The sequence below is a fragment of the Pseudomonas sp. W4I3 genome, assembly GCF_030816195.1.
Lineage (GTDB): Bacteria > Pseudomonadota > Gammaproteobacteria > Pseudomonadales > Pseudomonadaceae > Aquipseudomonas.
On record NZ_JAUSXS010000001.1, the window covers coordinates 3,968,209 to 4,023,597 of the forward strand.

The window sequence follows — 55,389 nt, forward strand, 5'->3', positions numbered from 1 at the left end:
GGAAATGGACGTTGGACACTGACGAAAAAATGACCGGGGACCTGTTCGAGGTTGATAAACGCCTGTCACTCAAGCCCGTGGTGGACTTCAACGCCTACCTGCGCAGCGCCTTTGGGGACGGCCCGTGCACCTGCATTCGTTGCAGCGCCGGCGGTGGCGATGAAACCGGCTATGCGTTCCAGCACACATTTAATTTCGACGGCAAGCCCACGCACCGCCGCTTTGCCTCCACGGCCGGCAGTGATGTGCTGATGGCGCTGAAGAAAGCCTGGTTGTCCTACACCAAAGCGGAGTTGCCGCTTAGCGGTGTGTTGGCGCTGGATACGCTGAAGGAGTTTGTCGAGCCGCAGTTGCACAAGCGCGTGGCGCCACTGCTATTGGCCAGCGGGTTGGTGAAGGATGTCGATGACCAATTGCACCTTCAGCCACAAGCATTGACTTGAACGCACTTCAAATGTGGGAGGGGGCTTGCCCCCGATGGCCATAGGTATCTACACAACGTTGTAGCAGCCTGCGGTAACCACAATGCGAAGCGAGCCGCTCTTGATCTTGCTCTTGATCTTAGGCGCCCCGTTAAACCACGCTGGCCGGAATTCGACAGTGATTTGGGGGGTAAACCGGCAGGGATGCCGGTTTAGCCGCCCCGCGCCATGGATGGCGCGTGGCGGCGGCCCCCCCAAATCGGTGGCGGATTACGGGCACACCGAGCGTGAGCGAGGTGCCGAGTGGTGGGGCAAGAGCCCTTTGGGTTACTTTTGGGGCTCTTTTCCAAAAGTGACCCGCCGTAAGGGCGGAACCCTAAGCCGCCGTTACCGCAGCAACGGATATGTACGCGCTCTGATCCAACATCCTGGTCGGCTGTCAGGCCGCCATCGGGAGCAAGCCCCCTCCCACATTTGGATCGCGCGGCATCAGTCAGATAGCTATAGGCCGCCAGGTCGCCACGGGAGCAAGCTCCTCGCCACAGGTTCAGGGCCATGCCAAAGTTGTGTAGATACCTATGCCCCGATGGCGGTGAGCCAGCTAAGCATTGGTTGGCTGACACACCGCTATCGGGGGCAAGCCCCTCCCACATTGGTTTTGTATTAGCAGATTAAAAACCGGGAACGCCTTGCATGCGGACCTCGGGAGACAGTTCTTCCAGCGGCTCGGTCAACGGCCGGTCGCTGCTACCTGGCAGCAGAATCACCTTGCGGCACTCTTCCTCGCACTTGTCGAACAGCTCATACCCGCGCGCTGCCTGTTCCAGCGATAGTCGGTGGGTGACGATTGCCTCAGGGTTCAGATGGCCCACCTCGATGCGCTCCAGCAGCTCCGGCAGGTAGCGCTGCACATGGGTCTGGCCCATTTTGAAGGTCAGGCCCTTGTCGAATGCGTCGCCAAACATGAAGCCATGGATAAAACCGGCATAGACCCCGGCCACGCTGACCACGCCGCCACGGCGCACGGCAGCGATGCACTGACGCAGAGCCTTGCCGCTGCTGCCTTCGATCTTCAAGGTGGTGAGGATGGTTTCGGTGGTGCTGCCTTTGGCCTCGAAACCCACCGCATCCACTACGCCATCGACACCGCGCATGCCGGCGGTCTGGCGGATGATGGTGTCGGCGGGGTCGTCGTCCTGTTCAAAGTTGATCGGGATCACGCCGTACATCTTTTGCGCGTAGGCCAAGCGGTAAGGGTGATCGTCGACCATAAAGATCTGTTCGGCGCCGAGCATCTGCGCGCATGCCGCGCTGAGCAAGCCCACGGGGCCGGCACCGTAGATCGCTACGCTGGAGCCTTTGCCGATACCGGCATTGGTCACCGCCTGCCAGGCCGTGGGCAGGATGTCGGAGAGGAACAGTACCTTTTCATCCGCCAGCATACCGGGCACCTTGAACGGCCCGGCGTTGGCCTTGGGCACACGCACCAGCTCGGCTTGGCCGCCAGGAATGCCGCCATACAGGCGACTGTAGCCAAATAACGCGGCGCCCGGTGGGATCGCCTTTTTATTCAAGATCGCACCGCGCCCGTCGTTGGTGGTTTCGCAGGCGGCGTACTGTTGTAACTGGCAGAAGAAACAGTCGCCACAGGCAATCACGAACGGAATCACCACGCGGTCGCCGCGCTGCACTGCCGTCACTGCCGGGCCGGTTTCTTCAACGACGCCCATGAACTCGTGCCCGAAGATATCGCCATGCTCCACCGTCGGAATTTTGCCTCGATACAGGTGCAGGTCCGAACCGCAGATCGCGGTGGCGGTGACGCGCAAAATGATGTCGTCGGGCTGCTCGATAATCGGGTCAGGGACCGTATCGACCTGCACTTTGTGGGCGCCTTGGTAAGTCATCGCGCGCATGCTCTGCACTCCTGTGGTTGGGGCTTACTACTTAAGGGCGCGCGCAGTACCGGGGCGTTCCCCCGAACTGCGGCGCAACTGATAAATGGTCGCCTTGAGCCTGAGCGTTCAGCGCAGACGCGTGACGGTGAGCGCCACTACGGCGATCCGCTCGACGCGTTCATAACCCGGTTTATCGAGTTCTTCGCCGAAGACGTCGGGGTCCAGTTCACGGTAAGTCCAGCCATAGGCGTCGCTGGTCAGCAATGGCTTGACCGCCTCCAGAAACGGGTCGCCGCCCGCCACCATGGCCACGCCGGTATACAACACCAGGCTACCGCCAACGGCGAGGCGCCCGAGGGATTCGCTGACGATGCGCACCGACAACTGCTCGCCCAGCGCGCCACCGCCATGACGATAGGCACGCTGGCGGTCGTCATTCATGTAGGGTGGATTGGCGACGATCAGGTCGAACTCGCCCTCGACGCTGGCCAGCACATCGCTTTGGTACACGCTGACGTTCGCCAGCCCAGCCAGCTCGGCATTCACCGCGGTCAGGCGCAAGGCACGGGGGTTGATGTCCACCGCCAGCACCTGCGCGTCCTGCCGCGCATGGGCGATGACCAGCGCGCCCACGCCCGCCCCGCAACCGATGTCCACTGCGCGTTTGAGCGGTTCGAAACGCTGCTGCAGATGGGCTTGGATAACCTGGGCAAATCGATAGCTGTCGGGGCCGAAAAACACCGCGTCCGCCTCAACGGTGGGATAAGGCGAATGGGCAAACAACAGGTCATCCAGGCTCGACCAGCGCACGCTGCTGCGCCACAGCGCATCTTGTTTTTCGATCACCTCGGCCTGCTGCAGCTCGTCACGAAACGCCTCGGGCAACAGCTCGGTGTCGAACGGCATCGACCAGCCGAACACATCGCGCAGGTTCATCGCCAGGGGTGTGCCCAGGCGCCGGAATACGCGCTCGTGGGTCAACGGCGTAGGCGTGATAAACCGGTAGCCGCTCTCCTTCAGGCCTCGGCCGAGGTTCAACAGAGCACGATCAGCCAGTTGTTGTGCAGACATGGACGACTTCCTTAGCGCAGGCGCGCGCGCAGTTGGATAAAACGGCGAGTAGCGTACAACCCTGCCGGGCAGCAGTGTCGCCGCGCCGACATCCACGGGATCAGCGTGCCCAGCTGCTGCTCATCGGGCAGGTTCCACAGTGAATCGGCCAGCGCCTGGGTGTCTGGGTCAGCCGGACGGTGCTGCTCACGGGAAAAACGGCTGCCGCGTCCCGGACGCACCGGCGGCACGCGCTGGGTGCCGATCCAGTCACCGGCGATCCAGTCGTGCAGCACCTGTTTTTCATAACCGCTGAACACGCCAAACATCGCGGCGCCCGCGCCCTCAATCAGCTGCCAGAAGCGGCTTTCAGCAGGGTCCTGGTTGCGTTTGATCCAGCCCTTGTCCTCCATGGCCTTGAGGAAATCGGCGATTTGCCCGGGCTTGGCCAGCCATTGGTTGACGGTCTTGCCTTCGAAGCGGCAATAGTCCGAGTGCATGTGCTGGCCAAAGGTGCGCTTGCGTTCGAGCATGGCCACCACTTCTTCCTGCAGATCGAACTGTTCGATCACCGCAGTGGTGCCGCGGCCAAGGTCGTTGAGGCGATAGCCTGCGGCGACGCGACGATAGAACGCTTCCCTGCCCTCGCCCAGCGGCAGCAGGTTCAACACCGATTGCGCGGCTTTGGCGGCGTGGCCGCTGCTGGGGTTGTCGATGGTCACATGGAGGGTGAAGTAATAGGGGTCGATACCCAGCTCGCTCAGTTCGTAAGCGGTGATCAACAGGTGAAGCGGCAACTGCTCGTAGCCAAGGTTGTAGCCGATGATCTCCGGCAGAAATTCATCGGCGCACAGGCCCAGGGCCAGTTGCAGCGCGCCCTGCAGATAGTGCTCATCCTCAAGCCCGGCCTCGCTGTCGGCGTCGTGCTCGCTGAGCAGCTTGCGATAGATCACCACGTGGTTCTGTGCGGCTTCGCCATCGCCCAGTTCTTCGAGGTAGGTGGTGAGCAGGCCGTCGAAACGCTGGTCCTGCCAATAGTGCAGCAGGCCATAGAGCCACGCGCCGTCCACCTGTTTGGTCGGCGCGACGCGTTGCAGCACATACAAGGCGTGCGCCTTGTTCTGAAAGTAGCGACGGGGTCGGCCTTGCTGACGTTGCTCCAAGTACTCGGCATAGGCCTGGGCCACGGCGGCGCAACGCTGTTCCACCCAGGCCGGCAGCTGTTCGGGCGCATCGGGCAGGTCGCTGGCGCTCGTTTCTACCTGGGCCAATTGGTCCTGCAAGTATTCCCGCGCCAGCTCCATGGCATCCGGGGATTCTCCATACAACTGTTGATAAACCCGTTGATGGCGACCCTGGGCCGCGTCGGTGACAGAGGCCGGTTGGCCCGACAGCGCTGTGAGGAGTGTCATGGTGGCAGTTTCCGCAAAGTCCGTTACAACGGACCACCCCGCAAGGCGGCCCCGCAAAAGCGCTTTGAACCACGCGCTTATAGAATGCAGAGCCTAGGAGGGTGCGAAAAATTCAAATGAGGTTGGGAAAGGAGGGATAAGCGGTCGCTCGGCAAGCTGGGCTCGTGAAGCAGATCCAAATGTGGGAGGGGGCTTGCTCCCGATAGCGGTGGATCAGTGAATACATTTTTCACTGACAAACCGCTATCGGGAGCAAGCCCCCTCCCACACTGGGACTCAGCGCATTGCGCAGCCCTTTATTTGCGCGCCGCCTCCCACTGCTTGAGCAGGTCGTTGTAGCTCACGGTCTCACCTTTGGGCTTCTCGTTCGCCAGTTTTGGCTTCGGCGCGCCAGGCTGGTCGAACCAGTATTGCGCGTCTCGTTCGGGGTTCATTTTCGGGCCGCATACCGGCTGCACTTTGGAGCGTTCCAGGCGCGTCATGATCGCGTCCTGTTCCTTGGCCAGGTTGTCGAGCGCCTGTTGCGGGGTTTTCTCGCCGCTGGCGGCGGCGGCGATGTTGCTCCACCACAGTTGCGCCAGGCGTGGGTAGTCCGGCACGTTGGTGCCGGTCGGGGTCCATTCGACCCGCGCCGGGCTGCGGTAGAACTCCACCAGGCCACCGAGCTTGGGCGCCAGGTCGGTCATGGCCTGGGAGTTGATATCGGACTCACGAATCGGCGTCAGGCCGACGATGGTCTTCTTCAGCGACACGGTTTTGGAGGTCACGAACTGCGCGTAGAGCCAGGCGGCGAGTTTCTGTTTTTCCGGCGTCGACTTGAGGAAAGTCCAGGAACCCACGTCCTGATACCCCTTCTTCATGCCCTTCTCCCAATACGGCCCGACCGGCGACGGCGCCATGCGCCATTTCGGCGTGCCGTCGGCGTTCACCACCGGCAGGCCCGGCTTGGTCATGTCGGCGGTAAACGCGGTGTACCAGAAGATCTGCTGGGCGATGTTGCCCTGGGACGGCACCGGGCCGGATTCGGAGAAGGTCATGCCCGCCGCTTCCGGTGGCGCATAGGCTTTCATCCAGTCCACGTATTTCTGCGTGGCGAATACGGCAGCCGGGCCGTTGGTGTCGCCGCCGCGGGTGACGCTGGAGCCCACCGGGTGGCAGTCCTCCACGCGAATGCCCCACTCGTCCACTGGCAAGCCATTAGGCAGGCCCTTGTCGCCGCCACCGGCCATGGAGAACCAGGCGTCGGTGAAGCGCCAGCCCAGGGACGGGTCTTTCTTGCCGTAGTCCATGTGCCCGTAGATGCGCTTGCCGTCGATTTCCTTGACGTCTTCGCTGAAGAATTTGGCGATGTCTTCATAGGCCGACCAGTTCACCGGCACGCCGAGGTCATAACCGTACTTTTCCTTGAACTTGGCTTTGAGCTCCGGGCGCTCGAACCAGTCGGCGCGGAACCAGTACAGGTTGGCGAACTGCTGGTCGGGCAGCTGGTAGACCTTGCCGTCCGGAGCGGTGGTGAATGACAGGCCGATAAAGTCCTTGAGGTCCAGGGTTGGCGAGGTGAAGTCCTTGCCTTCGTTGGCCATCAGGTCAGTGATGGATTCGGTCTTGCCGTAGCGAAAGTGCGTACCGATCAGGTCCGAGTCGTTGACCCAGCCGTCATAGATGTTCTTGTCGGACTGCATCTGGGTTTGCAGCTTTTCCACCACGTCGCCTTCCTGCAGCAGGTCGTGGGTCAGCTTGATCCCGGTGATTTCGCTGAAGGCCTTGGCCAGCACCTTGGATTCATATTCGTGGGTGGTGAGGGTTTCCGACACCACGTTGATCTTCATCCCACGGAACGGTTCGGCGGCCTTGATAAACCACTTCAATTCCTCCAGTTGCTGGTCGGCCGTGAGGGTAGACGGTTTGAACTCGCTGCCGATCCACTTTTTCGCCGCATCTTCATACGCATCGGCCCAGGCCGAAGCGCTCAAACCACTGAGGGCCAGTACGGCAGCCAATGAAATGCTATGTCGCAGCTTATTGTTTTTATTCAACATAGAGACCTCCTGGTTAATTTCGAACAGGACTATCAAATACCTCCCCCTGTAGGAGCGAGCTTGCTGCGAAAAACTCACAGACCCCGCGCACTACCAGGAGCAACGCGTTATCGTTGACGATTTTCGCGAGCAAGCTCGCGCCTACACGAAGGAGTCGGTGCTAGCCCCAGCGCATCACACTCAACAGCCACACCAGGGACAGCGCGGTCGCTACCCAGATGCTCCAGCCGGTGGCGCCGATTACCAGCAAATGCAGGTAGGCGCTGCCGAGAAGACCGATAAACAAACGATCACCACGGGTGGTGCTGATCGGCAGAAAACCCCGCCGAGGGATACTCGGCGAGCGCAACTCCCAGGTGGTCATGCCCGCCAGAATCAGCGCGATGCCGCCAAAGAACAGTGCAGTCGGGGTGGTCCAGGCCATCCATTCCATCGTCGATTCCTCTAGACCCGGCCCAGGGCAAAGCCCTTGGCCACGTGGTTACGAACAAACCAGATCACCAGCATGCCCGGCAGGATGGTCAACACCCCCGCCGCTGCCAGCACGCCCCAGTCGATACCCGAGGCCGACACCGTGCGCGTCATCACCGCCGCGATGGGCTTGGCGTTGACCGAGGTCAAGGTGCGCGCCAGCAACAGTTCGACCCAGGAAAACATGAAGCAGAAAAACGCCGTAACGCCGATGCCGGAACCGATCAACGGGATGAAAATCTTCACGAAGAACTTGGGAAACGAGTAGCCATCAATGTAGGCGGTTTCGTCGATTTCCTTGGGTACGCCGGACATGAACCCTTCAAGGATCCACACCGCCAGCGGCACGTTGAACAGACAATGGGCGAGTGCCACCGCGATATGCGTATCAAACAGGCCGATGGACGAATACAGCTGGAAAAACGGCAGCAGAAACACCGCAGGTGGCGCCATGCGGTTGGTCAGCAGCCAGAAGAACAGGTGCTTGTCGCCCAGGAAACGGTAGCGCGAAAACGCGTAGGCTGCCGGCAAGGCCACGCTCAGGGAAATCACCGTGTTCAAGCTCACGTAGTACAGCGAGTTGAGGTAGCCGGTGTACCAGCTCGGGTCAGTGAAGATCACCTTGTAGTTGGCCAGGGTGAAATCCTGCGGAAACAGGGTCAGCCCGCCGAGGATTTCGGTGTTGCTCTTGAACGACATGTTCAGCAACCAGTAGATCGGCACCAACAGAAACAGGATGTAGATCAGTAATGGAACCAGCTTGCGCTTGCTCATGTTGGCGGCCTCAGCGGTTGGCGTCGGAGTGGGTCATGGCGGTGTAGAACAGCCAGGACACCAACAGGATGATCAGGAAGTACACCAGCGAAAATGCCGCCGCCGGGCCGAGGTCGAATTGGCCTACGGCCATCTGGGTCAAGGTCTGACTGAGGAAGGTGGTGGCGTTCCCCGGCCCGCCGCCGGTCAGTACGAACGGTTCGGTGTAGATCATGAAACTGTCCATGAAACGCAGCATCACCGCGATCAACAGCACGCTTTTCATCTTGGGCAGCTGGATATGTCGGAAAACCGCCCAGGCCGATGCGCGATCGATCCGCGCCGCCTGGTAGTACACATCCGGAATCGCCCGCAGCCCCGAATAGCACAGCAACGCCACCAGTGAGGTCCAGTGCCAAACGTCCATGACCAGCACGGTGACCCAGGCGTCCATGGTGTTGGCCGCATAGTTGTAGCTGATGCCCATAGCGTTGAGGCTGTAACCGAGCAGGCCGATGTCGGCGCGGCCGAAGATCTGCCAGATGGTGCCGACCACGTTCCACGGAATCAGCAAGGGGATTGCCAGCACGATCAACACCAGCGACGACCAGCGGCCCTTGGTCGGCATGGTCAGGGCGATGGCGATGCCCAGGGGGATTTCGATCAGCAGCACGCAGGCCGAATAGATGAACTGGCGCAGCAGCGAATCATGCAGGCGTGGGTCGAGCAGCACCTGTTTGTACCAGTCGGCACCGACGAAGTAGCGGCTGGACTGGTCAAAAATATCCTGCACCGAATAGTTGACCACCGTCATCATCGGGATCACGGCGCTGAACGCCACCAGCAGGAACACCGGCAGCACCAGCCACCAGGCCTTGTTGTTCTGCACCTTGTTCATGGCAGCACCTCCAGCAGGTAATCGTCGGCGTAGAGCATCAGCCATTGCGCGGGGAAGCTGATGCAGGCTCGGCCTTCGGGCACCGGTTTGTCTTCGGCCAGGCGCACTTTGAGCGTGGCGCCATCAAGGTTGAGGGTCATGATCTTGTAGGTGCCGAGATCTTCCACGTGAGTGACATCGGCCTGCAAGGCGTCAGGGTTGTGCTCGTCCCACACATGGATGAATTCCGGGCGAATACCCACCTGGAGTTTCTTGTAGTCGGTGGCGTTGAGGCGTTGCTGCAACGCCTCGGACAGCGGCAGCAATGTGTTGGCAAACCGCACCCCGCCCGCCTCGGCCTGCACCTCGATCAGATTCATCCCAGGGCTGCCGATGAAATAACCGACGAAGGTGTGGCTCGGCCGCTCGAACAATTCGCGCGGCGTACCGAACTGCACGATCTGCCCGCCGTACATCACCGCGATTTTATCGGCGAAGGTGGAGGCTTCGAGCTGGTCGTGGGTGACGTAGACCATGGTGATATTGAACTGCTCGTGAATCTGCTTGAGCTTGCGCCGCAGTTTCCACTTCAGGTGCGGGTCGATCACCGTCAGCGGCTCGTCAAACAGGATCGCCGACACGTCGTCGCGCACCAGGCCACGGCCCATGGAGACTTTCTGTTTTTCGTCGGCGGTGAGGTTGCGGGCTTTTTTGCTGAGCAGGTTCTGCAGGTCGAGGACCTCGGCGATTTCCTGCACCTTGCTATGAATTTTCGCCTCGGCCATGCCCTGGTTGCGCAGGGGAAACGCCAGGTTATCGAACACCGTCATGGTGTCGTACACCACCGGAAACTGGAACACCTGGGCGATGTTGCGCTTTTCCGGGGTGAGGTCGTTGACCACCTGGGTATCGAACAGCACCTGGCCTTCGGACGGGCTGAGCAGGCCGGAAATGATGTTGAGCAAAGTCGACTTGCCGCAGCCCGACGGGCCGAGCAAGGCGTAGGCACCGCCCTGCTCCCACACGTGGTTCATCGCCCGGATAGCGTAGTCCTCCGGGCCGCTTGGCGTAGGGCTGTAGCTGTGCGCCAGGTTCTGCAAATGGATCTCGGCCATCAGGCAACCCTCGCGACACGGCGCCCGGGGGCCTGGACCAAACGGCCCTGGCCATCGAACACAAACAGTTTATGGGTGGGGATATACACGCGGATCGGCGCGTCGACGTCGTACTCATGCACCCCCGGCAGGTGCAGCACCAGCAGGAAATGTTCGCTGCGCACGTGCAGGAAGGTTTCCGAACCGCTGATCTCGGCGACTTCCACGGTTACCGCCAGCTCCAGGTCGTCGTCGTTGCTGGGCACCAGGCTGATATGGCTGGGGCGCACGCCGAAGCGGAATTCGCCTTCGCCGATGGGGCGCAGGTCGACGTTAAGCGGGAAATGCACGAAGTTGGCGAAACTCACTTCATTGCCGCTGATGCGCCCGGGCATCAGGTTGATCGGCGGTTCGGAAAACAGCTCCGCAGCCAATACGCTTTGCGGCTGGTGATAGACCTCGGCGGCCTTGCCGCTCTGAATCACCCGGCCCTCGTGGAGAATGGTGGTGGTGCCGCCCAGTGCCAGGGCTTCGTTGGGCTCGGTGGTGGCGTAGATAGCGATGGTGTGGCGCGCCTTGAACAGTTCGCGCATTTCCTGGCGCAGCTCTTCGCGCAACTTGTAGTCCAGGTTGACCAACGGCTCATCGAACAGGATCAGCTCGGCGTCTTTGACCAGTGCTCGGGCCATGGCCGTACGCTGCTGCTGGCCGCCGGACAGTTCCAGCGGGTGGCGTTGCAGAAATTTCTCGATGCGCAGCATCCGCGCCGTTTCCAGCACCTTGCTCTGGATCAGCTCGTTGGACACACCGGCCTGGCGCAAGGGCGAGGCGATGTTTTCGAACACGGTCATGGTGGGGTAGTTGATGAACTGTTGGTACACCATGGACACGTTGCGCAAGCGCACCGGTTTTTGCGTGACGTCCACACCGTTCATCAGGATGCGGCCGCTGTCGGGCTTGTCCAGGCCGGCCATCAGGCGCATCAGGCTGGTCTTGCCGGACAGGGTGCGACCGAGCAATACGTTGAAGGAACCGGCTTCGAAACGCAGGTTGGCATCGTCGATCCAGGTTTGGCCTTCGACAACGCGGGAGACATGTTCCAGGGTCAATGACATGACACGACCTTTTTATTATTGGAATGAATCTGGCCAGTTGTCAGAGCGAGTTTCGTGCCAGAAATGGCAGGTGGTTGATCCGTAAGGAAATGGGGTAAATCCGCTGTTCGGGAGTGAACAATTTGGCTGATCAACTGAACAGTCAGGGGGTTGACAATGAACAGTTCTGAACAACACTCTTTGGACCCCGATTGATTGATCAATACAGATCAACTGTGGGAGGGGGCTTGCTCCCGATGGCGGTATATCAGTGACAAAAGTGCTGACTGACCCACCGCTATCGGGGGCAAGCCCCCTCCCACATTGACCTGGTTACATCCATTGGTGTGCAAGACCCCAAAACAATAAAAATGAAGGTCAACACATGGCCGAACCACTGACTCACGACACCATCATCCAGGACTCCTGGCGCCGTTGCCGCGCCTTTGGCCTGGATCACCAGAGCACGCCCAGCTTCGACCAGTTGCCCGCCGAGGGCATTCGCCAGTTGCTGGAGAGTCAGCATTCACTGGTGCAGACCACCCATCAGGAAGTGCTGCCCTACTACGAGAACATCCTCAGCAATTCCAACTGCCTGATCATGTTGGCCGACAACCAGGGCCAGGTCTTGACGTCGTGGGGCACCCAGCGGTTTATCGAACCGGGGCTGGCCCGTGGTTTCAGCGCAGGCGCCAGCTGGATGGAACATGCCAGCGGCACCAACGCCATCGGCACCGCATTGGCCTGCGCCCAGGCCGTGCATATCGAGCACGACGAACACTTCCTCAAGGCCAACCGATTCATGACCGGTTCGGCGGCGCCAATTTTCGACGCCCAACGTGAGATCATTGCGGTGCTGGACGTCTCCAGCGACAGCTACCTGCCGCCCTCCCACACTCTGGGCATGGTCAAGATGATGAGCCAGACCGTGGAAAACCGGCTGATCCTCAACCTGTTTCGCGGCGAGCACTTCCAGCTGACGTTCAACACCGGCCTGAGCAACCTCGACAGCCAGTGGGCAGGCCTATTGATTTTCGACGAAAGCGGCCAGGTGCTGTCGGCTAACCGGCGTGCGGACAATTTGTTGGGTATCAGTCTGTCGCGGGTGATGATCGACAGCTTGTTCAAGGTCTCGCTGCTGGAGTTGCTCAATCAGCCGGAGGGCCTGCCCTTCTCCCTGCAAGCGGCGGGACGCAATCGTTTCCAATGCCTGCTCAAGCGGCCCCGGCAGACGCCGGTGCAGGCGCGGATGTTCAACCCACCTGCGGCGTCCAAGCCCGCCGCCATCAGCCTCACGACCCTGCATTTTGGCGATACGCGGGTGGAGAAAGCCGTGCGTCAGGCCGAACGCCTGCTGGAAAAGGACATTCCGCTGTTGATCCACGGCGAAACCGGCGTGGGCAAGGAGGTGTTCGTCAAAGCGCTGCACCAGGCCAGTTCCCGCAGCCAGCAGGCATTGATCGCGGTGAACTGTGCGGCGATTCCGGCTGAGCTGGTGGAATCGGAACTGTTTGGCTACGAAAAAGGCGCGTTCACCGGTGCCAACCAAAAAGGCAGCATCGGGCTGATCCGCAAGGCCGACAAGGGCACGCTGTTTCTCGATGAAATCGGCGACATGCCTTTACCCACCCAGGCCCGGCTGCTGCGGGTGCTGCAGGAGCGTTGTGTGCAACCGGTGGGCAGCAGCGAGGTGTTTCCGGTGGACTTGCGCATCATCTCGGCCACCAACCGAGCGCTACGGGAACTGGTGCAAGCCGGTCGCTTTCGTGAGGATTTGTATTACCGCATTGGCGGCCTGACCCTGGAATTGCCGCCATTGCGCGAGCGCAGCGACAAGCAGGCGCTGTTCCAGCAACTGTGGCAGCAGCACCGCGACCCCACGCAGTGGGCCGGGTTGAGCGCCGAGGTGCTGAAGCTGTTCGAACAGCATCCGTGGCCGGGCAATCTGCGTCAGGTGAGCAGTGTGCTGCAGGTGGCGCTGGCGATGGCCGAAGAACAGCCCATCCGCCCGGAGCACCTGCCCGATGATTTTTTTGTGGACTTGCTGGGGCCCACACCCGAGCCCGCCAGTGAGCGTCTGGATGACAGCGTCGACCTGACGCAGCGCTTGAAGGCGGCGGGCGGCAACATATCTCACCTCGCCCGCGAACTGGGGGTGAGCCGCAATACCCTGTACAAGCGCCTGCGCCAGAACGAAGGCTAAAGCAGCACGCCCACGCGCGCTTACAGATGCCTTCTCAGCGCCAACTCCATGAGACGCCGGTGTAGATACCGCGGCCATCGGCCGGCGTGGAGCGCGCCACATCCACGCCCTTGTCGTCATAGCCTGGCGTGACGGTGTTGGCATAGCGCCGGTTGGTCAGGTTGCGCAGGTCGACCCAGGCCTGCCAGTCCTGCCTGGGCGCATCGTAGCCGAACGTGGCGCCCAGGGTGGTGTAGGCCGCCGCGTAGTAAGAGTTGGCGTAATCCACCGCCACCCGCGAGGCGTGCTCGCTGTTGAGGCTGGTGTAGAAGCCGGTCGGGTGGCTGTAGCGCAACTGCGCCTGGTAATAGTGCTTGGGGATGCCAGGCAAGGTGTTGTCACCGAAACGCTCATCGTCGCGGTAGTGGAAATCGCTGAAGGTATAGGCTTGGCGCAGCGCCAGCTGGCCGTCGCGTCCGCCGTCCCACAGCGGGCTGAGCAGGCTCAGCTCCACGCCCTGGTGCACGGTGGGGCTGGCATTGGCTTCGGCGACGATGGCATTGCTGGTGGCCGTCTGGGCCTGGGTTTCCACGCTCAACAGCTCGTGGCGTACCTCGGAGCGATAGAGCGCCAGGTCCCATTGACCGAGCCAGGCCTCACCGCGCCCACCGACTTCCAGCGTCGTAGCGCTCTGATTGCGCAGCTTCACCCCTTCGCGCTGCAAGCCGGTGGCCGCGCCATTGCCGGGGCCGAAATACTTGTTGGAACCCCAGATCATCGACCAGGCGTGCGGCGGCTCGACCGAACGGCTCAGGTTGCCGTACACCTGCAATTGCGGGGTGAAGTCATAGCGCAGGCCAATGCGTGGCGCGTAGTCCCAATCGTGCTGGCTGATCGGTGCCTGGCCGTCTGGATAGGTCACCTGGGTTTCGCGGCGGGTGTAGATCGCGGCCAGGCCGGTGGTCAGCCACAGGTCAGGCACCAGCTCCAGCTCGTTGCCGACGTGAAGCACGGTATCGGAACCCAGGTAGGTGTAGTCGCGAGTCTTGGTGCCGGGTGCGAAGTCCTTCGTATTGCCCGCCGGGGTGCGCACGTACTCCGAGGCGCCATTGTTGGGCATCGCCTGAGTGGTGCGCAGGCCGAGCGTGGTGTTGCTGTCGTGGCCGAACAGGCTGTCCTGGCGAATGTAATTGAGGGTGCTGCTGATGTCGGTGTAGGCGACTTTCAGGCGGTTGGTGCCTTCGCGCAGGTCCATCGGGTAGTCGTGATAGGCCAGCCCGACTTCAACCCGCGAAGCGTCGTCCAATTGCAAGGTGGTCTTGTTGGCGATCCAGGTGGAGCCCGGTTGCAGACGCTTGGAATCGCGGGCGGCGTTGAGGCTGTTGGCGGCACGCGGGTCATGGCTGATCTGGTAGCGCGTGAGCTTGCCCGGGGTGTCGTTGGTGGTTTCGCGGTAACGAAAATAGAAGCGCGTTTCCAGGTCCGGGTTGAAGCGGTAGCCGAAGTTGGCCGCGACGCCTTTGCCGGTGCCGGCGCTCTGGTGCTGGAAACCGTCGGACTGCGAATCGGTGAGGCTGATGTAGTAATCGGCATCCCCGAGCACCTGCCCGGAACTGATCTCGCGCTGGGCGTAGCCACGGCTGCCCGCTTCATAGCGCACTTGCAGCTTGGGCGCATCAAGACCGGTACGGGTGACGTAATTGACAGCGCCGCCCAGGGCCAACGCGCCCTGATCGAAACCGTTGGCGCCGCGCAGCACCTCCACCCGGCTCTGCCATAGCGGGTCCTTCAGCTCGTAAGGCGTACCGCCGGGACCGGTGAGCGGCAGGCCGTCGAACATTTCGTACAGCCCCGAGCCATGGGCACCGGGGCTACGGTTCAGGCCCGAACCGCGAATGGACAGTTTGACCCCTTCGTTGTTCGCCGCCTTGGCGTAGACCCCGGCCTGGTATTTGAAAACGTCCTCATTGGTGCTGATTCGCCCTTGCTGCACGCTGTTCATGTCAATGAAATTAGTGCCGCCGGGCACGCTTTTGAGCTGCGCCTGGGCGATGTCGCCGGCGCTGGCCTGGTCCGTGGTGACTTCAACCGGCGCCAATTGCAGGCTGTCGGCCTGTACCAGCGAACTGAGGGCCAGGGTGGCGAATAGCAGCGGAGGTTGTCGCAACAGCATGGGCGGGTCCTTGAAAGACAGGGCGTGGACGGCAGCGCCGGCACGCGAACAGTCATGGGAAGGCGCCCACACCTGTCAGGTCACGCGCGCATGGGGATTCGCTGTTAAGTCCAAAATCGAATTAACAAATGAAAACTCAGTATTTAAGGAAATAACCGCTACGCCTTACTGTGGGCCATCGAACCACTCCATCGCGAGAGCCTACCCATGCAAACATCCGCCACCCTCATTGACTTCACCCTTCACCGTAAACGCCGCCAGGCACGTGCGGCGGCCGAGTTGATGTGGGCGATGTACGCAGCGCGTGCAGGGCTGGCCGTGTTTACTGCGCACGCCACGACAAACAGCGATACCCGCCAGGCGTAAGGCCGATGAACTTCCTTCACGCCATTCCCGAACCACCTGAGCCACTGCCCACCCCCAGCACCGACGATGATGTGATCAGCCTGTGCGTGGCGCATAACCTGCAACGCCTGCGCAGCAAGCGCCACCTGTCAATGGACGGGCTGGCGCGGGCCTGCGGCGTGAGCCGTGCAATGCTGGCGCAAATCGAGTCCGGGCGCAGCGTGCCGTCGATCAAGGTGCTGTGCAAGATTGCCAAGGGCTTGAAGGTATCAGTGGCGGCGTTTCTGGAGGATCGCGCGTTCGAGGGTGTCGAAGTGCTGCCGGCGCGACAGAGCAAACGCCTGGTGAGCGCTGACGGAGCGTTCGTCAGCCGGGCGTTGTTCCCTTTCGACAGGGCGCGCCAGTCCGAATTTTATGAAATCCGCCTGCGAGGCCTGGGTGAGGAAGTCTCCGAGGGGCACGGTCCGGGCATCCAGGAAAATCTGGTGGTCGCCCAGGGGGTGCTGGAGGTCAGCGTCAACGATGAGCGCTACCTGCTCTCCACCGGCGATTCCATTCTGTTTTTCGCCGACCAGCCGCACCGCTATCGCAACCCGGCTGACAGCGAGGCGGTGGCGTTCCTGGTGATCATCTACCCGGAACGCCTGGACTGAATGCAAAAAGCCCCGAGAATTCGGGGCTTTTTTCTGACAGGCGAGCTGTCAGCAGGTGCAGCACATCATCGGCATGCCGTTGCAGCTCATCATCATCGGCATGGCGCAGTCGTTCATCATCTTGTTCATCAGCATGCAGCAGTTTTCCATCATGCCCATGCTCATGCCCGACATCGGCATCATTTTGCACATCATGCTGTCACCCTGCAGGGTGCACTCCATCACGCATTTCATCATGCCCATGGGCATCGGCATGTTCATGCTCGACAGCATGTTCATCGTGTCCGCCGACATGCACATCATGTTCATATTGGCGCACTGCATCATCATCGGCATGCCGCAGTTCATCATCATCGCCATCATCTCGGCGCTGGTCTTGAACTGGGCCATGTCCATGCCTGCGGCAGGTTTCAGGGTGCACATCATGGCGTCACCGGCCATTTCGCACTGCAGGGTCGCCATCATCATGGGCATGCCCATCATCGGCATCATTGGCATGGAGGTGTTCATCGGCATCTGCATTGCGTTCATCATGTTCGAAACTCCGTAATCGACAGGAAAGGCCAGGTTCTGGCGCCGATTCTAGAGCCGCCAGGCAACGGCGCAAGACGCTGGCAGAGCAGCAGGATTGGATGTTCCAGGGGCGACTTGGTGGGTTTGAACACGCGCTAAAACCGGCATCACGTCGACACCGATGCTATAGCGGCATAACCCTCCACGGTAGTTTCGAAATAGACGCGATGGATATTCGAACCAGGAACTTAAATATTCCAGATGGAAATAAACGGTCTAACCCTGGGCAAATGGATCAATCGCGCGCCCCGTTGCCCGGCAATGCAAGCGTTTGCATCAGATCGTCAGCGTCCGAACCGACGGGAAATCTGAACCCATACATCTCATCGGCAGCCAGAATGTCGGCAAGCGCATCGCATAGCTGCGCCTCCGTCGGTGAGTCGCGCAACAGTTTATGCGCGGTGAGCAATACATCCGCAGCCACCCCCTGGGCACTGGCGGCGTCGATGACAGCAAAAAGGATAAATCGCAGGCGGATTTCGCGATCAGTAGGCCAAACCGTTTTTCGCTTACCCAAGGTAGGCACTCGTGTTTAAGAAAAGTCCGAGGCTAGGGCTGACCGGGGGCGTGTTTCAAGCGGTCCTGGGCATGATAGGCACCTTCCTACAGAGGAAAGAGAAACACCGCACCCCGCGGGCCTGTCCCGGCAGCGAACGCGTCACTGCACAGGCAGGAAATTCATCAGCAGCAGACTTTGCGCATAGTTGAGGCCGATACGTCGGTAGCGCTCATCGAGTATCTGGGTCAGCAGGTCCAGGCGCGCGACGATCTTGCCGAACTCGACGGCGAAACTGAGGTTGCTGCCCTCCTCCGATATTTCGTTGGAAAACAGCAGCAACACGCCGTTTGCGTCCTGGCGCTGGCCCAGCAGCCAGGTGGCTTTCTCGATATTGCGTGCGGCGTTGCTGACAAACTGTGGGTTGATCGAGTCGGTCACATAGAACTGCGTACGCCCACCGTGCGCGGTCACGAGCATGCTGCCGATCGCGTAGATGAACGCCCCCACTCGATCGCCGCGAAACTCCGGGCTCAAGGAGTAGCTTAAGGCCGCCAGGTCACGCCGCTCACCCAGCGCAGGCAATGGCTGACGGTTTTCGATAGCCTGACGAATAGCCCGCGCGGCGCTCACCGCATCCGGGTAACCGGACTGACGCCACTGGTTGGGATTGCGCAGGTAAAGCTTGCTCATCAGCAGATACAGGCTTTGCAGATTGTCGCGCATGCCCAGGGTGGCCATGCGGTCCACGCTGGTTTGAAAGAACTCATCCGGCTTGCCATCGCTGAACTGCCTGGCGATGTCGCGCCCCTGTTGCTGGCTGCAACCGACGGCACACAGCGCGAGCATCGCAGCCAGCAACGGCGGCCATCGGGTGATGAAAACAGTGAACGTTCGATGCATCGGTTCCGGGTCTGTGTCTGTTGGCCAATCGCAGGAGTCGCATGGCAGAGACAGAGGTAGATCAGGAAAATCAAAAAAAGTGCAGCACCACGGGTTTAGATAAGCATCGGACTACAGGCGCGGCCGTCCACTATTAAACCTGTAGAAAATTTGAATTAGCGAGTTGCCCGCTCAGTCAAGAATTATGAATGCGGTAAATTTGACGAGGTAACAGTGATGACTATCCAGGCAGAGACACTCGTACAACTGACCGAAGCCTTGAAAGAGCGCGGCTTGAATCTGGTTTCCGATGTCCACTTCACGCGCGCGCCCTACCGGCACAATCACCGCTGGATCTGCACGGTCGAGTAACGGTCCACACTGCTGACGGCTTGGCCGCGTAGCCGGCCGTTGGCATCTTCCGGCACTGCGCAAGGGACGCCTACATAAAACAGGCCCGGATCTGCTGCGACTGTGTAAAACTCAGGCTTTGGTGACAGTCGCCGCCTCCCTGCAGACCTTGCGAGTAATCACATGATCGACGGTTCCGCTGTGTTAACAGTGTTCTTGGTCTACCTGGCGGGTGTCGTTATTCCTGGCCCGAATTTCGTTGCCGTCGTCCATAAGGCTGTGGCCGCTACACGCGCTGAAGCTCTGGCTTTGGTGGCGGGAATCGTCGTGGTCAATCTGTTCTGGTCAACCTGTGCGATTGGTGGGCTGGGGATCGTATTTGCTGCCCTGCCCTGGGCCGCCCTGGTTGTGAAGGTGCTCGGGGCAGCCTATCTGATGTGGTTCGGGTTCCGATTGCTACTCAATGCCGGGAGGAATGCTATCGGTCCCTCAAATGATGCCGTCGCCGGCAGTTGCCGACAGTCCTTCACTCAAGGTGTGATTACCAACCTGGGTAACCCGAAGTCCATGGCCTTCTATGCCGCTGTCTTCTCAGCCGCCGCCCCCGCCCACGTTTCGCCAGGCACGTTCTTGTCGATGCTGGCAGTCGTAGTGGTAGTTTCGCTGGCCTGGTATGCAATGGTAGCAATCGCCCTTTCCCAGCCCAGGATCGCCAGCGCTTATCAAGGACGGAGAAAAGCGATTGACCGACTGTGTGGCGGGTTGATTTTGTCGTTGGGGATCCGTCAGTTGATTTAGCAGTCCTGTCACCGAGAAACCGGGCTGGCCAGACACTTCAAGGGAACCTAGGGGTCAGCATTTCAAATCCGGGAATGGCCAGTGGAGGCGCTTGGACGTGCAGTGCTGGTTCATCTTGCACTAGCCTTTCTGGCACCACCGCCACTAGGTCACTGTGCGCCAATGCCGAGACGAGCGAGTTGAAGTTGGACACTGAGAGTCCGACGCGTCGTTCCAGACCCTAGGGAGTCGCACTACAGTGGCCGAGGACTAAGCGTTCGCCGGCGCGTGCTGGGGCGCGCGATGACTGTTCAGGCACCACACGACACCGGTGACAAGCAGCAGGATCGCGGCGAGTTCGTACGAATCGGGGAATCGATGCTCCCATAGAAAACCAAAAACCAGCGCCGCCAGCGTCTCGATCACCAGCACTTGCCCGCTGAGCGCCAATGGCAGAAGCCTGCTGGCCTGATTCCAACACGCGCCACCGATAACCGACGATAAAAGCGCCACGCCGCCAGCCACCAGGAAAAAGTGCAGCCATTGAGCGTTGTCATGGCTGGCGGCGTGCAAACCCAGGACTGGCGCCGCCAACAGCAGCGACTGCGCGCCGGTCATCACACCCGTCAGCAGTGCCCAGTCATGGGAGGACACGCTGGCTACCTGAACCAGCCGCCGAGCGTTGCTCACCGCGAACCAGCTCCAGGTCGCCAGGGCGCCGGTCGCGCATAAAATCCCAGCAATGTTGGTCAGTGTGTCGGGCCTGTCGCCATTGACCAGCGCATGCCAACTGATCAGCACCACGCCTGCGACGGCACAGCACAGCGAGGGGACGAGCTTGCGCAGCGCAACGGCGTTGGCATCGTGACGCCCCGCCAATGTGACGAACACCGGGATGAGCCCAACGATAAGCGAGGTTGTGGCAATGCCCACCAACTGCACTCCGGTGCCCACCAGCGCATAGTAAATAAGGTTGCCGACCAGGCTGAGCCAGAAAAGTGACTTCCAGTCGGCCACCGTCAGGTTGGCGCAAACCCGCCGCCAGCGCGGCAGCAGCAAGGCCAATGAGATCGCGCCATAACAGAGAAACCTGAGCACGGCGAACTGCAGCCCGCTCAACCCCGGCGTAAGCTGGGGGCCGAGAAATATCACGCCCCAGCACAGCCCCGCGAAAACACCGTAGACGATGCCCTTGAGCAAAGATCGATCAGCAAAAACATTCATCCGCACTCCCCAAGCGTAATGAAGGAAGTCTGCTTCAGCTGGATTTGGGAATTATTGTCGGTAAACGCGGGATTTTTTACCCAGACTGTTTTTGCGCTTTACGATAAACCGCCGGGCTTGTGGCGCTTACCCGTTGCATGGCTCGGGTCAGCGAGGCCTGGTCGGAAAAACCGGCGCGCAAGGCGATTTCGCAGATCGGCAATGAGGTTGCGCGCAGCCATCGCTGAGCTTCCTGGATGCGCACATCGGTCAACCAGGCTTGCGGGCTCATGTCGAACGCCTGGCGAAAACGCTGGTGCAGTTGGCTCATGCTCATGTTTGCGACTTGAGCCATGACGTCGTTGCTCCAGTTCGCTCCCGGATTTGCCCGCAGACGAGCAATCAACTGCTCGAACGGGTCGCAAAAACGCGGGACATCCGGGCTAAGGGATGACAAAAGCAATGGGCCCAGCTGCGAGGCCGTGATGGACAATTGTGCGTTGCCTACCAACTCAGCAAACTCGATCAGCCGACGCGTCGCCAGAGGAATGGGGACATATATCTGCTGAGCAAGACGCTCGATGTGCAGCGTTTCCAAGGTTGTCGGCGCGCAGTCCAGAACCAGAAAGCGGCTATCGGCGTTCGTGTGCTGCGAATGCACCGCGCCAGGCGCCACCAGCGCAGCCACTGACTGATCGATGCAGCCACTGCGGCCGCCTACGTCGATTTCCATGCGGCCGCGGATCGGCAGCACCAATTGAGTGTGGTCATGGTGGTGGTTGTGGTTTTCGCGCTCGTAGCTGCGCACTTCAAGACTCAGAAACATAATGCACCATTGGCCCGATCTGGTGAGGTTGACGCCTACAGCGCCTGCGCGCACCTGTATTCGCTCAGGATTAGCGCGCAGATTCTAGCATCGGCTCACTTGACCGCGACATTCAAGACCAGATCGCCGTTTCTGTATTAATTTCTGCCACGGACGTGGCATTGAACTGCCGCTGGCGGTGCAAGTCATCCCGCATTTTCGAAAACTCGAAGTTCCTGGTCTCCAATTCCTTCAGTACCAGACTCGAGATTCTGTAAGTACCGCAGTCGGAGCAGTCAACGAGCTTAGTACTCTGCCCCTCATCGGACTGCTTCGCTTCAAGCCCGCACAGATAGCAATTCATGTCTGACCTCCAGTTGGTTGATGCACAGGAGAGCGCCGCGTGGCGGCAGAAGTTTCAATTACCTGGCAGCGTCATCGCCTGGGCAAACTTCCTGGCATCCTCAGCGGCAAAGGGAAGGCTTTCTACGCGCGCTGCCAAGGGATCCTTGGGCTTGGGATAGATCGCGATTTAATGGACCTACGAAATGTGCCACCAACGGATCTTTTACTGATCCATTTATCTTTTATAGTCAGGGCCTTTATGCATCTAACAGCAGCTGTTATTAAGCCAACTTGATGAATCAAAACCTGGGTAAATAGCTAGGCCTTGCCAAGCACTTCCCTAGCCACAGATGAAACTCGGGCAATAAACAACCCGGCGCTGTGGCCGGGTTGTTGACGGTCTTTGCACCCCTTTGTCATTTACTTCGAACCACTGTTCTCGCGTTCCGTTTGAGCATCCTGATCAGACCCAGGGTTGCCCGGCGGCGGGTTCCAGTCTACCGGTTGTTCGCCCGTTCCCTGCTTGGGCTCGGATTTGGTTTGGTCAAGACCTGAGTCATGACCTTCACCGGCATCAGGGACTTCTTTTTTGGGTCCTGGGTATGGCGCTGCCGGACCATTATTATCATCGACCATAACTACCTCCTCTCTGTAGCGCAGGGTTGCGCACAGGTATGAGAGGTGCGGTGTAGAGAGAACGTGCGGGTGCCTCGACGAGCGGACGAAAGAATGCGCACGATAGCGAAGCGTTGCGTTTTGCCCCACGCCTGGTCAGGGTCCTGGCCGGCGACCTAAAGTCCCCATGCATCGTCTACACCGACTCCGCCCACTCGAAGTTCTCGCACGCCCGCTTGCGCCCAGAACCGAATAACCGCGCCCTTCCCGCCCGTAATCACCTGGACATGCTGGATCAAGTCAGACTGGCAGTCGGCGCGCATCACCGGTTTATAGCCGTGGGCCTTGTACAGCACCCAGCCGCCGTCCTCGGATTCGACACGGAAAACATCCATTGAAAAACCCCCGCAGGTTCCGCGACCTGCGCCCTGTTTGAAGCACCCCCAATACACGCCGGTGAAAGCCTGCCCCGATCACTAGACAGTCGAAGTCCACCTGCCCGGCATCGGTCGAAGCCGACTCCGGTTGATCTAAAAGCTCCTCGTATTCATCCCGCGCCCCCGCCATCAGTCTTCCCTCCGCATAAGCCTTGCTAGTAATGACTGGTGTGGATCAGCAAAGGTTTTTTGGAACGATAAACGGCGGTTTACGCCTCATGTTCCGTTCGTCTGCCCTGCTCGTCGCGCCTGTGAACCAAGGGCTGGGGGCCCGTTTCGAAACTGGACGATCCATTTTGAAAACCCGCTCAGGAGCAGCGCCATGGACGCACCCCGCCAGATCACCTACAGCCAGTTCCCTCCCATCGAAAACCCAAGGCGCAGCGGCATGCTGCCCGTGGATGAACTGCATACCTTGTACTGGGAAGAAAGCGGCAACCCCGAGGGCGTGCCGGTGGTTTACCTGCATGGCGGCCCTGGCGAGGGCGCGCCACCGAGCTCGCGACAATTCTGGGACCCCGATCATTACCGAATCGTGCTCTTTGACCAGCGCGGCGCCCTGCGCTCGACGCCGCTCGCGGCGCGGCGCAACAACACGACCCAAGCGCTGGTGGGCGATATCGAAACGCTGCGTCAACACTTGGGCATCGAGCGCTGGTTGGTCACCGCCGGGTCATGGGGAACGACCCTGGCGCTGGCCTATGGCGAAGCGCACCCGCAGCGCTGCCTGGGTTTTATCCTGCGCGGCGTGTTCCTTGGCACACGTGATGAGATCGACTGGTTCATCCACGGCATGCGGCGATTCTTCCCCAGGGCGCATGAGGACTTCGTCAACCTCATTCCCGAAGCCGAACGCGCCGACCTGCTGCAGGCCTACCTGAACCGCATGACCGGTGAAGACGAGTCGATCCGCATGGAGGCCATTCGCGGCTGGATACGCTACTCGGCGAGTTGCTCGTTGCTGCGCCATGACCCGGAAGGCGTTGAGGAGCAGGCGGCGGACGACGAGACCAGCATCGGCATGGCGACACTGGATGCCTGGTATTTTCTCAATCATTTATTCCTCGAAGAAGATCAACTGATTCGCGACATCGCGGCGATCCGCCATCTACCCTGCACCCTCGTTCAGGGTGGCCACGATATGATTGCAACGCCCAACTCCGCTTATCGCTTACATAAAGCATGGCCAGGGTCGGTGCTGAAACTAGTGCCGGACGCTGGCCATTCACCTTCGGAGCCTGGCATCTTGAGCACGCTGATCGAAGCTACCGAAAAATTCAAAGTTGCCGGGCGCTTTGACTGACACTGAACAAGGCGCGCAGGGGCCGTATTTTTTAGAACCCTTACATCACTTGACGGCAGGCTAACTGAACAGCGCCACCAGGAGCGGGCATTAGATTAATTAATATGATGCCGTTAATACTTATGGATTTGCGGTGGAATTGGGGGACAAGCCTTTGCTTATCGGGCTTCAGCCTATCGGTCTCACAATGCGTAAACACATAGTAGATGGCATAGTTTGGCGTACCGTTTGTTCCTTTTTTCATGAAAGTTTTCATATAGGTGTCACAACCTACTGCTACGCTGCCTGTGTCAGAGGGCAGGATCGCCCACTTGGGCGCTATTAAACGGCTCACTGGACGCCAGGGAATATTCTGAGGACAGAATGATGGGCGGTGCTGATGCAGTGATCTCTGATAATCACTGAATTGTAAAGACATGGAGTTGTTATGATTATTTTAGGAATTACTAACAATGATTTATCAGGTGCCTGCCTTGTCCGCGACGACCACATTCTCTCTGCGGTGAGCGAAGAACGTTTCACCCGTATCAAAGATGACAAAGTCTGGCCTGCGCAATCTATTTCGTTTGTACTGGCTGAGGGCGGTATGAGCTTGGAGGACGTAGACTACGTAGCCTATGGTTGGAACGCAGGCTTCACCGCTGAAAAGCATTTACCTTTATATTTTGACCGCATTGTAGATGAAGTAAAAAACAACCCTGATGGGCTACCACTTTTTCGACAACGCATTGTTGACGAAATATCCAACGATAAAGAAAAAAGAGCTGAGTTCGATAAGTTTATTTCAGACCATGCGTTGTCTGCCTACTACATAGATCACCATGAATGTCACGCATTGGGTGCTTATGTATGCTCCCCCTTCGATGAAGCTTTAACCCTAACATGTGATGGGCGAGGTGATTTCCAATCGCTGACGCTGACACATTACACACCCAACGAAACCACGATATTACAGCGTGAAACAAGCATCGACAGTTTGGGGTACTTCTACGGGCGTATCACCCATCTGATGGGTTACAAACCTAACCGTCACGAAGGCAAGATCACAGGCTTGGCTGCCTTCGGCGACCCTGAAAAATTGCTGCCCGTCATGCAGCAAATGATTGATGTCGAGGGCGGACGCATCAGGGCCAAATGCGGGGATCTTTTCCTACCTTCGTATAATGGTTACAGCGACACGCTGCAATCTTTACTAGCAAATGAAAAACCGGAAGATATCGCAGCCGCCGTTCAACGCCACGTTGAAGACATGCTTGTTACAGTCGTAACTTACCATTTAGACAGACTAGGCAGTCGTAATCTATGCTTAGCGGGTGGTGTATTCGGCAACGTAAAGCTTAACCAGCGTTTACGAGAAATCCCCAACGTGAATAACGTCTATGTGCTGCCCTGCATGGGAGACGGCGGTCTGGCACTGGCCGCTGCAGTGGGTACCGCTTACCTGGAAAATGGCACTCGATTCAAAAACCCGGCAATGACGCTGGGCCCAGCGGCACGTAGCGTTTCGCAAAACATAAACCTCATAAATCGCGACTACCCTGAATTGGGCTATCACAACCCCACTAACATCATTGAGACGCTCGTAGACGCCTTAATGGAAAACCAGGTTCTGGGAATGTTTAAAGGAAAAATGGAATTTGGTCCGAGGTCGCTATGCAACAGAAGCATTGTTTACCATGCCAAAGATGCAGATGTGAACGACTGGCTCAATAAGCGTATGCACCGGACCGAGTTCATGCCATTTGGCCCCGTGACCGCTGTCGAACAGGCCGCAGAATGCTATGTCGGCTGGACCGAAGAGCATGTTGCCGCAGACACCATGACGATGACCTATGATTGCCATCCGCAATTTATCGAGGCCAGCCCCGCCGTTGTGCATGTTGACGGTACTGCCAGACCGCAGGTAATTCGTCCTGAGGCAGATGGATTCATGCATAAGCTTCTCAATGCCTGGCACGTTCGAACAGGGCAGTCCGCGTTGATAAATACGTCTTTCAATCGTCATGAAGAGCCGATTGTATGCACTTCACAGGATGCCTTGGCTGCCCTTAAAGAAGGCATGGTCGATTTGGTAGTCATGAGTGAGTCGTTAATCATCTGGCGTAAAAACAAGAACAGTTTTGCCTTGCAGCGCTTTGAGTAAAACCGACATGCCTAGGGGCTTTTCAAGCCCCTTTTTTCCCAGAATGGGTGTTCAACGGTGTTTATGTGGTGACCCGATGTACCTTATATTTTTTGGTTTCTTTGCAGCCGAGGGCATTATTTATCCCTTCTGGCCAACCTGGCTAGACACGCTCGGGTTTAGCGCCAGTCAGATCGGTTTGCTGATCGCGGCAGCGTATTGGCCTCAGATTGTAACCGGGGTATTGATTACCTATGCCGCGGACTGGCGCATCGATCAAATTTACCTGGCCGCACTGCTCAGTTTTTCAGCAGCAGTCAGCACGTTACTGTTTTATTTTCTACCCGCTTCCCTGTTCACTTTTATCGCGTTAAGCATCTCGTTCGGCGGACTGTGGATGGTCGTACTGCCGCTGTCGGAGTCGTATCTGCTTAAACGCGATAAGCAATCCATTCAAAATTATGGCTGGGTAAGAGCAGTTGGCTCTTCAGCCTTTATTTTAACGTCAACACTTGGCGGTGTTTTTTTTACTGTTTATGGGCTCTCGTGGGTGCCTGTCAGCGTTGCAGCAAGCATGATTTTTACGGCGCTGAGTTGTTTATGGTTAAGACATCAGGTCCCGAATGTAAGCGCCTCTGATAATACTCAGCGCGCTAAAAAACCAGACTGGCGGCGGCTATTCGAAAACAAAACGCTGCTATTGGCAATTGCGTCTGCAAGCATTATTCAGTTAAGCCACACCTTATATTTTGCTACAGCCTCAATAAACTGGGGACTTAAAGGTCATTCATCGACCACCATTGGATTATTTTGGTCAATTGCTGTGATTGCTGAGATCACCTACTTTGCGTTCTCAAATAAAATTTTAAAGTTCTTCTCTCCTTTATCCATTGTCGTTTTGTCCAGCTTATGTGCATCGCTTCGCTGGGCGTTTTTCTCTAACAGCGACGCCCTATCACTCATCATCATAGGGCAATGCATGCACGCTCTGAGTTTTGCTGCTTATCACACGGCGATTATGCGCTTTATCCGCGACCACGCTCCGCAGGACATACAGACTTTAACTCAGGGATTCTATTATTCTTTCGCAGTCGCGGTACCCATGGGGATAGCCACGCCTTTTTCCGGCTATCTTTACCAGAAAATACCCAATGGGTCTTTTTATGTAATGGCCACCATCGCCTTACTCGGCGCGCTACTGGCCTTAATTGCTTACCAAAAAATGCGGAACTCCAAGCATGACGATACACACGTTTACGGCGGTCTGTTTTGATATGGACGGCGTCCTTATCCAGTCACGCGACGTTATTGAACATGCCTGGAGCAGCGTGGCGCGCAAATATGGCGTTGAAATTAGCCAGGATTTTATCCATGAGCATATCCATGGTCGACCAGGGGAGTATACGCTTGACGCTCTATTCCCCAGCTTTGATCAACCAACCCGTCGCATTATCAAAGAACAAGTAGATGCGGCCGAAGAGGTGGCAGTCTGTTCGTTGGTGCCTGGGGTGGCAACGCTAATTTCACACTTGCGGGAACGATCAGTGCCGTTGGCGCTGGTAACCAGTAGCTGGCCCGCTCGTATCGCCTATGTGCTCAATCATCATAGGCTGGAAACTGCCTTTGAATGTATTGTCTCACGCGAAGATGTCAGCAGTGGAAAGCCCGCCCCTGACTGCTATCAGCTAGCGGCTCGAAAACTGAACAACCCCATCAATGAGTGCCTTGTCTTCGAAGACTCCGTAAGCGGTGTCCAGTCGGCGGTTAGCAGCGGCGCAATTTGCCTCGGTATTGGTCACGACGTTTCGCTGCGCAACCACGGCGCCAAATCGGTGTACGCCGATTTTAACGCTCTGCCCACGATAGAAAGCTCGACACCAACCTCTCGGCTTACTGAAAACGGCTTGGTTCTCGGTAGCCATAGTTCCAGGAGATCACCTTCTTAATGACATCCACACTGAAATATGCCGCTATTCTTTGGGAGTACTTATCTGAAGGGCGTCAGCATGACACCTGTGATTTGCTAGTAGTCTGTGGGTCGTACGATCTTCGCGTCTGCGATTACGCGTGTGAATTGCTTCGCAAGGGCGTCGCTGGACACCTGGTGTTCACAGGCAATACGGGCAATTGGACGAGACATTTATGGGACAAGACGGAAGCCGAGGTTTTCGCTCAGCGCGCGCTGGATCTCGGAGTGCTACAGGAGCAATTCAGCCTGGAAAAACGAGCAACTAACTTTGCTGAAAACATCGCTTTCACCAAAGAAATGTTTCCACAAATACAAAGTGCTACGTTTCTTACCAAGCCCAACTCAATCCGCCGAGTAAAGCTGACGTTACCTATCCAGTGGCCGGGCCTTGATGCATGGGTTGATGCTCCGAGCTACTGTTTCCCTGAACAGACTTCCAATCAGGTCGGGGTGCTTGGATTAATCGATGAAATGGTGGGTGATATACAGCGCATTATGCTGTATCCAAACAAGGGATTTCAGATCGAAGAAGAGTTACCAAAAAAAGTCGAGGCTGCTTGGAAGCACTTGATTGAGCTGGGCTTTACCAATCACCTGGCCCGTTAGTATCACGCGCACGTATCACTTCGTAGAGTCTACGAGGCCTCTTCAACCGGACTGCCGGCGCAGCCCAGGCAGGAAGGATTCTTAATGTTGGCTTCATCTCGCTACCCCAGAAGCGCAAAAGCCCCGCAATCGCGGGGCTTTTGTGTAAATCTTGGCGGGAAACCAGGGATTCGAACCCTGGGAACGCTATTAACGTTCGCCGGTTTTCAAGACCGGTGCATTCAACCACTCTGCCAATTTCCCTTGTGCGTCACAGGATTATCATAGCTCATCCCGTCTCAGCGGGCGCCATAATACCCGAATGAAACACACTGTCAAACTCTCTGCATAGCTTGTTACAGAGCGTCTGTTATGATCTTTGCGACTGAACGTTTCAAAACTGAAGGAGTGTCGCCATGCGCGAACAGAATTACGCAGTGAATGGCAACGCGCAGGCTGAGCAGCTTGAAGTCAGCCGCGTCTTGCGCAACACGTACGGCCTGCTCGCCCTTACCCTCGCATTCAGCGGCGTGATGGCTTACGTGGCCCAGCAGATGCGCGTCGGTTACCCGAATATCTTTGTCGTGTTGATCGGCTTCTATGGTCTGTTCTTCCTGACCAACAAGCTGCGCGACTCGGCCTGGGGCCTGGTGTCGGCGTTTGCCTTGACCGGCTTCATGGGCTTTATCCTCGGCCCGATCCTCAACCGTTACCTCGGCATGGCCGGCGGCGCGGAAGTGGTCAGCTCGGCATTTGCCATGACCGCGTTGGTGTTTGGTGGCCTGTCGGCGTACGTGCTGATCAGCCGCAAGGACATGAGCTTCCTGGGCGGCTTCATTACCGCTGGCTTCTTCGTGTTGCTGGCAGCTGTGGTAGCCGGCATGTTCTTCCAGATCAGCGGCCTGCAACTGGCGATCAGCGCAGGTTTCGTGCTGTTCTCCTCGGTGTGCATCCTGTTCCAGACCAGCGCCATCATCCACGGTGGTGAGCGTAACTACATCATGGCCACCATCAGCCTGTATGTGTCGATCTACAACCTGTTTATCAGCCTGTTGCAGATCTTCGGCATCATGAGCCGTGACGACTGATTTGTTAAGGTCGTAAAAAAATGCCCCGTATCGCGAGATACGGGGCATTTTCATTTCTGCGGCGCAGGGACGGATCAGTACTGGTTGGGTTCCATCTCAAGCACTACCCCGAAGCGCTCGGCGATATCCTGCTGGATACGCAGCGCCAGGTTGGCAATGTCACGGCCGGTGGCCGTGCCATAGTTGACCAGCACCAGCGCTTGCATTTTATGCACGCCAGCATCGCCTTCGCGAAAGCCCTTCCATCCCGCCTTGTCGATCAGCCAACCGGCGGCGAGTTTGGCCTGCCCGTCTGCCTGAGGGTAGGCCACCAAATCCGGGTACTGGCTTTTCAGCTCAACAGCCAAGGCTTGGGGCACGAGAGGGTTTTTGAAGAAACTGCCGGCATTGCCCAGCTCTGCCGGGTCCGGCAATTTTTCGCGGCGAATGCTGCAAATCGCCCGGCTCACATCCGCCGGCGTGGCGTCGGTAATCCCCTGCCCGGCCAGGCGCTGCTGCACCGGGCCGTAGTCGAGTTTCAGGTGGCTGGCGCGGCTCAGGGCAAAGCGGACCCGCAGGATCACCCAACGCCCGACTTCATGTTTGAACAGACTGTCGCGGTAGGCAAACCTGCATTCCTGCAGGCTGAAGTCCCGCAGTTCACCGCTCTGGCGATCCAGTGCCGTGAGGCCGGCAAACACGTCCTTGATTTCAACGCCGTACGCGCCGATGTTTTGCATGGGCGCCGCACCCACCGTGCCGGGGATGAGGCTGAGGTTTTCCAGGCCGCAAAAACCCTGTTCAAGGGTCCACAATACAAAGGGATGCCAGGCTTCGCCCGCTTCGGCTTCGACCACTACGTGCACGCCGTCGTCGTGCAGCACGCGAATACCCTGGGTCGCCATGCGCAACACCAGGGCCGGCACGTCCTGGGTCAGCAGCAGGTTGCTGCCGCCGCCGATCACCAGCAGCGGCACACGGTGCGCCTCGGCGTAGGCCAGGGCTTGCTGCACATCGGCATCACTGCGGGCCTCGGCAAACAGTTGGGCGCGCACCTCGATGCCAAAGCTGTTGAACGGCTTGAGCGATACCTGCGCCTGTACTTGCAAGGTCATAACCGCCCCTTCAATTCGATCACCAATAAATCACAGGCACGCTCGATCAGGTCCAGGACCCGCTCAAAACCCTGGTCGCCTTCATAATAAGGATCTGGCACTTCTTCCACTTCGCCCTCGAAGCGGTGCAGGAACAAATCCAGCTGCGCCTTGCCCTGTGTTGGCTGCATGGCCTTGAGGTTGCGCAGGTTGCTGTGGTCCATGGCCAGGATCAGGTCATAGCGCGCAAAGTCGGCGCGGGAGACCTGTTGGGCACGCTGGGATGACAAGTCATAACCTCGCGCCAGTGCCGCACGTTGGCTGCGCTGATCCGGTGGGTTGCCGACATGCCATTCGCCAGTGCCTGCTGATGCCACTTCAACCTGACCGGCCAAACCGGCGTCGCGCAGCTTATGGCGCAAGACGCCTTCGGCAGTGGGCGAGCGGCAGATATTGCCCAGGCAGACAAACAGGACCTCCATCAAGCCCCCAGCAGGCGACGAACGCGCTCGAGGTCTTCCTGGGTGTCGACGCCTGCAGGCGGCGCTTCCAGCGCATCACCCACGTGGATACGCACGCCGTGCCACAGGGCCCGCAGTTGCTCCAACGACTCGGTGTTTTCCAGCCAGCACGGGCCCCAGCTGACGAAGTCATGCAGGAAACCGGCGCGATAGGCGTAGATGCCGATGTGGCGGCGGTACGGCACGCCTTGCGGAAGTACGCCGGGGTTGCTGGCAAAGGCATCCCGTGCCCAGGGCAGCGTCGAACGGCTGAACGTCAGGGCCAGGCCGTTGATATCGCTGACGACTTTCACCACGTTCGGGTTGAACAAGGTTTCGCAGTCTTCGATCGGTTCGGCCAGGGTCGCCATGCGTGCTTCGCCATGGGCCGCCAGATTGGCGGCGACCTGGTCGATGACGCTTGGCGGGATCAACGGCTCGTCGCCTTGCACGTTCACCACGATGGCCTCGGGCGCAAGGCCCAGTTGCGTCGCCACTTCAGCCAGGCGATCGGTGCCGGAATTATGGTCTTCGCGGGTCAGCACCGCCTCGGCGCCGAACCCTTTGCAGGCTTCGATGATGCGCGGATCGTCGGTCGCCACCACCACGCGTTCAGCACTGCTTTTGCAGGCCTGCTCCCATACCAGCTGGATCATCGGCTTGGCGCCGATCATTTGCAGCGGCTTGCCCGGCAAGCGGGTCGACGCATAGCGCGAGGGAATCACCACGGTGAAGGCGGTAGTCATTTATCCAGGCGCTCGTCGGTCGTCAGGGTGCGGGCTTCGCTTTCCAGCATCACCGGGATGCCGTCACGAATGGGGTAAGCCAGGCCGGCACCTTTGCTGATCAGCTCGGTTTTGTCGGCGCTGAGCTTGAGCGGGCCTTTGCAGATCGGGCAAGCGAGGATGTCGAGCAATTTGGTATCCATGGGTATTTCCTGGAGATAAGCGGTTCAAGGCAAAAGACGGTTGGGCAGCAGGCGCATCAGCTGCGTGTCGAACCAGGCGACAAAGGCTGGCGACGGTAGCGCATCCACCGCAAGGTACCACCAGTCGGGCCGGGCGAAGGCGCGGCACTTCACCGCGTCTTTTTCGGTCATGACCAGCGGCAATGGCGGTGTGAAACTCAACACCTCGGCACTGTAGGGCGCGTGGTCGGCGAACGCATGAGGAATCGGCTGCCAGTGTAGCGTTTCAAGGGTATTGAAGAAACGTTGCGGATTACCGATACCGGCCACCGCGTGCACCGGTTGGCCTGGCGCAAAGTAGCTGACCGGCTGCCGCTCGCCGCTGTGCAGGTTGACCAGCGCCGAAGGCTGCAGGCGAAAAGCAAAGCCGTCTTCCCGGTCCGAGGCGGCACCGTTGTAGAGCAGCGCATCGATACTCTGCAGGCGCTCCACCGGCTCACGCAAGGGCCCTGCCGGCAGGCAACGGCGATTGCCCAGGCCACGGGCGGCATCGATCAATACCAGTTCGAGATCGCGGGCCAGTCGGTAGTGTTGCAGGCCGTCGTCGGAAAGGATGAGGTCCAGGGTTTCGCTGGCCAACAGCGCTTGCACCGCCCGGCTGCGATCCGGGTCGATCATCAACGGCACACCGCAGCGCTGCACGATCAGCAAAGGCTCGTCGCCGGCCACTTCGGCACTGTGGTTGGCCTCGACCCGCCATGGCAACTGTGGCGGCTTGGCGCCATACCCACGGCTGACCACGCCTACGCGCAACCCTCTGCGCCGACAGTGCTCGATCATCCAGAGGATCATCGGCGTCTTGCCAGTGCCGCCTACCGTGATATTCCCCACCACCACAACGGGCACCGGTGACTGGTAGATAGCGCCCTCACCCGCCAGGAAGCGCGCACGCTTGCGCTGCACCACTCGGCGATACAAAGACTCCAACGGCCGTAACAGCAGGAGCGCCGGGTGGCCCTCGTACCAGGCCTTGAGCAAGCGATCGGACATGGCCATCAGGGTGGGCTCGCCGCCTCGACAGTGGTCATGCGCAGATGGCTGAAACCGAGCTTGCCGGCAGCGTCCATCGCGATGATCACAGCCTGATGCTGGGTCTTGCCGTCGGCACTGATCGACAGTGGCATGCTGGTGTCGCCGCCGGACTCCTTCTGCAGGGCCTCCATCAGGCTGGCCAGGTCGTTTTTCTCCAGCAACTGGTTATTCACCGAAAACACCCCATCGGCGCTGATGGCGATGTCCAATTGCTTGACCTGCTGGTCTTCAGCAGGCGAGCCGCTCACGGCTTCGGGCAAGTCGACGCGCAGCTGGGTTTCGCGGGTGAAGGTGGTGGTGACGACAAAGAACAGCAGCAGGATAAACACCACGTCAATCAGTGACGCGAGGTTGATATCGACATTTTCCCGTTGCTTGCGGCGAAATTTCACGCTTTGCCCTCGACCAGGTCCACATCACGGTCGCCCTGCACCACTTCCACCAGCTTGATGGCTTCCTGTTCCATGCCGACCACCAGTTCATCGATGCGCCGTTGCAGGAACCGGTGGAAGAACACCGAAGGGATACCTACCATCAGGCCCGCAGCGGTGGTGATCAGTGCCTTGGAAATACCACCGGCCAGCACGGCGGCGTTGGTGGTCATGCCCGAGCCCATGAACGAGCTGAAGATGTCGATCATGCCCAGCACCGTGCCCAGCAAACCGAGCAGCGGCGCCATCGCGGCAATGGTGCCGAGGGCGTTGATGTAGCGCTCCAACTCATGGATCACCCGTGCAGCGGCTTCCTCGATGCACTCTTTCATGATCTCGCGACCATGCTTGGAGTTGGCAAGGCCCGCGGCGAGGATTTCACCCAGCGGCGAATTGGCGCGCAGCTCCTTGAGCTTTTGCTTGTCGAGCTGCTTGTTCTTGATCCAGCCCCACACTTGACCCAGCAAGTGCTCGGGGGTAACGCGACTGGCGCGCAGGGTCCACAGGCGTTCGGCGACGATGCCGAGTGCGGCAATGGAACTCATGATGATCGGCAACATCATCCAGCCGCCGGATTTGACCAATTCCCACACAGTGAATGCCCCCTCGAAAAAGTGCGCCACTTTACCATATAGGTTCGGCAGCGGGGTTCGTCGGCCGCAGACCGGACTGTCGCGGCGCGCCGTGTTTGGTAACGCCGGATTACGGTAACGGTTCGCGCCAGAACCGGCGTTGACTGCGCGCAACAACGGCGGGTTCGAACGCCCCTAACTGAACACGCACAGCACCTTGTTCGGCGCTGTCATGTATCCGGCTGCCCAGGGCCTGATAGCGCTCCAGCACTTGCGAATGGGGATGACCGAAGGCGTTGCCCCGGCCTCTGGAAATCAGTACTGACTTAGGCGCAAGCCGCTGAACAAAGGGTTTGGATGACGAGCTGCGGCTACCATGGTGGGGCGCTTGCAGCCAATCGGTTGGCACCGCCAATGACGTATCCAACAATGCGCGCTCTGCTGCACGGTCGATATCGCCCGTGAGCAGCAGCCGTTCGCCGCCCGCCACCACCTGCAACACACAGGATTTGGAATTACCACTGATGGCATCAACCCACTGCCATAAGACGAACGACACGCCATCCCACTCCCACCGCTCACCGCTGATACAAGGCTCAGTCTTCAGAAAAGCCGGCAACCCCTCGGTTTCGCCGCCGACCACACGCGTGATGGGCACCCCACGGGCGATAGCTGCCGCGCCACCGGCATGATCCGCATCGGCATGGCTCAGCAGCATCATGTCCAGCCGCTCTATGCCGAACTTTTTCAACGACGGCAAGACCACGCGCGCGCCCAGATCCACCGACCCCGAACGAGGCCCGGCGTCGTAAAGCAGGGCATGATTGCGGGTGCGCAGGATCAATGCCTGCCCCTGGCCGACATCCAGCTGCACCACGGTCATCTGCCCATGGGGTATCGGTTCCCTGGGTGGAAATACCGCCAGCAACAGCATGGGCCAGCCCAGCAAACGAAACGGCACGCCCTTGGGCAGCAGCAAGAGCACCGCGCCCGCCAGACTGACCAGCCAACAAGCCAGCGGCACTTCGGCCGGAGTCCAGGCCGGCAAGTGCCCGCCCAGCAGCGCCAGGACCTTGAACCAGGCCTCCAGCGCTCCGCCGGCCAACCAAATCAAGCCGTCACCGACCACCGGCACCCACAGCAGCGCCGCGCCCAGCAGCGCCAACGGCAGTACCACCAGGCTGATCCACGGCACGGCGAACAAGTTGGCCACTGGCGCGGTAAGGCTGATGGGTAGCCCCAGCACCAGCAACAATGGAAACAGGCCTATGGCTATCAGCCACTGCGGACGCGTCCATGCCTGCCAGACGCTCCATGGCCCCAACCGTCCGCCGAACGTGAGGAGCAGGATCGCAACCGCCGCAAACGACAACCAGAACCCCGGCTGCAGACTGGCCAGCGGCTCAAGCAGCAGTACGCCGTTGAACGCCAGCAACAACGGCCACCAGGCGCCCAGATGCTGAAAGCGCAGCCGCCATAGCAACACCAGACCAACCATCACGCAGGCCCGCTGCACGGGCACGCCGAAACCCGCCAGCAGGCCATAACTCAAGGCGGCTACGAAAGCCATGCCACACGCCCAAGGCAGCCATGGCAGGGTTTGCGGCCAACAGCCATAACGCGCCAACCCAGCCACCAGCCCATAGATCAGCCCGGCCAGCAAGCCGATGTGTTGGCCGGAAATGACCAACAGGTGCACGGTGCCGGTGTCTTGCAGCACCTGCCACTCCTGTGCCCCCAGCCCCGAGCCATCCCCCAGCACCAGCGCCGCCACTGCGGCTTCACGGCCGTGCGCATCGGTAGCCAGCAGGCGTTGGCGCAGGCCGTCGCGCCAGGCGTTGCGGGCCGGTGCGAGGCGTTCACCGTCTTTCACCGAGCCCGTGGCACCCATGCGCTGCGCCAGCAGCCAGGCCTCGTAGTCGAAACCGTGGAAATTGAGCAGGCCGGACGGCCTTTTGAGGGTGACAGCCAGGCGCCAGCGTTCCCCACTGCGCACCGCCGGCCCGCCGTGCCAGGACACACGGATGCGCTTGGGTAGCCTGGCCTTGCGCGACCGACTGTCGGCCAGTTCAAAGCGTACGCCCGTGTCCGTCTGCTGGGGCAGACCGACCACCCGCGCCTCCAACCAGCGCGTCTCGCCGTCCAGCGCCGGTCGCAATCGATCATCCAGTGCCCACTGCGCGCTGATGCAGGCCCAACTCAAACCCAGCAGGAAAAACGCCAGCGGGTAGGTACGAAACGGCAATAACATCAATGCCAACACGAGCATGGCCAACAGCCATCCGGTGGGCGGCAATGCCGGTAGAAAACGCAGGGTCAGCAATCCCAGCGCAAGCGCGAACATCCCTGTTCTCATGGAGCATTCCTTTCAGTGATCCATTGAGTCTTAGTCGCGGGTTCCCGGCGGCGCCTTTGATGTTTTGTCACAAAGTCTGAATTTTCTGTTTATAGAATGCGCGCATACTTGCCCCTCGAACTGACCTGGACCCCTTATGCCCCGGCGCTTATTCAAACGGTACATGCCCGACCCCAGCAGTATCAGGGAACATAAGTCATTACAGTTTCTTGGCACCCTGCTGCATGACCCGAACCTCTGGCACCTCAACCGACACTCGGTGGCCCGCGCCATGGCCGTGGGTTTGTTTGCCGCGTTTATCCCCATTCCCTTGCAAATGTTGCTCGCTGCGGTCCTGGCGATCGTGGTGCGCGGCAACATGCCGATTGCCGTCAGCCTGGTCTGGCTGACCAACCCGATCACGATGCCGGTGGTGTTTTTCTGCACCTATATGACCGGTGCCTGGTTGATGAATGTGCCGCCCCGCAGCCTGCCCGACAACCTCACCTGGGAATGGATCAGTGGCGAGTTGAGCACGATGTGGCAGCCGTTCCTGCTGGGCTCGGTGGTATGTGGATTGGTGCTGGGCGCATTGGCCTATTGCCTGACCATGGGATATTGGCGTTGGTGGGTCGCGCACCAGTGGAAGAAACGCAAACTGCGCCGGCGCTGATGGCTAACGGGCAGGCAACCGCAGATGCACGCGCAGGCCCTGCCCGCTATTCTCTGCCCATAGACCACCGCCCTGACGCTGGACAGCGTTGCGCGCAATACTCAAGCCCAGGCCGAAGCCGCCATCACCGGGTCGTGAACCGTCCAACCGGATGAAGGGCGCGAAGATCCGTTCCAGGTCGGCCTCATCAATGCCTCCCCCCTGATCCTCCAGCCAGACATGCCAGTGATCGCCCTCGCGCGCGCCGTCCAACGTCACCCTTCCCTGATCCGGAGAATGGCGTATCGCGTTGCGCAGAATATTTTCCAGGGCCTGGGCGAGTGCATTGAGATTACCGCGTACCCAGCACTCGGTCGGCAATAAGCAGGGCAAGCGCGAGGCCGGCCAATCGCTTTCAAAACACGCGTTTTCGCGCAGCATGTCCCACAACGCCGGCAGTTGAATGGCCTCCTGGGGCAACGGCGCCCTGTCGCTGTCCAGCCAAGCCAGCTGTAGGCTGTCTTCCACCAGGCGCTGCATGGAGTCGATTTCGCGGCTCAGGCGTTCACGCAAACGCGCCAGATCCTGTTCGCTGTCACACGCCACCCGCAGGCGGCTCAAGGGCGTGCGCAACTCATGGGACATGTCCCGCAGCAGTTGTTGTTGCAACTGCACGGTGCCCTGCAAGCGTTCGGACATGTGGTCAAAGGCACGTCCCAGTTCACCCAATTCATCCTGGCGACTGGTCGCGTCGCGGGACATCCGCGTATTCAATTGATCGGCACGCCACGCATTGGCCTGCTCGCGCAACTGATTGAGGGGCATGATCAGCAGTCGATACAGGCCGATACACAGCAATAAGGTAAATAGCCCGGGAATCACGCCGTTGGTGATAACCCGCCAGAACAGTTGATAACGCCCCGGCATGAAGCGCTTGGGCAACTCGATCACCAGTGAACCCGCATCGGGGTCTACGGGAAAGGCGATCTTCAACCAGGGCAGGCCTTTGGTATGGCGGCTCACCGGCCAATCCAAACCGCGCAGAAAAGTCAGCCGCTGGCTTTCCTTGTCGCTCAACGGTGCGCTGCCAAGGGATTGCAGGTCATTGCCGATCACACCCAGCCACGTGGTTTCACGGTCGGCCATGTGCTCAAGCCAGGCATCCACCCCGGCGCTGCCCTGAGTGCTCCAGGCCAGCTCGGCCCCCGCCGCATAGCCGCGAAGCGTATCGCGGGCCTCTTCGGAGAGGTAGGCACTTTGCTGCTCCATGTACCGACCCCAGGACCAACTGAGCCAGATCATCAGCAAACAAAAGGCGATCAGCAGGCACGCCAGCTTCCAGAACAGCGAGTGCCGGCCCGGCAACCGCTCAGAGCCCTTCATCGTGACCGCTCAGCACATAGCCCTTGCCCCATACCGTGCGCACCTCGCGCTCGGTGTAGCCGACGGCCTTGAGTTTGCGGCGAATCTGGCTCACGTGCATGTCCAGACTGCGATCGTGTGGGGCATAACCACGCTGCAGCACGTGCTGATAAAGGAAGGCTTTGCTGAGCACTTCTTCAGCATTGCGGTTCAAGGTTTCCAGTAGACGGTATTCACTGCGCGTCAGGCCGGCCCAGTTCGCCTGGTAGACGACATCGCATCGCTCATCGTCAAAATCCAGGACATGCGCATCATCGCGCAAGGGCGCAAGGCTTGGCTGGGGGCGGCGATCCAGGGCCACCCGGCGCAGAATGGCTTCGATGCGCACGCGCAGCTCAATCATGCTGAACGGCTTGGGCAGATAATCGTCCGCGCCCAAGCGAAAGCCGCTGATACGGTCGGCTTCGGCGCCCAGGGCCGACATCAGGATCACGGGCATGGCATGGCTCTGGCGCAAGTGCGTAAGGATCGACAGCCCGTCCAGCCCTGGCAGCAGAACGTCCATCAGCACCAGGTCGAACGCCCGGTCGCGGGCCAGTTGCAGGCCTTGCTGGCCATTCTGGCACCAGGTGACCTCAAAGCCACAGCGGCCCAGGTGCTCATGGACGTAGGCACCCAGCACGGGGTCATCTTCGATGGTCAGGATACTGGGTAGGCCAACGGCTGCGGGATTCATTAGCGTCTGCAAGTCATTCTCAATGACTGATTATTCAAGATTAAGTGTTACAGGCAATCGCCGGTCGCCGCCGAATGGCCCGAAGATTGCGACGTGTCATTAATTTACGAGATTCCTGCCGGCGCAAATGGCTACACTGCGCAGGTGGCGCGGGCCGGATGCCGGCGTGGTGATTGATATCAATGTGGTAGCAGGAGAGTGGCGTGCTTAGAAGAATGGGAATAAAAGGCCGCGTACTGTTGCTGACTTTATTGCCGACCAGCCTGATGGCCCTGTTGTTGGGGGGCTATTTCACCTGGATGCAGCTCTCCGAGCTACAAACCCAGTTGCTGCAGCGCGGTGAAATGATCGCTGAGCAGTTGGCGCCGCTGGTCGCCCCCGCACTGAGCAGCAGGAATGCCGATCTGCTGGAACGCATCGCAACCCAATCGCTGGAACAACCGGACGTGCGCGCGGTGTCGTTCCTGGCGCCGGACCGCTCGTCCCTGGCCCATGCCGGCCCGACCATGCTCAATCAACCGCCTACCGGCAACAGTTCTCACCTGCTGCAGCGTACCGGCAATGACGCCACCCGCTACCTGATGCCCGTATTCGGCCGCCATCGCAACCTGGCGGGCGAGGTCATTCCAGACGAGTCCGACCGCCTGTTGGGCTGGGTCGAGGTGGAACTGTCCCACAACGGCATGTTGCTGCGCGGCTATCGCAGCCTGTTCGCCAGCCTGATATTGATCGCGATCGGCTTGATCGGCACGGCGGCACTGGCGCTGCGCATCAGCCGCACCATCAACTCGCCGATCGGCTTGATCAAGCAGGCCGTGGCCCAGCTCAAGGACGGCAACCTGGAAACCCGCCTGCCACCCTTGGGCAGCCAGGAGTTGGATCAATTGGCGTCGGGCATCAACCGCATGGCCGAAACCCTGCAAAATGCCCAGGAAGAATTGCAGCACAGCATCGACCAGGCCACCGAAGACGTGCGCCAGAACCTGGAAACCATTGAAATCCAGAACATCGAGCTGGACCTGGCTCGCAAGGAAGCCCTGGAAGCCAGCCGGATCAAATCGGAGTTTCTGGCCAACATGAGCCATGAAATCCGCACGCCGCTCAACGGCATCCTTGGGTTCACTCACCTGTTGCAAAAAAGTGAGCTGTCGCCACGCCAGTTGGACTACCTGGGCACCATCGAAAAATCCGCCGACAACCTTTTGGGCATCATCAACGAGATTCTCGACTTCTCAAAGATCGAGGCCGGCAAACTGGTGCTCGACAGCGTGCCCTTCAACCTGCGCGACTTGCTGCAAGACACCCTGACCATCCTCGCCCCCGCCGCCCACGCCAAACAGCTCGAACTGGTCAGCCTGGTGTACCGCGACACGCCGCTGGCCCTGGTGGGCGACCCGCTGCGCCTCAAGCAGATCCTGACCAACCTGGTCAGCAACGCGATCAAGTTCACCCGCGAAGGCACTATCGTTGCGCGGGCGATGATCGAGGATGAACAAGAAGACAGCGTGCAACTGCGCATCAGTGTGCAGGACACCGGCATCGGCCTGTCCAATCAGGACGTGCGCGCCTTGTTCCAAGCCTTCAGCCAGGCGGATAACTCACTGTCGCGCCAGCCAGGTGGCACAGGCTTGGGCCTGGTGATTTCCAAGCGCCTGATCGAACAGATGGGTGGCGAGATCGGCGTCGACAGCACACCGGGCGAAGGCTCGGAGTTCTGGATCAGCCTGAACCTGCCCAAGACCCGCGACGACGTCGAAGACCTGCCCAGCGCGCCGTTGCTGGGTCGCCGCGTGGCGGTGCTGGAAAACCACGAGCTGGCGCGCCAGGCCCTGCAGCACCAATTGGAAGACTGCGGCCTGGAAGTCACGCCGTTCAATACCCTGGAAAGCCTGACCAACGGCATCACCAGCGCGCATCAGACCGAACAGGCAATTGACTTGGCGGTGCTCGGCGTCACCGCCAACGACATCCCGCCCGAGCGCCTCAACCAGCATCTGTGGGACCTCGAACACCTGGGCTGCAAGGTGCTGGTGCTGTGCCCGACCACCGAACAAATGCTGTTCAACCAATCGGTGCCCAACCCCAACAGCCAGTTGCAGGCCAAACCCGCCTGCACGCGCAAGCTGCGCCGCGCTTTGGCCGATCTGATCAGCCCGCGGCCCTCGCGCAGCGAGCCGGGTGAGCCGTTGTCCAGCCGTGCGCCGCGTGTGCTGTGCGTGGACGATAACCCGGCAAACCTGTTGCTGGTGCAAACCCTGCTTGAAGACATGGGGGCCAAGGTGCAGGCCGTGGAAAGCGGCTATGCGGCGATCGACGCCGTGAAGCAGGAAACCTTCGACCTGGTGCTGATGGACGTGCAAATGCCCGGCATGGACGGGCGCCAGAGTACCGAAGCGATTCGCCAATGGGAGAGCGAACGCCATGGCACGCCGCTGCCGGTGGTCGCCCTCACCGCCCATGCCATGGCCAACGAAAAACGGGCCCTGCTGCAAAGCGGCATGGACGATTACCTGACCAAACCCATCAGCGAGCGGCAGCTGGCCCAGGTGGTGCTGAAATGGACCGGCCTGGCCCTGCGCAACCAAGGGCCGGAGCGCGTCACCGAAGGCCTTGGCCCAGGCGTGCAGTTACTGGTGCTGGACCATGATGAAGGCCTGCGCCTGGCCGCCAACAAGGCGGACCTGGCAGCCGACATGCTCGCCATGCTGCTGGCCTCGCTGGAAGCCGATCGGCACGCAATCACGCTCGCCCGTGAAGCCAGTGACAACCACGCGCTGATCGAGCGCGTCCACCGCCTGCATGGCGCCACACGCTACTGCGGCGTGCCGCAATTGCGCGCGGCCTGCCAACGTGCCGAAACCCTGCTCAAACAGGACGACGCCAAGGCCATGGCCGCACTGGACGAGCTGGACATGGCGATTGCGCGATTGGCCAGTGAGGCGCGGGTCAGCGCCTGACCCATTTTTATGGCAGCCGCTCAACCCTGTGGGAGGGGGCTTGCTCCCGATTGCAGTGTGTCAGTCGCTATATTCGTAACTGATACACCGCGATCGGGAGCAAGCCCCCTCCCACATTTAGTCAGCATTTCCAAGGTATAAAGTGCAGGGAGCTTTTTAATGCGCGTCATTCTTTTCAGCAGCCAGGCCTACGACCGTGACAGTTTTCTCGGTGAGCCGCGCCCTCAGGGCATCGAGCTGCAATTCCAGCCCGCCCGCCTTAACCTCGACACCGTCGCCCTGGCCCAACAGCACGAGGTGGTCTGCCCCTTTATCAATGACGACCTCAGCGCCCCGGTGCTTGAGCAACTGGCCAAAGGCGGGACGCGCCTGATTGCGTTGCGCTCGGCCGGCTATAACCATGTCGACTTGCAGGCCGCCCAGCACCTGGGCCTGAGCGTGGTGCGCGTGCCGGCCTACTCGCCCCACGCGGTGGCCGAACATGCCGTGGCCCTGATCCTGGCCCTCAACCGTCGCCTGCACCGGGCCTACAACCGCACCCGCGATGGCGATTTCAGCCTGCACGGGCTCACCGGTTTCGATCTGGTCGGCAAGACCGTCGGCGTGGTCGGCACCGGGCAGATCGGCGCCACCTTCGCCAAAATCATGGCCGGTTTCGGCTGTCAGTTGCTGGCGTACGACCCCTTCCCCAACCCGCAGGTCCAAGCCATGGGCGCGCGCTACGTGAGCCTGCCCGAATTGCTCGCCGAGGCGCAGATCATCAGCCTGCACTGTCCGCTGACCGCCGACAGCCAGCACCTGATCAACACCGATTCCCTGGCGCACATGCAACCGGGCGCCATGTTGATCAATACCGGCCGCGGCGGCCTGGTCGACACACCTGCACTGGTTGAAGCGCTTAAAAACGGCCAGCTCGGTTACCTGGGGCTGGATGTGTATGAGGAAGAGGCCCAGCTGTTTTTCGAGGACCGCTCGGACCTGCCCCTGCAGGATGACGTGCTCGCCCGCCTGCTGACCTTCCCCAATGTGATCATCACCGCACACCAGGCCTTCCTGACCCGCGAGGCACTGGCGGGGATTGCCGGCACTACGCTGGCCAATATTGCGGCGTGGGCCGAGGGCCGTGCGCAGAACCTGGTCGAGGGATGATCAGCGGTCACATACCGGGCTCATGATGAGCCAGCACCCGTGATAGGATGCCGCGCCTATTTGGAGGATCCATGGCCGAACACGATTTCCGCTTCAGCTTGCTGAGCCCGCAACACACCCTGATCGAATGCCGCGCCCTGGTGCCGGGCCGCTATCAAGTCACCGGCAATGGGGGTTCGATCAAGCATGGCGACGTGCTGATCGTCACCCTGCGCGGCAGTAAAACCCTGTCGATGCGCCTGACCGTGGAAGGTGATGCGCGCTACTCCATCCGCCCGGCGGGCCAATGGGTCGCCATGGCCCAGGGGCCGAAATTCGGTGAGCTGGAGATTCACACCTGGAAGGTCAATTGCGACAGCTGCGACAACGTGCTGGAGTTTGAATTCGCGGTGGAAACCAAGCTCACCAAGGAACCGCTGCAACCAGCCGCCAATGCGCGCATCAAAGCGCTCGGCTGGGCCAGCGAAGGCGACAAGCACCGCTGCCCGAAATGCCAGCAGGCCGCGCAATGAAGCGCCTGCTGCTGCTCGCCGCCGTGGGTACGGCCTTGAGTGGCTGCGCCGGTGATGCGGTCAAGCTCAAGCAGGATCACAGCTACGTGGTGGAATGGATCGGCGAGCGACCCTTGATGGACTACGCACACCTGACCGTCACCCTTGGCGCCGATGGTCGCGCGTATGGCAACGGCGGCTGCAACCATTGGTTTGCGCCGTACACCCTTGAAGGCAACACGCTCAGCTTCGGCCCGATCGGCAGTACCCGAAAACTCTGCGCCGAGGCGTTGATGGAGCAGGAGCACCGCTTCTTCCAGGCGCTGCAAGGCGTACAGCGCTGGGACATCTCGCCGATCGAGCAGACCCGCTTCTGGCCCGCCGAAGGCAAGCCGATTCGCCTGTGGCTCGAAGAAGGCTGATATCCCCGGTCGCTGAATCAATGGGGGTTCAAATGTGGGAGGGGGCTTGCTCCCGATTGAGGTGGGTCAGCTGAATAATTCCTGGCTGATACACCGCTATCGGGAGCAAGCCCCCTCCCACATTTGTTTTTGAGGCGTTGTTTTAACCGCGTAGCGCCTTGAGCTTGGCCAACACGCCTTGCGCCGTCTGCTCACCCATCAGTTGCTCACGCACCTTGCCCTTGTCATCGATGATGTAGGTCACCGGCAGCGCTTCACTGCGTGGAATATCGAAGATCCCGTCCGGGTTCTGCGCCAGCACGGTGAACTTGATGCCCAGCTTGTCGCTGGCCGCTTTGAGCTCTTCACCCTGCACATTGTCGAAATTGACCCCGAACACGCCCACGTTCTGCGCTTTGAGCTGCTCGGCGAGGGCATTGAGTTCGGGGATTTCCGTGCGGCATGGGCCACACCATTCGGCCCAGTAGTTAACCACCAGCCACTGCTTGTCGAGGCGTTCGGCCGGCACTTTCTGGCCGTATTGGTCCACGCCGTAATCGTTACCGCAGCCGCTGAGCAGCAGGGTTGTGATGATCGCCAATGCACCGATCAGTCGCCTTGTCATGGGGTAATCCTTCGTAAAAATGAACGTTGGCTGCGGCCTATCGCCTCTTACGGTTTAAGGACGGCCCGCAGCGCAGGTAGAATACCCGCCACCTTACGCAAGATGCGACCCGCACATGACCGATCTGACGCTTTATCACAACCCGCGCTGCTCGAAATCCCGCGGTGCGCTTGAACTGCTCGAAGCACGCGGCTTGACGCCCACCGTGGTGCGCTACCTCGAAACCCCACTGAACGCTGCACAGATAAAGGCCCTGCTCGTCAAACTTGGCCTTGGCGCACGCCAATTGCTGCGCACCGGCGAAGAGGAATACAAAAGTCTCAACCTAGCCGATGCCAGCCTCAGCGAAGCGCAACTGATCGCCGCCATCGCCGAACACCCCAAGCTGATGGAACGCCCGATCCTGGAAACCGCCGATAAAGCCATCATCGGCCGGCCGCCGGAAAACGTACTGGAGATCCTGCCGTGACGACGTCCTATGTGCTGGTGTTGTATTACAGCCGCAACGGCTCGGTCAGCGAAATGGCCCGGCAGATTGCCCGGGGCATCGAGCAAGGCGGTATGGAAGCCCGGCTGCGCACCGTGCCGGCGATTTCCACCGAGTGCGAAGCCGTGGCGCCGAGCATCCCCGACGAGGGCGCGCTGTATGCCAGCCTGGATGACCTGAAGAACTGCTCGGGCCTGGCCCTCGGCAGCCCGACGCGTTTCGGCAACATGGCCGCGCCGCTCAAGTACTTCCTCGACGGCACCAGCAACCTGTGGCTCACCGGTGCCCTGGTGGGCAAACCCGCCGGCGTGTTTACCTCCACCGCCAGCCTGCACGGCGGCCAGGAAACCACGCTGATGTCGATGCTGCTGCCGCTGCTGCACCACGGCATGCTGATCACCGGCCTGCCCTACAGCGAACAGGCGCTGCTCGACACCCAGGGCGGCGGCACGCCCTATGGCGCCAGCCACCACGCCGGGCCTGATGGCAAGCGCATGCTCGACCCCCATGAAATTACCCTGTGCCGCGCCCTGGGCCTGCGCCTGGCCAAAACCGCCACACTGCTGGAGAACGGCCGTGGCCAGGAAGCCTAAGGTACTGCCGCCTCAAGCGTGGCTGGAACCTCGGGTCAAGCTTGCACGCGCACTCAGCCTTCTGGCGTTTTTCGCCTTGGTCGGCTTGCTGTGCGTGTACTACCTGTTCGTGGCCGACCTGCACGGGGCGCGCCCGTGGGTGATCCTGCTGATCGAACTGGTGCCGCTGCTGGTGCTAGCGCCGGGGATGATCATGGGCAGCGCGCGCGGGCATTCGTGGATGTGCTTTGTGGTGAACCTGTACTTCATCAAGGGTGCATTGGCGGCGTATGACCCGAACCGGCAATGGTTCGGGGTGCTGGAGATGGCGGCGAGCCTGGCGCTGTTTTGTACGGCATTGTTGTATGTGCGCTGGCGGCATCAGTTGAATCGGCGGTTGGCCGTTGAGCCACTGCCCACCTGATCACATCCCACAGAATGCCAGCACATGGTCAGTGATTGACTGTGTACGCCAACATCATCGATAGCTGACACATCGGCCGCCCACTCTCGGCATGCCACTGGTTGAACGCGCCCTGCACGGTCGCCAGGTCGCGCAGGCTGGTGGGTGCCTTGTCGACGATCTTCTGTGCATTCAGTGCCGCCACCACGTCGTAGCTCGGCACGAAAGTGTCCTTGCCGACCATGCGCAAAAAGCGCGGTGCTGACAGCCCGCCGAGTTGATGGCCGTGCTTGCTCAGGTACTTCCACAGCCCGACGATATCGGTGACCGGCCACTCAGCGACAAACGCGCCGAAGCTGCCCTTCTCCTGCTCGATGTCCAGAATCATTTGCGCATTGCGCGGCACGCTCTTGAGCTTGCCCAAGTGACGAATGATCCGCGTGTCCTGCATCAGCCGCTCCAGATGTTCGGCGCCCATCAGTACCACTTTTTCCGGGTCGAAACCGAAGAACACCTGTTCGAACGCCGGCCACTTGGCGTCCACCACGCTGTGCTTCAAGCCTGCACGGAACACGCGCAGCGCCAGGGTCGACAGGTAGCGGTCATCGCTGATCTTGCGCAGTTGCGCCGGAGTCTTGGGTACCGGCAGATGGGCTTCCAGTTCGGCCGCCGAACCGAAACGGTTCAAACAATATTCGTGCAGCCATTTGTAGTCGCGCATGCCCTCTCCTGGCAGTTGAATTGCGGCAATCGGAATCAAAACGGCGCCCGTAAGCGCCGTCTTTCAGAGCGTTGTAGAGCGTTAGAGGTTCACTACGTTGACGAAACGCGATGCGGCGGTTTCATCGATTTTAAGGCTGGTGAAGTCAAACAGGTTGCGGTCGGCCAATTGCGACGGGATCACATTCTGCAGGCTGCGGAAGATGCTTTCGGTACGCCCCGGCGTCTTGCGTTCCCAGTCCAGCAGCATGTCCTTGACCACCTGGCGCTGCAGGTTTTCCTGGGAGCCGCACAGGTTGCACGGAATGATCGGAAATTGCTTGAAGTCGGAATACGCCTGAATGTCCTTCTCGTTGCAATACGCCAGCGGGCGGATCACCACGTTGCGCCCGTCATCGGCGCGCAGCTTGGGCGGCATGGCCTTGAGCGAACCGTTGAAGAACATGTTCAGGAAGAAGGTCTCGACGATATCGTCGCGATGATGCCCAAGGGCCATCTTGGTCGCGCCAATCTCGTCGGCAAAGGTATAGAGCGTGCCACGCCGCAGGCGCGAGCACAGCGAGCAGGTGGTCTTGCCTTCGGGAATCAGTTGCTTGACCACCGAATAGGTGTCTTTCTCGACGATGTGGTACTCGACGCCCAGCGCCTCGAGATAGGCCGGCAGCACATGCTCGGGAAAGCCCGGTTGCTTCTGGTCCATGTTGACGGCGACGATCTCGAATTTGATCGGCGCGACCTTTTGCAGGTGCAGCAGCACATCGAGCAAGGTGTAGCTGTCTTTGCCGCCGGAGAGGCAAACCATCACCTTGTCGCCCTCCTCGATCATGTTGAAATCGGCGACGGCTTCACCGGCCAGGCGACGCAGGCGTTTTTGCAGTTTGTTCTGATTGACCGTAAGAGTGCCCATGGCGCTTGGATCCGCTGGAAGTGTGTGACGAAAAGCGGGGTATTTTAACGACGTGAGCGCCACAGATTCAATGTGGGAGGGGGCTTGCCCCCGATTGCAGCGTGTCAGTCCCAGTATCAGTCACTGATACACCGCTGTCGCGGGCAAGCCCCCTCCCACCTTTGAATGCATGGCCAGTCACAGACCGTGCCGCGATTAGCACCCGGGTTTACAGCGCGATTTACTCTAAAGGCCCTACGGTTTTCCCGGACATCACTTCCTATACTGCGACGTGAGGTCGCACAACTATCCAGACCTTGCAGGCTATTTGGCCGGTGGGCGCTCCGATGCGGGGCGATAGTAATAACGACAGGAGTGACTGGCATGATCCATCACGTCGTGGGGCTTTTTACCCATCCCGACCAGGAATGGCGGGAAATTCGTGGCGATAAAGAAGAAAGCATCAGCCACATGTACCTCACCCATACCCTCGTTCTCGCGGCGATTCCCGCCGTTTCTGCGTTTATCGGCACCACCCAGGTTGGCTGGGTCATCGGCAACCGTGCCCCGGTCATGCTGACCCAGGAAAGCGCGCTTTGGATGACCCTGATGTCGTACGCGGCCATGCTCGGCGGCGTGGCGGTGATGGGCGCGTTCATTCACTGGATGGCGCGCACCTATGACGCCAACCCCAGCATGGCGCGCTGCGTAGCCTTTGCCACCTACACGGCGACACCATTGTTCATCGGCGGCTTGGCGGCGCTCTATCCGCACATGTGGCTGGGCATGGTCGTAGGCACGGCGGCGATCTGCTACACGGTGTATCTACTGTACGTAGGCTTGCCGACGTTCATGAGTATCGACCCGGATGAAGGCTTTCTGTTTTCCAGTTCGGTACTCGCCGTCGGCCTGGTAGTGCTGGTGGCGATCATGGCGTTTACCGTGATCGTCTGGGGCCTGGGCGTTGGGCCGATCTACACCAGTTAGGCCTTTTTACCGCAGGCAAAGCCACCGACAAGGTGGCTTTGTGCGTTATGCATGACCATTCGGCGCCTGACAGATTCGGAAACACCCTGCTTTGCGGCATACTGGGCGTCTCTGGAGATATGTACAGCATGCCCGAGCAACTCAATACCCGCGTCGAAGATTGTTTCCTGCAAGCCGAATCCTTTTTCAAACGAAGCTTCAAACGCCCCAAGGTCAGCCTCAAGCTGCGGGGCCAGAAAGCCGGTGTCGCGCATTTGCACGAAAACCTGCTGCGCTTCAACCCTCAGCTCTACCGTGAAAACAGCCAGCACTTCCTGAAACAGACCGTGGCCCATGAAGTGGCGCACCTGATTGCCCACCAACTCTTCGGCGAGCGCATCCAGCCCCATGGTGAGGAATGGCAGTTGATCATGCGCGGGGTTTACGAACTGCCACCGGACCGTTGCCATACCTATGAGGTCAAGCGTCGTCAGGTGACTCGTTACATCTACCGCTGCCCGTGCGCCGACAGCGATTTTCCGTTTTCACCACAGAGGCATGGGCTGGTGGGCCAGGGGCGGCGGTATTTATGTCGGCGGTGCCGGCAGACCCTGGTGTTCACTGGGGAAACTCGGGTGGAGTGAGGGCCTCATCGGGGCATAGGTATCTACACAACTTTGTAGCAGCCTACGGTAACCACGATGCGAAGCGAGCCGCCCTTGATCTTGATTTTAGGCGCCCCGTTAAACCACGCTGGCCGCAATTCGACAGTGATTTGGGGGGTAAACCGGCAGGGATGCCGGTTTAGCCGCCCCGCGCCATGGACGGCGCGTGGCGGCGGCCCCCCAAATCAATGTCGGATTACGGGCACACCGAGCCTAGGCGAGGTGCCGAGTGGTGGGGCAAGAGCGTTTTGCTAACTTTTGCGCTTTTCAAAAGTGAGCCGCCGTCAGGGCGGAACCCTAAGTCGCCGTTACCGCAGCAACGGATATGTACGCGCTCTGATCCAACATCCTGGTCGGCTGTCAGGCCGCCATCGGGAGCAAGCCCCCTCCCACATTTGGATCGCGCGGCATCAATCAGATAGCTATAGGCCGCCAGGTCGCAACGGGAGCAAGCTCCCTCGCCACAGGTTCAGGGCTACGCCAAAGTTGTGTAGATACCTATGCTCATCGGGGGCAAGCCCCCTCCCACACTTTGACTGTGTCGACCATTCAAATGTGGGAGGGGGCTTGCCCCCGATAGCACCAGAACAGTCACCCGACAACCCGGGCCTGGCGCAACTCCCCTATCCGCTGAGCACTGAACCCCAACTCCGCCAGCACTTCATCACTGTGCGCCCCTACGGCCACGCCAATATGCCGGGGTGCCGGCAACCCCTCGGAGAACTTCAGCGGGCAGGCAATCTGCGCCTGGGTCGAGCCATCGCCCCTCGGCACCTGGCTGACCAGCGCTCGCACCTTCAACTGGGGATGCTCCAGCGCTTCACTCAAGCTCAACACCGGTTCCACGCACGCATCCACGTCGGCGAACAACGCGCACAGTTCATCAAAGCTGCGCTTTTCGAATTCCACCTGCAGGGCCCGCTTGAGTGCTGGCTGCTGCTCAGGCTTCACGCTGTGCACCGCCAGATCCGGTCGCCCCAGGGTTTCGCACAATTGCTGCATAAATGCTGGCTCCAGGCTACCCACCGACATCCAGCGCCCATCCCGCGTGCGGTAATAGTCGTAGAAACTGCCGCCATTGAGAAAATGGTTTTCCCGCTCTGGCTCCACCCCGCAGGCCAGGTAACCGGCGCCGGCCATGGCGTTCAGGCTGAACGAGCAGTCGGTCATGCTCACATCCAGGTACTGGCCGACACCGCTCTGCTGCCGCGCAATGACCGCCGCGAGCAAGCCCACCACCGCATGCAACGACCCACCCGCGACATCCGCCAGTTGCACGCCCAGCGGTAACGGACCACTGTCGCGCCGCCCGGTGTGACTGGCCACACCAGCCACGGCCAGGTAGTTGATATCGTGGCCGGCGCGATCCCGATAAGGCCCGGTCTGGCCGTAACCGGTGATCGACACGTAGATCAGCCTGGGGTTGATCGCTTTCAATGCCGCGTAGCCCAGGCCCAGGCGTTCCATCACGCCGGGGCGGAATTGTTCGATGAGGATATCGGTGCCCTTGACCAGCTCAAGGACGATCTGCAGCGCCTCGGCCTGCTTGAGGTCCAGCGCCAGGCTGCGCTTGTTGCGATTGAGGTAGGCATGGCTTGCCGACGTGCCGCCATCATGGGGCGGCAGCACTCGCAGCAAATCCGGGCGCGTCGGCGATTCGATGCGCAGCACCTCGGCGCCCATGTCCGCCAACATCAGCGAGGCAAACGGGCCAGGCAACAGGGTAGAAAAATCCAGCACTTTGAGGGACGCCAAGGGGCCTGTCATACACACTCCGTTTGCGATTCGACTGGCCACAGCGTAGTCAGCCTGCAGCACTGGCGGCAATCGTCAGAACGATCAACCGCAGTGACCGTTTTGATCACGGCGGGCTTTTTCGTCGCGGCGGCTTTATCATTGGCCCACGTTTGTTGGCAGAGTCTTTCATGAAGTTCGCGATTGCAGTGTTTAGCGCCGCCCACGCGCCCTCCTCGCGCCGCGCCCTGTTGTTCGCCCAGGCGGCCCTGGCCGGCGGGCATGAGATTGTGCGGCTGTTTTTTTATCAGGATGGCGTATACAGCGCATCGAATAACATCGTCGCGCCCCAGGATGAGCAAGACATCGCCCGCCAATGGCGCGAGTTCGTCAGCACCCACCAGCTCGACGGCGTGGTGTGCATCGCCGCGGCCTTGCGCCGTGGGGTGCTCAACGCCGAGGAAGCCACGCGCTATCAACGCAGCGCGGTGAATCTGGATGCGCCTTGGGCGCTGTCGGGCCTGGGGCAATTGCATGACGCCATCCAGGACGCCGACCGCCTGATCTGTTTTGGAGGCTCGTAAGATGGCCAAATCATTGTTGGTGATCAGCCGCCAGGCGCCGTGGTCCGGGCCAAGTGCACGGGAAGCGCTGGACATCGTGCTGGCCGGCGGCGCGTTCGATCTGCCTATCGGCCTGCTGTTTCTCGATGACGGTGTGTTCCAACTGGCGCCGCAGCAGGACGCCAAGGCCGTGCAGCAAAAGGATTTGAGCGCCAACCTGCAAGCCCTGGGCCTGTTCGGCATTGATGAGGTGTTCGCCTGCCGCCACAGCCTGGCCGAGCGCGGGCTGGCTTCGCCGGAAAACGCCCAGGCGCTGGACAGCGCAGATATCTGCAAACTGATTGATCGTTACGACCAGGTGATGACCCTCTGATGTCGACCTTACATGTAGTCTCTCACTCCCCGTTCACCGATAACCGCCTGGACAGCTGCCTGCGTGTCTGTGGCAGCGCGGACGCTATCCTGTTGTGCGGCGACGGCGCCTACGGCCTGCACAACCCGGCCCTGCCCACCAAGGGCGTAAAGGTGTTTGTGCTGGCTGAAGACCTGCAGGCGCGCAACTTGCCCTTACCGGACTGGGCCGACAGCGTGGATTATCCCGGTTTTGTGCAGCTGTCCATCGACTACGACAAGGTCAACAGCTGGCTATGAACACCCTGACCGTCGGCCCGCGCACGCTGGAATTGGACAAGGACGGCTACCTCGTCGACCTCAACGCCTGGTCCGCCGAAGTGGCCACTGCCCTGGCGGCCGCCGAATCGCTGGAATTGACCCCGGACCACTGGGAAATCCTTGAGCTGCTGCGCGGCTTTTACACGGAGTATCAGCTGTCCCCCGCCACGCGCCCGCTGATCAAGTACACCGCCTTGAAGCTCGGCGCGCAAAAGGGCAACAGCCTGCACCTCAACAAACTGTTCAACGGCACTCCCGCCAAACTCGCCGCCAAGCTGGCGGGCCTGCCCAGGCCGACGAATTGCTTATGACCGACTTTGCCCCCCTGACCCTCTCCACGCCTGAAGAACATCCGTTTGCGCCATTCGTGCGCATCCTTGGCAAAGGCAAGCGCGGCGCACGCAACCTCACCCGTGAGGAAGCGCGCGAAGCCATGGGCATGCTGCTCGACGAAAAGGTCGAAGACACCCAGCTGGGCGCCTTCCTCATGCTGCTGCGCCACAAGGAAGAAAGCCCGGAAGAGCTCGCCGGCTTCACCGAAGCGGTGCGCGAACGCTTGCACGCGCCAGCCCTGAATGTGGACATCGATTGGCCGACCTACGCCGGCAAAAAGCGCCACTTGCCGTGGTTCCTGCTGGCGGCTAAATGCCTGGCGCACAATGGCGTGCGCATCCTCATGCACGGCGGTGGCGCGCATACGGCGGGGCGTTTGTACACCGAGCAGTTGCTGGAGCAGTTGCAGATACCGCTGTGCCGCAATTGGCAGCAGGTCGAGGCGGCGTATGAACACGGCAACCTGGCGTTTATCCCGTTGGGTGACTGGGCACCTCAGTTGCAGCGCATGATCGACCTGCGCAACACCCTGGGCCTGCGCTCGCCGATCCACTCCCTGGCGCGTTTGCTCAACCCGTTGAATGCCCGTTGCGGCCTGCAAAGCATTTTCCACCCCGGCTACCAGGGCGTACACCGCGACGCCAGTGGCCTGATGGGCGACAACGTGATCGTGGTCAAGGGCGATGGCGGCGAGATCGAAATCAACCCCGACACCCTCAGTCACTTGTATGGCACCACGGGCGGCCAAAGCTGGGATGAAGAATGGCCCGCCCTCTCCGCCCAGCGTCACGTCAAACCCGCGAGCCTGGAGCCTGAGCATCTCAAAGCCCTGTGGCGTGGCGACGTCGAGGACAGCTACCCGCAACTGGCCCTGATCGCGACCATGGCCCTGGCCTTGCGCGGCCTTGGACGCACGCGCGAGCAGGCATTCGAACTGGCCCAACAGTATTGGGATGCGCGGGACAGATCGATTTAATCGATCATTCACCTCCGGTCTTTGCGCTTTTAGTTCGAACTCATCCCTTTAAACTGGGCTCCAACGCTTATTAGCCAAGGAGCCAGTCATGGGTTTGCTGATCGAAGGACATTGGAAAGACCAGTGGTACGAAAGTAGCGCGGATGGCGCTTTCCAGCGCGAACAGGCGCAACGCCGTCACTGGGTGACCGCCGATGGCCAACCCGGCCCGAGTGGCGAAGGCGGCTTCAAGGCCGAGGCTGGCCGCTATCACCTCTACGTGTCCCTCGCCTGCCCCTGGGCCCACCGCACCTTGATCCTGCGCAAGCTAAAGGGCCTGGAAGACCTGATCGACGTCTCCGTGGTCAGTTGGCTGATGCTGGAAAACGGCTGGACCTTCGACAAGGCCCACGGCTCCAGCGGCGACGCGCTGGACGGTTTGGACTTCATGCATCAGCGCTATACCGCCGACACCGCTGACTACACCGGTCGCGTCACGGTGCCGGTGCTATGGGACAAACAGCTCAACCGCATCGTCAGCAATGAATCGGCGGAGATCATCCGCATGTTCAACAGTGCGTTCAACGGGTTGACCGGCAACACCCTGGACTTCTACCCGCAAGCCCTGCGCTCGACCATCGACGCGCTGAACGAACGCATCTACCCGGCCGTGAATAATGGCGTGTACCGCGCCGGGTTCGCCACCTCGCAGCAGGCGTATGAAGGTGCATTCGATGACGTGTTTGCCGAGCTGGACCATTTGGAACAGCACCTGGGCAAGCATCGCTACCTGGCCGGCGAGTACCTGACCGAGGCGGATGTACGGCTGTTCACTACGCTGATTCGTTTCGATGCGGTGTATTACAGCCACTTCAAATGCAACCTGCGGCGGATTGCCGATTATGCGAATTTGTCGAATTGGCTGCGGGAGATGTATCAGTGGCCGGGGGTGGCCGAGACGGTGGATTTTGAGCACATCAAGGGGCATTACTATGCCAGCCATCGGAAGATCAACCCGACGGGGATTGTGCCGAAGGGGCCACTGCAACGGTTCGATGCCGGGCATGACCGTCAGCGTTTGAGTGGTAAAGGCGTCTGGAGCTGATTCAAGAGATGTGGTGTGTTTGAAGGAATCA

60 protein-coding genes, 1 tRNA gene and 1 pseudogene are annotated in these 55,389 nt (G+C 59.9%); 30 read left to right on the top strand and 32 right to left on the bottom strand.

Annotated elements, in window-relative coordinates:
- Positions 1–11 precede the first annotated feature (11 nt).
- The gene (locus QF045_RS17910; protein ID WP_306493400.1) at positions 12–443 is read left to right on the top strand and encodes a hypothetical protein; all 432 of its coding nucleotides are present in this window, start codon (positions 12–14) and stop codon (positions 441–443) included.
- Positions 444–1,093: 650 nt separating this feature from the next.
- Here the strand turns inward: QF045_RS17910 and QF045_RS17915 are convergent.
- The 9 genes from QF045_RS17915 to QF045_RS17955 all read right to left on the bottom strand — a co-directional run bounded on the left by QF045_RS17915 (position 1,094) and on the right by QF045_RS17955 (position 11,131).
- A complete protein-coding gene (locus tag QF045_RS17915) occupies positions 1,094–2,338 on the bottom strand; it encodes a zinc-dependent alcohol dehydrogenase (RefSeq protein WP_306493401.1) in 1,245 nt (414 codons plus the stop codon).
- A 108-nt stretch (positions 2,339–2,446) separates the two neighbouring features.
- A complete protein-coding gene (locus tag QF045_RS17920) occupies positions 2,447–3,391 on the bottom strand; it encodes a class I SAM-dependent methyltransferase (RefSeq protein ID WP_306493402.1) in 945 nt (314 codons plus the stop codon).
- A gap of 11 nt (positions 3,392–3,402) precedes the next feature.
- On the bottom strand, positions 3,403–4,782 hold the full coding sequence (locus tag QF045_RS17925) for an iron-containing redox enzyme family protein (RefSeq protein ID WP_306493403.1): 1,380 nt from the start codon (positions 4,780–4,782) through the stop codon (positions 3,403–3,405).
- Positions 4,783–5,078: 296 nt separating this feature from the next.
- On the bottom strand, positions 5,079–6,821 hold the full coding sequence (locus tag QF045_RS17930) for an ABC transporter substrate-binding protein (RefSeq protein ID WP_306493404.1): 1,743 nt from the start codon (positions 6,819–6,821) through the stop codon (positions 5,079–5,081).
- 160 nt (positions 6,822–6,981) lie between these two features.
- Entirely contained in the window at positions 6,982–7,254 is a 273-nt protein-coding gene (locus QF045_RS17935) for a DUF2160 domain-containing protein (protein ID WP_124387064.1), read from the bottom strand.
- A gap of 11 nt (positions 7,255–7,265) precedes the next feature.
- Positions 7,266–8,066: a carbohydrate ABC transporter permease gene (locus tag QF045_RS17940; protein WP_124387065.1), complete on the bottom strand. Its 801-nt coding sequence runs from the start codon at positions 8,064–8,066 to the stop codon at positions 7,266–7,268.
- 10 nt (positions 8,067–8,076) lie between these two features.
- A complete protein-coding gene (locus tag QF045_RS17945; protein WP_124363238.1) occupies positions 8,077–8,943 on the bottom strand; it encodes a carbohydrate ABC transporter permease in 867 nt (288 codons plus the stop codon).
- On the bottom strand, positions 8,940–10,037 hold the full coding sequence (locus QF045_RS17950) for an ABC transporter ATP-binding protein (protein WP_306493405.1): 1,098 nt from the start codon (positions 10,035–10,037) through the stop codon (positions 8,940–8,942). The genes QF045_RS17945 and QF045_RS17950 overlap by 4 nt, the downstream gene beginning before the upstream one ends.
- Positions 10,037–11,131 (bottom strand): ABC transporter ATP-binding protein, encoded by a 1,095-nt coding sequence (locus tag QF045_RS17955; RefSeq protein ID WP_124363240.1) that lies wholly within the window; start codon positions 11,129–11,131, stop codon positions 10,037–10,039. Before QF045_RS17955 ends, QF045_RS17950 begins: the two co-directional genes overlap by 1 nt.
- Positions 11,132–11,495: 364 nt before the next feature.
- Between QF045_RS17955 and QF045_RS17960 the strand changes: the two genes are divergently transcribed.
- Positions 11,496–13,313, top strand: coding sequence for a sigma-54-dependent Fis family transcriptional regulator (locus QF045_RS17960; protein WP_306493406.1), 1,818 nt, complete (start codon positions 11,496–11,498; stop codon positions 13,311–13,313).
- A gap of 34 nt (positions 13,314–13,347) precedes the next feature.
- Here QF045_RS17960 and QF045_RS17965 read toward each other — a convergent pair whose 3' ends face one another.
- Complete coding sequence (locus QF045_RS17965; protein ID WP_306493407.1) at positions 13,348–15,465, bottom strand: TonB-dependent receptor domain-containing protein; 2,118 nt, start codon at positions 15,463–15,465, stop codon at positions 13,348–13,350.
- Positions 15,466–15,672: 207 nt separating this feature from the next.
- Here QF045_RS17965 and QF045_RS17970 point away from each other — a divergent pair, with 207 nt between their 5' ends.
- From QF045_RS17970 to QF045_RS17980, 3 genes are read left to right on the top strand one after another with little or no spacing between them, the layout of a single operon-like run.
- Entirely contained in the window at positions 15,673–15,831 is a 159-nt protein-coding gene (locus QF045_RS17970; protein ID WP_164485588.1) for a hypothetical protein, read from the top strand.
- 5 nt (positions 15,832–15,836) lie between these two features.
- Positions 15,837–16,463: a helix-turn-helix domain-containing protein gene (locus QF045_RS17975; RefSeq protein WP_306493408.1), complete on the top strand. Its 627-nt coding sequence runs from the start codon at positions 15,837–15,839 to the stop codon at positions 16,461–16,463.
- Between the two features lie 55 nt (positions 16,464–16,518).
- Positions 16,519–17,013 carry a hypothetical protein gene (locus QF045_RS17980; RefSeq protein ID WP_306493409.1) on the top strand — a complete coding sequence of 165 codons (495 nt, stop codon included), beginning with the start codon at positions 16,519–16,521 and terminating at the stop codon, positions 17,011–17,013.
- A gap of 258 nt (positions 17,014–17,271) precedes the next feature.
- On the opposite strand, the gene QF045_RS17985 is transcribed toward QF045_RS17980, so the two are convergent.
- Positions 17,272–17,553 (bottom strand): hypothetical protein, encoded by a 282-nt coding sequence (locus QF045_RS17985; protein WP_306493410.1) that lies wholly within the window; start codon positions 17,551–17,553, stop codon positions 17,272–17,274.
- 141 nt (positions 17,554–17,694) lie between these two features.
- Positions 17,695–18,435 carry a hypothetical protein gene (locus QF045_RS17990; RefSeq protein ID WP_306493411.1) on the bottom strand — a complete coding sequence of 247 codons (741 nt, stop codon included), beginning with the start codon at positions 18,433–18,435 and terminating at the stop codon, positions 17,695–17,697.
- 216 nt (positions 18,436–18,651) lie between these two features.
- Here QF045_RS17990 and QF045_RS17995 point away from each other — a divergent pair, with 216 nt between their 5' ends.
- Together QF045_RS17995 and QF045_RS18000 are read left to right on the top strand one after the other, a co-directional pair.
- Positions 18,652–18,786 (top strand): hypothetical protein, encoded by a 135-nt coding sequence (locus QF045_RS17995; protein WP_256657537.1) that lies wholly within the window; start codon positions 18,652–18,654, stop codon positions 18,784–18,786.
- 162 nt (positions 18,787–18,948) lie between these two features.
- Positions 18,949–19,563, top strand: coding sequence for a LysE family translocator (locus QF045_RS18000; protein WP_306493412.1), 615 nt, complete (start codon positions 18,949–18,951; stop codon positions 19,561–19,563).
- Positions 19,564–19,618: 55 nt separating this feature from the next.
- On the opposite strand, the pseudogene QF045_RS18005 reads toward QF045_RS18000, so the two are convergent.
- The 3 genes and pseudogenes from QF045_RS18005 to QF045_RS18015 form a co-directional block, all read right to left on the bottom strand.
- Positions 19,619–19,783: pseudogene (locus tag QF045_RS18005) on the bottom strand (LysR family transcriptional regulator); the annotation flags it as partial.
- A 29-nt stretch (positions 19,784–19,812) separates the two neighbouring features.
- Complete coding sequence (locus QF045_RS18010; RefSeq protein WP_306493413.1) at positions 19,813–20,766, bottom strand: DMT family transporter; 954 nt, start codon at positions 20,764–20,766, stop codon at positions 19,813–19,815.
- Positions 20,767–20,842: 76 nt separating this feature from the next.
- Positions 20,843–21,571 carry an AraC family transcriptional regulator gene (locus QF045_RS18015; protein ID WP_306493414.1) on the bottom strand — a complete coding sequence of 243 codons (729 nt, stop codon included), beginning with the start codon at positions 21,569–21,571 and terminating at the stop codon, positions 20,843–20,845.
- 382 nt (positions 21,572–21,953) lie between these two features.
- Between QF045_RS18015 and QF045_RS18020 the strand changes: the two genes are divergently transcribed.
- Positions 21,954–22,190: a hypothetical protein gene (locus QF045_RS18020; protein WP_306493415.1), complete on the top strand. Its 237-nt coding sequence runs from the start codon at positions 21,954–21,956 to the stop codon at positions 22,188–22,190.
- A 125-nt stretch (positions 22,191–22,315) separates the two neighbouring features.
- Here the strand turns inward: QF045_RS18020 and QF045_RS18025 are convergent, their stop codons facing one another.
- Positions 22,316–22,531, bottom strand: coding sequence for a hypothetical protein (locus QF045_RS18025; RefSeq protein ID WP_306493416.1), 216 nt, complete (start codon positions 22,529–22,531; stop codon positions 22,316–22,318).
- A gap of 155 nt (positions 22,532–22,686) precedes the next feature.
- Positions 22,687–22,905, bottom strand: a complete 219-nt coding sequence (locus QF045_RS18030; RefSeq protein ID WP_306493417.1) for a hypothetical protein — start codon at positions 22,903–22,905, stop codon at positions 22,687–22,689.
- 364 nt (positions 22,906–23,269) lie between these two features.
- Here QF045_RS18030 and pip point away from each other — a divergent pair, with 364 nt between their 5' ends.
- The 5 genes from pip to QF045_RS18055 all read left to right on the top strand — a co-directional run bounded on the left by pip (position 23,270) and on the right by QF045_RS18055 (position 28,947).
- Positions 23,270–24,250, top strand: coding sequence for a prolyl aminopeptidase (gene pip / locus QF045_RS18035; protein ID WP_306493418.1), 981 nt, complete (start codon positions 23,270–23,272; stop codon positions 24,248–24,250).
- 427 nt (positions 24,251–24,677) lie between these two features.
- The gene (locus QF045_RS18040; protein ID WP_306493419.1) at positions 24,678–26,393 is read left to right on the top strand and encodes a carbamoyltransferase C-terminal domain-containing protein; all 1,716 of its coding nucleotides are present in this window, start codon (positions 24,678–24,680) and stop codon (positions 26,391–26,393) included.
- Between the two features lie 76 nt (positions 26,394–26,469).
- Positions 26,470–27,645, top strand: a complete 1,176-nt coding sequence (locus QF045_RS18045) for an MFS transporter (RefSeq protein ID WP_306493420.1) — start codon at positions 26,470–26,472, stop codon at positions 27,643–27,645.
- On the top strand, positions 27,611–28,318 hold the full coding sequence (locus QF045_RS18050) for an HAD family phosphatase (RefSeq protein WP_306493421.1): 708 nt from the start codon (positions 27,611–27,613) through the stop codon (positions 28,316–28,318). The genes QF045_RS18045 and QF045_RS18050 overlap by 35 nt, the downstream gene beginning before the upstream one ends.
- A complete protein-coding gene (locus QF045_RS18055) occupies positions 28,318–28,947 on the top strand; it encodes a YdcF family protein (protein ID WP_306493422.1) in 630 nt (209 codons plus the stop codon). Before QF045_RS18050 ends, QF045_RS18055 begins: the two co-directional genes overlap by 1 nt.
- 152 nt (positions 28,948–29,099) lie before the next feature.
- On the opposite strand, the gene QF045_RS18060 is transcribed toward QF045_RS18055, so the two are convergent.
- A tRNA-Ser gene (locus QF045_RS18060) sits at positions 29,100–29,190 on the bottom strand.
- A 152-nt stretch (positions 29,191–29,342) separates the two neighbouring features.
- On the opposite strand from QF045_RS18060, the gene QF045_RS18065 reads away from it, so the two are divergent.
- On the top strand, positions 29,343–30,014 hold the full coding sequence (locus QF045_RS18065; RefSeq protein WP_053256786.1) for a Bax inhibitor-1/YccA family protein: 672 nt from the start codon (positions 29,343–29,345) through the stop codon (positions 30,012–30,014).
- 74 nt (positions 30,015–30,088) lie between these two features.
- Here the strand turns inward: QF045_RS18065 and murB are convergent, their stop codons facing one another.
- From murB to QF045_RS18105, 8 genes are all read right to left on the bottom strand, one after another.
- Positions 30,089–31,108 carry a UDP-N-acetylmuramate dehydrogenase gene (murB, locus tag QF045_RS18070; protein WP_306493423.1) on the bottom strand — a complete coding sequence of 340 codons (1,020 nt, stop codon included), beginning with the start codon at positions 31,106–31,108 and terminating at the stop codon, positions 30,089–30,091.
- The gene (locus QF045_RS18075) at positions 31,105–31,569 is read right to left on the bottom strand and encodes a low molecular weight protein-tyrosine-phosphatase (RefSeq protein WP_306493424.1); all 465 of its coding nucleotides are present in this window, start codon (positions 31,567–31,569) and stop codon (positions 31,105–31,107) included. Before QF045_RS18075 ends, murB begins: the two co-directional genes overlap by 4 nt.
- Positions 31,569–32,333, bottom strand: a complete 765-nt coding sequence (gene kdsB / locus QF045_RS18080) for a 3-deoxy-manno-octulosonate cytidylyltransferase (RefSeq protein ID WP_306493426.1) — start codon at positions 32,331–32,333, stop codon at positions 31,569–31,571. The genes QF045_RS18075 and kdsB overlap by 1 nt, the downstream gene beginning before the upstream one ends.
- A complete protein-coding gene (locus QF045_RS18085) occupies positions 32,330–32,515 on the bottom strand; it encodes a Trm112 family protein (protein WP_003174668.1) in 186 nt (61 codons plus the stop codon). The genes kdsB and QF045_RS18085 overlap by 4 nt, the downstream gene beginning before the upstream one ends.
- Positions 32,516–32,539: 24 nt before the next feature.
- On the bottom strand, positions 32,540–33,550 hold the full coding sequence (gene lpxK, locus QF045_RS18090) for a tetraacyldisaccharide 4'-kinase (protein ID WP_306493427.1): 1,011 nt from the start codon (positions 33,548–33,550) through the stop codon (positions 32,540–32,542).
- Entirely contained in the window at positions 33,550–33,978 is a 429-nt protein-coding gene (locus QF045_RS18095; protein ID WP_306493428.1) for a biopolymer transporter ExbD, read from the bottom strand. Before QF045_RS18095 ends, lpxK begins: the two co-directional genes overlap by 1 nt.
- Positions 33,975–34,610, bottom strand: a complete 636-nt coding sequence (locus tag QF045_RS18100; protein WP_122676958.1) for a MotA/TolQ/ExbB proton channel family protein — start codon at positions 34,608–34,610, stop codon at positions 33,975–33,977. Before QF045_RS18100 ends, QF045_RS18095 begins: the two co-directional genes overlap by 4 nt.
- Before the next feature lie 109 nt (positions 34,611–34,719).
- Entirely contained in the window at positions 34,720–36,945 is a 2,226-nt protein-coding gene (locus QF045_RS18105) for a DNA internalization-related competence protein ComEC/Rec2 (protein ID WP_306493429.1), read from the bottom strand.
- Positions 36,946–37,081: 136 nt separating this feature from the next.
- Between QF045_RS18105 and QF045_RS18110 the strand changes: the two genes are divergently transcribed.
- Entirely contained in the window at positions 37,082–37,597 is a 516-nt protein-coding gene (locus tag QF045_RS18110; RefSeq protein WP_306493430.1) for a DUF2062 domain-containing protein, read from the top strand.
- Between the two features lie 3 nt (positions 37,598–37,600).
- Here QF045_RS18110 and QF045_RS18115 read toward each other — a convergent pair whose 3' ends face one another.
- Both QF045_RS18115 and QF045_RS18120 read right to left on the bottom strand, forming a co-directional pair.
- A complete protein-coding gene (locus tag QF045_RS18115; protein ID WP_306493431.1) occupies positions 37,601–38,959 on the bottom strand; it encodes a sensor histidine kinase in 1,359 nt (452 codons plus the stop codon).
- Entirely contained in the window at positions 38,946–39,674 is a 729-nt protein-coding gene (locus QF045_RS18120; RefSeq protein ID WP_306493432.1) for a response regulator transcription factor, read from the bottom strand. Before QF045_RS18120 ends, QF045_RS18115 begins: the two co-directional genes overlap by 14 nt.
- Positions 39,675–39,877: 203 nt before the next feature.
- On the opposite strand from QF045_RS18120, the gene QF045_RS18125 reads away from it, so the two are divergent.
- The 4 genes from QF045_RS18125 (at position 39,878) to QF045_RS18140 (ending at position 44,693) form a co-directional block, all read left to right on the top strand.
- On the top strand, positions 39,878–42,631 hold the full coding sequence (locus QF045_RS18125; protein WP_306493433.1) for a response regulator: 2,754 nt from the start codon (positions 39,878–39,880) through the stop codon (positions 42,629–42,631).
- A 159-nt stretch (positions 42,632–42,790) separates the two neighbouring features.
- Complete coding sequence (locus QF045_RS18130; protein WP_306493434.1) at positions 42,791–43,780, top strand: 2-hydroxyacid dehydrogenase; 990 nt, start codon at positions 42,791–42,793, stop codon at positions 43,778–43,780.
- Positions 43,781–43,851: 71 nt separating this feature from the next.
- Positions 43,852–44,292 carry a hypothetical protein gene (locus QF045_RS18135; RefSeq protein ID WP_306493435.1) on the top strand — a complete coding sequence of 147 codons (441 nt, stop codon included), beginning with the start codon at positions 43,852–43,854 and terminating at the stop codon, positions 44,290–44,292.
- Positions 44,289–44,693: an META domain-containing protein gene (locus QF045_RS18140; RefSeq protein WP_306493436.1), complete on the top strand. Its 405-nt coding sequence runs from the start codon at positions 44,289–44,291 to the stop codon at positions 44,691–44,693. Before QF045_RS18135 ends, QF045_RS18140 begins: the two co-directional genes overlap by 4 nt.
- A gap of 142 nt (positions 44,694–44,835) precedes the next feature.
- On the opposite strand, the gene QF045_RS18145 is transcribed toward QF045_RS18140, so the two are convergent.
- On the bottom strand, positions 44,836–45,297 hold the full coding sequence (locus QF045_RS18145) for a TlpA disulfide reductase family protein (RefSeq protein WP_306493437.1): 462 nt from the start codon (positions 45,295–45,297) through the stop codon (positions 44,836–44,838).
- A gap of 115 nt (positions 45,298–45,412) precedes the next feature.
- Here QF045_RS18145 and arsC point away from each other — a divergent pair, with 115 nt between their 5' ends.
- Genes arsC through QF045_RS18160 form a run of 3 tightly spaced genes read left to right on the top strand, consistent with a single transcriptional unit; the run spans position 45,413 to position 46,780 of the window.
- On the top strand, positions 45,413–45,766 hold the full coding sequence (gene arsC, locus QF045_RS18150) for an arsenate reductase (glutaredoxin) (RefSeq protein ID WP_306493438.1): 354 nt from the start codon (positions 45,413–45,415) through the stop codon (positions 45,764–45,766).
- A complete protein-coding gene (gene wrbA, locus QF045_RS18155) occupies positions 45,763–46,377 on the top strand; it encodes an NAD(P)H:quinone oxidoreductase (RefSeq protein ID WP_124387104.1) in 615 nt (204 codons plus the stop codon). The genes arsC and wrbA overlap by 4 nt, the downstream gene beginning before the upstream one ends.
- A complete protein-coding gene (locus QF045_RS18160; protein ID WP_306493439.1) occupies positions 46,361–46,780 on the top strand; it encodes a DUF2069 domain-containing protein in 420 nt (139 codons plus the stop codon). Before wrbA ends, QF045_RS18160 begins: the two co-directional genes overlap by 17 nt.
- Positions 46,781–46,808: 28 nt before the next feature.
- Here the strand turns inward: QF045_RS18160 and QF045_RS18165 are convergent, their stop codons facing one another.
- Entirely contained in the window at positions 46,809–47,480 is a 672-nt protein-coding gene (locus tag QF045_RS18165) for a DNA-3-methyladenine glycosylase I (RefSeq protein WP_124387106.1), read from the bottom strand.
- An 81-nt stretch (positions 47,481–47,561) separates the two neighbouring features.
- Positions 47,562–48,386 carry a tRNA 2-thiocytidine(32) synthetase TtcA gene (ttcA, locus tag QF045_RS18170; RefSeq protein WP_306493440.1) on the bottom strand — a complete coding sequence of 275 codons (825 nt, stop codon included), beginning with the start codon at positions 48,384–48,386 and terminating at the stop codon, positions 47,562–47,564.
- A gap of 363 nt (positions 48,387–48,749) precedes the next feature.
- Between ttcA and QF045_RS18175 the strand changes: the two genes are divergently transcribed.
- Both QF045_RS18175 and QF045_RS18180 read left to right on the top strand, forming a co-directional pair.
- Positions 48,750–49,352 (top strand): Yip1 family protein, encoded by a 603-nt coding sequence (locus tag QF045_RS18175; RefSeq protein WP_124371051.1) that lies wholly within the window; start codon positions 48,750–48,752, stop codon positions 49,350–49,352.
- A 128-nt stretch (positions 49,353–49,480) separates the two neighbouring features.
- The gene (locus QF045_RS18180; RefSeq protein ID WP_124367396.1) at positions 49,481–49,975 is read left to right on the top strand and encodes a SprT family zinc-dependent metalloprotease; all 495 of its coding nucleotides are present in this window, start codon (positions 49,481–49,483) and stop codon (positions 49,973–49,975) included.
- Between the two features lie 612 nt (positions 49,976–50,587).
- Here the strand turns inward: QF045_RS18180 and QF045_RS18185 are convergent.
- The gene (locus QF045_RS18185; RefSeq protein WP_306493441.1) at positions 50,588–51,763 is read right to left on the bottom strand and encodes a CaiB/BaiF CoA-transferase family protein; all 1,176 of its coding nucleotides are present in this window, start codon (positions 51,761–51,763) and stop codon (positions 50,588–50,590) included.
- A gap of 158 nt (positions 51,764–51,921) precedes the next feature.
- Here QF045_RS18185 and tusD point away from each other — a divergent pair, with 158 nt between their 5' ends.
- The 6 genes from tusD to QF045_RS18215 all read left to right on the top strand — a co-directional run bounded on the left by tusD (position 51,922) and on the right by QF045_RS18215 (position 55,358).
- Complete coding sequence (tusD, locus tag QF045_RS18190) at positions 51,922–52,314, top strand: sulfurtransferase complex subunit TusD (protein ID WP_306493442.1); 393 nt, start codon at positions 51,922–51,924, stop codon at positions 52,312–52,314.
- A gap of 1 nt (position 52,315) precedes the next feature.
- Positions 52,316–52,666, top strand: a complete 351-nt coding sequence (tusC, locus tag QF045_RS18195) for a sulfurtransferase complex subunit TusC (RefSeq protein WP_306493443.1) — start codon at positions 52,316–52,318, stop codon at positions 52,664–52,666.
- Positions 52,666–52,944, top strand: a complete 279-nt coding sequence (tusB, locus tag QF045_RS18200; protein WP_306493444.1) for a sulfurtransferase complex subunit TusB — start codon at positions 52,666–52,668, stop codon at positions 52,942–52,944. The genes tusC and tusB overlap by 1 nt, the downstream gene beginning before the upstream one ends.
- On the top strand, positions 52,941–53,276 hold the full coding sequence (locus tag QF045_RS18205) for a TusE/DsrC/DsvC family sulfur relay protein (protein ID WP_306493445.1): 336 nt from the start codon (positions 52,941–52,943) through the stop codon (positions 53,274–53,276). The genes tusB and QF045_RS18205 overlap by 4 nt, the downstream gene beginning before the upstream one ends.
- Positions 53,273–54,274: a glycosyl transferase family protein gene (locus QF045_RS18210; RefSeq protein WP_306493446.1), complete on the top strand. Its 1,002-nt coding sequence runs from the start codon at positions 53,273–53,275 to the stop codon at positions 54,272–54,274. The genes QF045_RS18205 and QF045_RS18210 overlap by 4 nt, the downstream gene beginning before the upstream one ends.
- An 88-nt stretch (positions 54,275–54,362) precedes the next feature.
- Entirely contained in the window at positions 54,363–55,358 is a 996-nt protein-coding gene (locus QF045_RS18215; RefSeq protein ID WP_306493447.1) for a glutathione S-transferase family protein, read from the top strand.
- Positions 55,359–55,389: the final 31 nt, after the last annotated feature.

Excerpts from the sequence above, each read along its gene's own strand:
- QF045_RS17915 (WP_306493401.1), bottom strand. The coding sequence starts at position 2,338 with ATGCGCGCGATGACTTACCAAGGCGCCCACAAAGTGCAGGTCGATACG.
- QF045_RS17920 (WP_306493402.1), bottom strand. The coding sequence starts at position 3,391 with ATGTCTGCACAACAACTGGCTGATCGTGCTCTGTTGAACCTCGGCCGA.
- QF045_RS17925 (WP_306493403.1), bottom strand. The coding sequence starts at position 4,782 with ATGACACTCCTCACAGCGCTGTCGGGCCAACCGGCCTCTGTCACCGAC.
- QF045_RS17930 (WP_306493404.1), bottom strand. The coding sequence starts at position 6,821 with ATGTTGAATAAAAACAATAAGCTGCGACATAGCATTTCATTGGCTGCC.
- QF045_RS17935 (WP_124387064.1), bottom strand. The coding sequence starts at position 7,254 with ATGGAATGGATGGCCTGGACCACCCCGACTGCACTGTTCTTTGGCGGC.
- QF045_RS17940 (WP_124387065.1), bottom strand. The coding sequence starts at position 8,066 with ATGAGCAAGCGCAAGCTGGTTCCATTACTGATCTACATCCTGTTTCTG.
- QF045_RS17945 (WP_124363238.1), bottom strand. The coding sequence starts at position 8,943 with ATGAACAAGGTGCAGAACAACAAGGCCTGGTGGCTGGTGCTGCCGGTG.
- QF045_RS17950 (WP_306493405.1), bottom strand. The coding sequence starts at position 10,037 with ATGGCCGAGATCCATTTGCAGAACCTGGCGCACAGCTACAGCCCTACG.
- QF045_RS17955 (WP_124363240.1), bottom strand. The coding sequence starts at position 11,131 with ATGTCATTGACCCTGGAACATGTCTCCCGCGTTGTCGAAGGCCAAACC.
- QF045_RS17960 (WP_306493406.1), top strand. The coding sequence starts at position 11,496 with ATGGCCGAACCACTGACTCACGACACCATCATCCAGGACTCCTGGCGC.
- QF045_RS17965 (WP_306493407.1), bottom strand. The coding sequence starts at position 15,465 with ATGCTGTTGCGACAACCTCCGCTGCTATTCGCCACCCTGGCCCTCAGT.
- QF045_RS17970 (WP_164485588.1), top strand. The coding sequence starts at position 15,673 with ATGCAAACATCCGCCACCCTCATTGACTTCACCCTTCACCGTAAACGC.
- QF045_RS17975 (WP_306493408.1), top strand. The coding sequence starts at position 15,837 with ATGAACTTCCTTCACGCCATTCCCGAACCACCTGAGCCACTGCCCACC.
- QF045_RS17990 (WP_306493411.1), bottom strand. The coding sequence starts at position 18,435 with ATGCATCGAACGTTCACTGTTTTCATCACCCGATGGCCGCCGTTGCTG.
- QF045_RS17995 (WP_256657537.1), top strand. The coding sequence starts at position 18,652 with ATGACTATCCAGGCAGAGACACTCGTACAACTGACCGAAGCCTTGAAA.
- QF045_RS18000 (WP_306493412.1), top strand. The coding sequence starts at position 18,949 with ATGATCGACGGTTCCGCTGTGTTAACAGTGTTCTTGGTCTACCTGGCG.
- QF045_RS18010 (WP_306493413.1), bottom strand. The coding sequence starts at position 20,766 with ATGAATGTTTTTGCTGATCGATCTTTGCTCAAGGGCATCGTCTACGGT.
- QF045_RS18015 (WP_306493414.1), bottom strand. The coding sequence starts at position 21,571 with ATGTTTCTGAGTCTTGAAGTGCGCAGCTACGAGCGCGAAAACCACAAC.
- QF045_RS18025 (WP_306493416.1), bottom strand. The coding sequence starts at position 22,531 with ATGGTCGATGATAATAATGGTCCGGCAGCGCCATACCCAGGACCCAAA.
- QF045_RS18030 (WP_306493417.1), bottom strand. The coding sequence starts at position 22,905 with ATGGATGTTTTCCGTGTCGAATCCGAGGACGGCGGCTGGGTGCTGTAC.
- pip (WP_306493418.1), top strand. The coding sequence starts at position 23,270 with ATGGACGCACCCCGCCAGATCACCTACAGCCAGTTCCCTCCCATCGAA.
- QF045_RS18040 (WP_306493419.1), top strand. The coding sequence starts at position 24,678 with ATGATTATTTTAGGAATTACTAACAATGATTTATCAGGTGCCTGCCTT.
- QF045_RS18045 (WP_306493420.1), top strand. The coding sequence starts at position 26,470 with ATGTACCTTATATTTTTTGGTTTCTTTGCAGCCGAGGGCATTATTTAT.
- QF045_RS18050 (WP_306493421.1), top strand. The coding sequence starts at position 27,611 with ATGACGATACACACGTTTACGGCGGTCTGTTTTGATATGGACGGCGTC.
- QF045_RS18055 (WP_306493422.1), top strand. The coding sequence starts at position 28,318 with ATGACATCCACACTGAAATATGCCGCTATTCTTTGGGAGTACTTATCT.
- QF045_RS18065 (WP_053256786.1), top strand. The coding sequence starts at position 29,343 with ATGCGCGAACAGAATTACGCAGTGAATGGCAACGCGCAGGCTGAGCAG.
- murB (WP_306493423.1), bottom strand. The coding sequence starts at position 31,108 with ATGACCTTGCAAGTACAGGCGCAGGTATCGCTCAAGCCGTTCAACAGC.
- QF045_RS18075 (WP_306493424.1), bottom strand. The coding sequence starts at position 31,569 with ATGGAGGTCCTGTTTGTCTGCCTGGGCAATATCTGCCGCTCGCCCACT.
- kdsB (WP_306493426.1), bottom strand. The coding sequence starts at position 32,333 with ATGACTACCGCCTTCACCGTGGTGATTCCCTCGCGCTATGCGTCGACC.
- QF045_RS18085 (WP_003174668.1), bottom strand. The coding sequence starts at position 32,515 with ATGGATACCAAATTGCTCGACATCCTCGCTTGCCCGATCTGCAAAGGC.
- lpxK (WP_306493427.1), bottom strand. The coding sequence starts at position 33,550 with ATGGCCATGTCCGATCGCTTGCTCAAGGCCTGGTACGAGGGCCACCCG.
- QF045_RS18105 (WP_306493429.1), bottom strand. The coding sequence starts at position 36,945 with ATGAGAACAGGGATGTTCGCGCTTGCGCTGGGATTGCTGACCCTGCGT.
- QF045_RS18110 (WP_306493430.1), top strand. The coding sequence starts at position 37,082 with ATGCCCCGGCGCTTATTCAAACGGTACATGCCCGACCCCAGCAGTATC.
- QF045_RS18115 (WP_306493431.1), bottom strand. The coding sequence starts at position 38,959 with ATGAAGGGCTCTGAGCGGTTGCCGGGCCGGCACTCGCTGTTCTGGAAG.
- QF045_RS18120 (WP_306493432.1), bottom strand. The coding sequence starts at position 39,674 with ATGAATCCCGCAGCCGTTGGCCTACCCAGTATCCTGACCATCGAAGAT.
- QF045_RS18130 (WP_306493434.1), top strand. The coding sequence starts at position 42,791 with ATGCGCGTCATTCTTTTCAGCAGCCAGGCCTACGACCGTGACAGTTTT.
- QF045_RS18135 (WP_306493435.1), top strand. The coding sequence starts at position 43,852 with ATGGCCGAACACGATTTCCGCTTCAGCTTGCTGAGCCCGCAACACACC.
- QF045_RS18140 (WP_306493436.1), top strand. The coding sequence starts at position 44,289 with ATGAAGCGCCTGCTGCTGCTCGCCGCCGTGGGTACGGCCTTGAGTGGC.
- QF045_RS18145 (WP_306493437.1), bottom strand. The coding sequence starts at position 45,297 with ATGACAAGGCGACTGATCGGTGCATTGGCGATCATCACAACCCTGCTG.
- arsC (WP_306493438.1), top strand. The coding sequence starts at position 45,413 with ATGACCGATCTGACGCTTTATCACAACCCGCGCTGCTCGAAATCCCGC.
- QF045_RS18165 (WP_124387106.1), bottom strand. The coding sequence starts at position 47,480 with ATGCGCGACTACAAATGGCTGCACGAATATTGTTTGAACCGTTTCGGT.
- ttcA (WP_306493440.1), bottom strand. The coding sequence starts at position 48,386 with ATGGGCACTCTTACGGTCAATCAGAACAAACTGCAAAAACGCCTGCGT.
- QF045_RS18175 (WP_124371051.1), top strand. The coding sequence starts at position 48,750 with ATGATCCATCACGTCGTGGGGCTTTTTACCCATCCCGACCAGGAATGG.
- QF045_RS18180 (WP_124367396.1), top strand. The coding sequence starts at position 49,481 with ATGCCCGAGCAACTCAATACCCGCGTCGAAGATTGTTTCCTGCAAGCC.
- QF045_RS18185 (WP_306493441.1), bottom strand. The coding sequence starts at position 51,763 with ATGACAGGCCCCTTGGCGTCCCTCAAAGTGCTGGATTTTTCTACCCTG.
- tusD (WP_306493442.1), top strand. The coding sequence starts at position 51,922 with ATGAAGTTCGCGATTGCAGTGTTTAGCGCCGCCCACGCGCCCTCCTCG.
- tusC (WP_306493443.1), top strand. The coding sequence starts at position 52,316 with ATGGCCAAATCATTGTTGGTGATCAGCCGCCAGGCGCCGTGGTCCGGG.
- tusB (WP_306493444.1), top strand. The coding sequence starts at position 52,666 with ATGTCGACCTTACATGTAGTCTCTCACTCCCCGTTCACCGATAACCGC.
- QF045_RS18205 (WP_306493445.1), top strand. The coding sequence starts at position 52,941 with ATGAACACCCTGACCGTCGGCCCGCGCACGCTGGAATTGGACAAGGAC.
- QF045_RS18210 (WP_306493446.1), top strand. The coding sequence starts at position 53,273 with ATGACCGACTTTGCCCCCCTGACCCTCTCCACGCCTGAAGAACATCCG.
- QF045_RS18215 (WP_306493447.1), top strand. The coding sequence starts at position 54,363 with ATGGGTTTGCTGATCGAAGGACATTGGAAAGACCAGTGGTACGAAAGT.